General features: G+C 73.1%; 49 protein-coding genes (2 of these 49 cut by a window edge). 31 read left to right on the top strand and 18 right to left on the bottom strand.

Annotated features, from left to right (window positions below; all coding sequences use genetic code 11):
• The 3 genes from ACIPPM_RS02010 to ACIPPM_RS02000 all read left to right on the top strand — a co-directional run.
• Positions 1-266 carry the end of an ATP-binding protein gene (locus tag ACIPPM_RS02010; RefSeq protein ID WP_401442011.1) on the top strand. Its footprint begins 2,572 nt before the window's first position, so only the last 266 of its 2,838 coding nucleotides appear in the window; its start codon lies off the left edge, out of view; its stop codon occupies positions 264-266.
• Positions 267-503: 237 nt separating this feature from the next.
• The gene (locus ACIPPM_RS02005; protein WP_401442009.1) at positions 504-1,295 is read left to right on the top strand and encodes a S1 family peptidase; all 792 of its coding nucleotides are present in this window, start codon (positions 504-506) and stop codon (positions 1,293-1,295) included.
• A gap of 233 nt (positions 1,296-1,528) precedes the next feature.
• Positions 1,529-1,969: an SRPBCC family protein gene (locus ACIPPM_RS02000; RefSeq protein ID WP_389002434.1), complete on the top strand. Its 441-nt coding sequence runs from the start codon at positions 1,529-1,531 to the stop codon at positions 1,967-1,969.
• A gap of 75 nt (positions 1,970-2,044) precedes the next feature.
• Here the strand turns inward: ACIPPM_RS02000 and ACIPPM_RS01995 are convergent, their stop codons facing one another.
• Genes ACIPPM_RS01995 through ACIPPM_RS01980 form a run of 4 tightly spaced genes read right to left on the bottom strand, consistent with a single transcriptional unit; the run spans position 2,045 to position 7,049 of the window.
• The gene (locus ACIPPM_RS01995; RefSeq protein ID WP_401442007.1) at positions 2,045-3,184 is read right to left on the bottom strand and encodes an XdhC family protein; all 1,140 of its coding nucleotides are present in this window, start codon (positions 3,182-3,184) and stop codon (positions 2,045-2,047) included.
• A 25-nt stretch (positions 3,185-3,209) separates the two neighbouring features.
• Positions 3,210-5,603 (bottom strand): xanthine dehydrogenase subunit D, encoded by a 2,394-nt coding sequence (pucD, locus tag ACIPPM_RS01990; RefSeq protein ID WP_401442005.1) that lies wholly within the window; start codon positions 5,601-5,603, stop codon positions 3,210-3,212.
• Position 5,604: 1 nt separating this feature from the next.
• Positions 5,605-6,156 carry a (2Fe-2S)-binding protein gene (locus tag ACIPPM_RS01985; RefSeq protein ID WP_401442003.1) on the bottom strand — a complete coding sequence of 184 codons (552 nt, stop codon included), beginning with the start codon at positions 6,154-6,156 and terminating at the stop codon, positions 5,605-5,607.
• Entirely contained in the window at positions 6,156-7,049 is an 894-nt protein-coding gene (locus ACIPPM_RS01980; RefSeq protein ID WP_401442001.1) for an FAD binding domain-containing protein, read from the bottom strand. The genes ACIPPM_RS01985 and ACIPPM_RS01980 overlap by 1 nt, the downstream gene beginning before the upstream one ends.
• 283 nt (positions 7,050-7,332) lie before the next feature.
• Here ACIPPM_RS01980 and ACIPPM_RS01975 point away from each other — a divergent pair, with 283 nt between their 5' ends.
• Together ACIPPM_RS01975 and ACIPPM_RS01970 are read left to right on the top strand one after the other, a co-directional pair.
• The gene (locus ACIPPM_RS01975) at positions 7,333-9,006 is read left to right on the top strand and encodes a PucR family transcriptional regulator (RefSeq protein ID WP_401441999.1); all 1,674 of its coding nucleotides are present in this window, start codon (positions 7,333-7,335) and stop codon (positions 9,004-9,006) included.
• 213 nt (positions 9,007-9,219) lie between these two features.
• Entirely contained in the window at positions 9,220-9,987 is a 768-nt protein-coding gene (locus tag ACIPPM_RS01970) for a hypothetical protein (RefSeq protein ID WP_401441997.1), read from the top strand.
• Between the two features lie 525 nt (positions 9,988-10,512).
• Here the strand turns inward: ACIPPM_RS01970 and ACIPPM_RS01965 are convergent.
• Positions 10,513-11,316, bottom strand: coding sequence for a GntR family transcriptional regulator (locus tag ACIPPM_RS01965; protein WP_401441995.1), 804 nt, complete (start codon positions 11,314-11,316; stop codon positions 10,513-10,515).
• Between the two features lie 178 nt (positions 11,317-11,494).
• Between ACIPPM_RS01965 and ACIPPM_RS01960 the strand changes: the two genes are divergently transcribed.
• Both ACIPPM_RS01960 and ACIPPM_RS01955 read left to right on the top strand, forming a co-directional pair.
• Positions 11,495-12,331 carry a (2Fe-2S)-binding protein gene (locus tag ACIPPM_RS01960; protein ID WP_401441993.1) on the top strand — a complete coding sequence of 279 codons (837 nt, stop codon included), beginning with the start codon at positions 11,495-11,497 and terminating at the stop codon, positions 12,329-12,331.
• Between the two features lie 213 nt (positions 12,332-12,544).
• A complete protein-coding gene (locus tag ACIPPM_RS01955; RefSeq protein ID WP_401441991.1) occupies positions 12,545-13,579 on the top strand; it encodes a DUF2637 domain-containing protein in 1,035 nt (344 codons plus the stop codon).
• Positions 13,580-13,649: 70 nt separating this feature from the next.
• Here ACIPPM_RS01955 and ACIPPM_RS01950 read toward each other — a convergent pair whose 3' ends face one another.
• From ACIPPM_RS01950 to ACIPPM_RS01940, 3 genes are all read right to left on the bottom strand, one after another.
• Entirely contained in the window at positions 13,650-14,102 is a 453-nt protein-coding gene (locus tag ACIPPM_RS01950; protein WP_401441989.1) for an ATP-binding protein, read from the bottom strand.
• 331 nt (positions 14,103-14,433) lie between these two features.
• Positions 14,434-16,176, bottom strand: a complete 1,743-nt coding sequence (locus ACIPPM_RS01945) for a pyruvate dehydrogenase (protein WP_401441987.1) — start codon at positions 16,174-16,176, stop codon at positions 14,434-14,436.
• 70 nt (positions 16,177-16,246) lie between these two features.
• Entirely contained in the window at positions 16,247-17,719 is a 1,473-nt protein-coding gene (locus tag ACIPPM_RS01940) for a protein phosphatase 2C domain-containing protein (protein WP_401441985.1), read from the bottom strand.
• Between the two features lie 139 nt (positions 17,720-17,858).
• Here ACIPPM_RS01940 and ACIPPM_RS01935 point away from each other — a divergent pair, with 139 nt between their 5' ends.
• Positions 17,859-18,341: a DUF456 domain-containing protein gene (locus tag ACIPPM_RS01935; protein ID WP_401441983.1), complete on the top strand. Its 483-nt coding sequence runs from the start codon at positions 17,859-17,861 to the stop codon at positions 18,339-18,341.
• Positions 18,342-18,353: 12 nt separating this feature from the next.
• Here the strand turns inward: ACIPPM_RS01935 and ACIPPM_RS01930 are convergent, their stop codons facing one another.
• The 6 genes from ACIPPM_RS01930 to ACIPPM_RS01905 form a co-directional block, all read right to left on the bottom strand.
• Positions 18,354-19,517 carry a GDSL-type esterase/lipase family protein gene (locus ACIPPM_RS01930; RefSeq protein WP_401441981.1) on the bottom strand — a complete coding sequence of 388 codons (1,164 nt, stop codon included), beginning with the start codon at positions 19,515-19,517 and terminating at the stop codon, positions 18,354-18,356.
• A gap of 212 nt (positions 19,518-19,729) precedes the next feature.
• Positions 19,730-20,224, bottom strand: a complete 495-nt coding sequence (locus tag ACIPPM_RS01925) for a methylated-DNA--[protein]-cysteine S-methyltransferase (RefSeq protein WP_401444119.1) — start codon at positions 20,222-20,224, stop codon at positions 19,730-19,732.
• An 8-nt stretch (positions 20,225-20,232) separates the two neighbouring features.
• Positions 20,233-21,624, bottom strand: coding sequence for an Ada metal-binding domain-containing protein (locus tag ACIPPM_RS01920; protein WP_401441979.1), 1,392 nt, complete (start codon positions 21,622-21,624; stop codon positions 20,233-20,235).
• A 70-nt stretch (positions 21,625-21,694) separates the two neighbouring features.
• Entirely contained in the window at positions 21,695-22,804 is a 1,110-nt protein-coding gene (gene rsgA / locus ACIPPM_RS01915; protein ID WP_401441977.1) for a ribosome small subunit-dependent GTPase A, read from the bottom strand.
• Between the two features lie 277 nt (positions 22,805-23,081).
• On the bottom strand, positions 23,082-25,049 hold the full coding sequence (locus ACIPPM_RS01910) for a PE-PGRS family protein (protein ID WP_401441975.1): 1,968 nt from the start codon (positions 25,047-25,049) through the stop codon (positions 23,082-23,084).
• Positions 25,039-28,749 carry a hypothetical protein gene (locus tag ACIPPM_RS01905; RefSeq protein ID WP_401441973.1) on the bottom strand — a complete coding sequence of 1,237 codons (3,711 nt, stop codon included), beginning with the start codon at positions 28,747-28,749 and terminating at the stop codon, positions 25,039-25,041. Before ACIPPM_RS01905 ends, ACIPPM_RS01910 begins: the two co-directional genes overlap by 11 nt.
• A 338-nt stretch (positions 28,750-29,087) precedes the next feature.
• Here ACIPPM_RS01905 and ACIPPM_RS01900 point away from each other — a divergent pair, with 338 nt between their 5' ends.
• From ACIPPM_RS01900 to ACIPPM_RS01875, 6 genes are all read left to right on the top strand, one after another.
• Positions 29,088-29,264: a hypothetical protein gene (locus tag ACIPPM_RS01900; RefSeq protein WP_401441971.1), complete on the top strand. Its 177-nt coding sequence runs from the start codon at positions 29,088-29,090 to the stop codon at positions 29,262-29,264.
• A 733-nt stretch (positions 29,265-29,997) separates the two neighbouring features.
• Entirely contained in the window at positions 29,998-31,599 is a 1,602-nt protein-coding gene (locus ACIPPM_RS01895) for a type I-E CRISPR-associated protein Cse1/CasA (RefSeq protein WP_401441970.1), read from the top strand.
• Positions 31,592-32,164 carry a type I-E CRISPR-associated protein Cse2/CasB gene (casB, locus tag ACIPPM_RS01890; RefSeq protein WP_401441968.1) on the top strand — a complete coding sequence of 191 codons (573 nt, stop codon included), beginning with the start codon at positions 31,592-31,594 and terminating at the stop codon, positions 32,162-32,164. Before ACIPPM_RS01895 ends, casB begins: the two co-directional genes overlap by 8 nt.
• Positions 32,161-33,540 (top strand): type I-E CRISPR-associated protein Cas7/Cse4/CasC, encoded by a 1,380-nt coding sequence (locus tag ACIPPM_RS01885; RefSeq protein ID WP_401441967.1) that lies wholly within the window; start codon positions 32,161-32,163, stop codon positions 33,538-33,540. Before casB ends, ACIPPM_RS01885 begins: the two co-directional genes overlap by 4 nt.
• Positions 33,537-34,412, top strand: coding sequence for a type I-E CRISPR-associated protein Cas5/CasD (gene cas5e, locus ACIPPM_RS01880; protein ID WP_401441966.1), 876 nt, complete (start codon positions 33,537-33,539; stop codon positions 34,410-34,412). The genes ACIPPM_RS01885 and cas5e overlap by 4 nt, the downstream gene beginning before the upstream one ends.
• Before the next feature lie 56 nt (positions 34,413-34,468).
• Positions 34,469-35,158 carry a type I-E CRISPR-associated protein Cas6/Cse3/CasE gene (locus ACIPPM_RS01875; RefSeq protein ID WP_401441964.1) on the top strand — a complete coding sequence of 230 codons (690 nt, stop codon included), beginning with the start codon at positions 34,469-34,471 and terminating at the stop codon, positions 35,156-35,158.
• A gap of 12 nt (positions 35,159-35,170) precedes the next feature.
• On the opposite strand, the gene ACIPPM_RS01870 is transcribed toward ACIPPM_RS01875, so the two are convergent.
• Together ACIPPM_RS01870 and ACIPPM_RS01865 are read right to left on the bottom strand one after the other, a co-directional pair.
• Entirely contained in the window at positions 35,171-36,631 is a 1,461-nt protein-coding gene (locus ACIPPM_RS01870) for a cellulose binding domain-containing protein (protein ID WP_401441963.1), read from the bottom strand.
• Positions 36,632-36,856: 225 nt separating this feature from the next.
• Positions 36,857-38,176: a radical SAM protein gene (locus ACIPPM_RS01865; RefSeq protein WP_389002490.1), complete on the bottom strand. Its 1,320-nt coding sequence runs from the start codon at positions 38,174-38,176 to the stop codon at positions 36,857-36,859.
• 187 nt (positions 38,177-38,363) lie between these two features.
• On the opposite strand from ACIPPM_RS01865, the gene ACIPPM_RS01860 reads away from it, so the two are divergent.
• From ACIPPM_RS01860 to mmuM, 4 genes are read left to right on the top strand one after another with little or no spacing between them, the layout of a single operon-like run.
• Entirely contained in the window at positions 38,364-39,614 is a 1,251-nt protein-coding gene (locus ACIPPM_RS01860) for a D-arabinono-1,4-lactone oxidase (protein ID WP_401441962.1), read from the top strand.
• Positions 39,615-39,655: 41 nt separating this feature from the next.
• On the top strand, positions 39,656-40,231 hold the full coding sequence (locus tag ACIPPM_RS01855) for a TetR/AcrR family transcriptional regulator (protein ID WP_401441960.1): 576 nt from the start codon (positions 39,656-39,658) through the stop codon (positions 40,229-40,231).
• Positions 40,228-40,920 carry an alpha/beta fold hydrolase gene (locus tag ACIPPM_RS01850; RefSeq protein ID WP_401441958.1) on the top strand — a complete coding sequence of 231 codons (693 nt, stop codon included), beginning with the start codon at positions 40,228-40,230 and terminating at the stop codon, positions 40,918-40,920. The genes ACIPPM_RS01855 and ACIPPM_RS01850 overlap by 4 nt, the downstream gene beginning before the upstream one ends.
• Positions 40,920-41,816 (top strand): homocysteine S-methyltransferase, encoded by an 897-nt coding sequence (gene mmuM, locus ACIPPM_RS01845; protein ID WP_401441957.1) that lies wholly within the window; start codon positions 40,920-40,922, stop codon positions 41,814-41,816. The genes ACIPPM_RS01850 and mmuM overlap by 1 nt, the downstream gene beginning before the upstream one ends.
• 8 nt (positions 41,817-41,824) lie before the next feature.
• Here the strand turns inward: mmuM and ACIPPM_RS01840 are convergent, their stop codons facing one another.
• Positions 41,825-43,369, bottom strand: a complete 1,545-nt coding sequence (locus ACIPPM_RS01840) for a carboxylesterase/lipase family protein (RefSeq protein WP_401444117.1) — start codon at positions 43,367-43,369, stop codon at positions 41,825-41,827.
• A 112-nt stretch (positions 43,370-43,481) separates the two neighbouring features.
• Entirely contained in the window at positions 43,482-44,621 is a 1,140-nt protein-coding gene (locus ACIPPM_RS01835) for a YihY/virulence factor BrkB family protein (protein ID WP_401441956.1), read from the bottom strand.
• 373 nt (positions 44,622-44,994) lie between these two features.
• Between ACIPPM_RS01835 and ACIPPM_RS01830 the strand changes: the two genes are divergently transcribed.
• The 13 genes from ACIPPM_RS01830 to ACIPPM_RS01770 all read left to right on the top strand — a co-directional run.
• Positions 44,995-46,272 carry a GAF domain-containing protein gene (locus tag ACIPPM_RS01830; RefSeq protein ID WP_401444115.1) on the top strand — a complete coding sequence of 426 codons (1,278 nt, stop codon included), beginning with the start codon at positions 44,995-44,997 and terminating at the stop codon, positions 46,270-46,272.
• Positions 46,273-46,446: 174 nt separating this feature from the next.
• Entirely contained in the window at positions 46,447-47,781 is a 1,335-nt protein-coding gene (locus ACIPPM_RS01825) for a hypothetical protein (RefSeq protein ID WP_401441955.1), read from the top strand.
• A 58-nt stretch (positions 47,782-47,839) separates the two neighbouring features.
• Complete coding sequence (locus tag ACIPPM_RS01820) at positions 47,840-48,418, top strand: GNAT family N-acetyltransferase (RefSeq protein ID WP_401441954.1); 579 nt, start codon at positions 47,840-47,842, stop codon at positions 48,416-48,418.
• Between the two features lie 100 nt (positions 48,419-48,518).
• Positions 48,519-48,602 (top strand): putative leader peptide, encoded by an 84-nt coding sequence (locus ACIPPM_RS01815; RefSeq protein ID WP_350748019.1) that lies wholly within the window; start codon positions 48,519-48,521, stop codon positions 48,600-48,602.
• Between the two features lie 143 nt (positions 48,603-48,745).
• Positions 48,746-50,443, top strand: a complete 1,698-nt coding sequence (locus ACIPPM_RS01810; protein ID WP_401441952.1) for a nitrite/sulfite reductase — start codon at positions 48,746-48,748, stop codon at positions 50,441-50,443.
• Positions 50,440-50,622: a hypothetical protein gene (locus tag ACIPPM_RS01805; RefSeq protein ID WP_130336901.1), complete on the top strand. Its 183-nt coding sequence runs from the start codon at positions 50,440-50,442 to the stop codon at positions 50,620-50,622. The genes ACIPPM_RS01810 and ACIPPM_RS01805 overlap by 4 nt, the downstream gene beginning before the upstream one ends.
• Positions 50,619-51,329 (top strand): phosphoadenylyl-sulfate reductase, encoded by a 711-nt coding sequence (locus ACIPPM_RS01800; protein WP_401441950.1) that lies wholly within the window; start codon positions 50,619-50,621, stop codon positions 51,327-51,329. Before ACIPPM_RS01805 ends, ACIPPM_RS01800 begins: the two co-directional genes overlap by 4 nt.
• On the top strand, positions 51,326-51,895 hold the full coding sequence (cysC, locus tag ACIPPM_RS01795; RefSeq protein ID WP_401441949.1) for an adenylyl-sulfate kinase: 570 nt from the start codon (positions 51,326-51,328) through the stop codon (positions 51,893-51,895). The genes ACIPPM_RS01800 and cysC overlap by 4 nt, the downstream gene beginning before the upstream one ends.
• Positions 51,892-52,839 (top strand): sulfate adenylyltransferase subunit CysD, encoded by a 948-nt coding sequence (cysD, locus tag ACIPPM_RS01790; protein WP_389002530.1) that lies wholly within the window; start codon positions 51,892-51,894, stop codon positions 52,837-52,839. Before cysC ends, cysD begins: the two co-directional genes overlap by 4 nt.
• Before the next feature lie 2 nt (positions 52,840-52,841).
• Entirely contained in the window at positions 52,842-54,173 is a 1,332-nt protein-coding gene (locus ACIPPM_RS01785) for a sulfate adenylyltransferase subunit 1 (protein WP_401441947.1), read from the top strand.
• A 255-nt stretch (positions 54,174-54,428) separates the two neighbouring features.
• Entirely contained in the window at positions 54,429-55,541 is a 1,113-nt protein-coding gene (locus ACIPPM_RS01780; protein WP_401441946.1) for an aliphatic sulfonate ABC transporter substrate-binding protein, read from the top strand.
• 37 nt (positions 55,542-55,578) lie between these two features.
• Positions 55,579-56,358: an ABC transporter ATP-binding protein gene (locus ACIPPM_RS01775; protein WP_393592149.1), complete on the top strand. Its 780-nt coding sequence runs from the start codon at positions 55,579-55,581 to the stop codon at positions 56,356-56,358.
• Positions 56,345-57,007 carry the 5' portion of an ABC transporter permease gene (locus tag ACIPPM_RS01770; RefSeq protein WP_401441944.1) on the top strand. Its footprint extends 222 nt past the window's final position, so 663 of the gene's 885 nt are visible here — the first part of the coding sequence; the start codon lies at positions 56,345-56,347; its stop codon lies off the right edge, out of view. Before ACIPPM_RS01775 ends, ACIPPM_RS01770 begins: the two co-directional genes overlap by 14 nt.

The raw sequence follows: 57,007 nt of genomic DNA, 5'->3' as shown, positions 1-57,007 counted from the left end.
ACGAGGCCCGTACCGCGCCCGAGCCCGCGCAGCCGGTTCCGGCGCCGGACGCCCCGGAGGCGCTGGACGCGCTGGCGGGGCTGGCCGCGATGGAGCGTCAGGTGGCCGCGCTGGTGATGGAGGGCGCCACCAACCGGGAGATAGCCGCACGGCTGTTCGTGAGCGTGAAGACGGTGGAGGCGACCCTGACCCGGGTCTACCGGAAGCTGGGTATCCGCTCACGGGTGGACATCGTCCGATTGGCCGCAGGTCGCCGCGCGAAGTGACGGCACGCCCGGTTAACTGAGCCGGACCGAGGGTTTTCCCTCCCCTGACCCCCTAGGGGGTTCCCTCATTGGGAGGCGGCAGTTCCGGGTCCTAGCGTGAGGGGCGTGCCGCTCGCCGGGCACACGGGTTCGGGTTCCTTCCGCTCTCCGCTCCACCGGAGTCGGGGGTGCCCCGTCCCCGTGCACCACCCCCCACACCCGCGCGACCCCCACCGGCAACCCCACCTGAGGAGACTCATGTTCGGGCTCAGACGTGCCAGAAAGACCGCCGTGACCGTGCTGGCGACCGCCGCCGCCGCGGCGACCGCGCTCGTGGCCGCCCCCGCGGCGAGCGCCGCGCCCCAGCCCATCGTGGGCGGCACGACCACCACCACGACCGCGTACCCGTACGTCATGCAGATCACGGACGCGTCCGGCAGCCAGTTCTGCGGCGGCACCCTGGTGTCCGCCAAGAAGGTGGTCACGGCGGCGCACTGCATGGTCGGCGAGTCGACGAGCAGCGTCCGGGTGGTCGGTGGCCGCACCTATCTGAACGGCACCAACGGCACGGTGAGCCGCGTCAGCAAGATCTGGATCAACCCGGACTACACGGACGCCACCAACGGCGACGACGTGGCCGTGCTGACCCTGTCGACGTCGATGCCGTACACCCCGGTGTCCTACGTCTCCTCCTCCCAGACGAGTGTCTACGCGGCCGGGACCACGGCCCGCATCCTCGGCTGGGGCACCACCTCGGAGAACGGCGGCTCCTCCAACCAGCTGCGGACCGCGACGGTGCCCACCGTGTCCGACTCCAGCTGCCGCAGCTCCTACGGTTCGGACTTCGTCCAGTCCGACATGGTCTGCGCCGGACTCACCTCCGGCGGCGTCGACACCTGCCAGGGCGACAGCGGCGGTCCCCTGATCATCGGGGGCGTCCTGGCAGGGATCACTTCCTGGGGCGAGGGCTGCGCGGAGGCCGGTTACCCGGGGGTCTACACCCGGCTGACCACCTTCTCCAGCCTGGTGACCGCGCAGGTCAACTCGTGACCCGGAAGATTTCCCGAGCACGCTCGGGTGCCTGACCAGGGGGGCGCTGCGAGCCTCCACGAGCGGTCCGCAGCGCCTCCCTATCCAACGCCCCCAGGGGACACCCCCCGGGGGCGCGCCCATGGGCGCACGCGGTCCCGCGTGCGCCGGTGGCACTCCGGTCCATCCGCCGGGCAGGTGACCCGCCGGGGTGAACCTCCAGGTGGCGGACGGCGATTACCTACGATCGTGGCGTGTCCCTCTTCACGCTCGAACGCACCGTCCCGCTCTCGCTCGACGAGGCGTGGCGCCGACTCACCGACTGGCCCCGGCACGGCGACGTGGTGCCGCTCACCCGGATGACGGTGACGACGCCCCCGCCGACCGGGGTGGGCACCCGCATCCTGGCCCGTTCGGGGGTGGGCCCGCTGGTCTTCGACGATCCGATGGAGGTCACCGTGTGGTGTCCGCCGCTGGACGACGAGCCGGGGCTGTGCCGACTGGAGAAGCGGGGCCGGGTGGTCCTCGGCTGGGCGGAGATCGAGGTACGGCCGGGGCCCGGCGGACGGACCCGCGTGCTGTGGCGGGAGGAGCTGCGCGTGTCGTTCCTGCCGCGCGCCTTCGACGGCGCGGTGACGGGCGCCGCCCAGTCCATGTTCGGGCGCGCGGTGAACGGGCTGCTCCGGCGCGAGTGAGCGGTCGGTCCGTACGGCCCGTGACCGCGACCGTCCCGTCGTGCGAGCACGGGCCGGAACGGCTTTCGCGCGCGCTCAGGCGAGCGAGCCCACCCGGACGGGGAGGTCGCGGTGGATCGGGGTGTGGGCGCCGGTCAGGGAGATGCCGGTGCCGCCGCGCCGGGCGGCGACGATCTCCGCCGCGATGGACAGGGCCGTCTCCTCCGGGGTGCGGGCGCCGAGGTCGAGCCCGATCGGCGAGCGCAGCCGGGCCAGTTGGCGGTCCGTGACGCCCGCCTCGCGCAGCCGCTCCAGCCGGTCGAGGTGGGTGCGCCGGGAGCCCATCGCGCCGACGTAGGCGACGGGCAGACCGAGGGCCAGCCGGAGCAGCGGTACGTCGAACTTGGGGTCGTGGGTGAGGACGCACAGCACCGTGCGGGCGTCGGTCGCGGTGCGCTCCAGGTAGCGGTGCGGCCAGTCGACGATCACCTCGTCGGCCTCGGGGAACCGGGCGCGGGTGGTGAACACCGGCCGGGCGTCGCACACCGTGACGTGGTGGCCGAGGAACTTGCCGACGCGGACCAGCGCGGCCGCGAAATCGACGGCGCCGAACACGATCATCCGGGGCGGTGGGACGGCGGACTCGATCAGGACGGTGACCGGGGAGCCGCAGCGTGCGCCGCGCGCACCCACCTCCACGGTGCCGGTGCGGCCCGTGTCCAGGAAGGCGGCGGCCTCGGCGGCGATCGTACGGTCGAGGTCCGGGTGGCCGCCGAAGCCGCCGTACGGGGTGCCGTCGCTCTGGACGAGCAGGGCGCCGCCTAGCAGGTCGGGCGGGCCCGCCGTGATCCGGGCGAGTGCTACGGCCCGGCCACTGGAAGCGGCGGCCAGCGCGGCGGCCAGCACCGGGCGGTGACGGCTGTCGGCGCGGACCGGGACCACCAGCACGTCGATGGTTCCGCCGCAGGTCAGCCCCACGCCGAGGCCGTCCTCGTCGTCGTAGCCGAAGCGCTCCAGCACGGGCCTGCCGTCCACCAGGGCCTGTTGGCACAGCTCGTACACCGCGCCCTCCACACAGCCCCCGGAGACCGAGCCGACGACCCGGCCCTCGGTGTCGACCGCGAGGGCGGCGCCGGGGCTGCGTGGGGCGCTGCCGGTGACGGCGACCACGGTGGCGACCGCGAAGTCCCGGCCCTCGGTGGCCCACGCGTTCAGTTCCTCGGCGATGTCCAGCATCCGACGGCCTCCTGACGCATCGCTCTCATGCCGTGCCGGTGAGGTGCTCGGGCCGGACCGGGGTGCGGTTCAGTTCGAGTCCGGTCGCGGCGCGGATGGCGGCGAGCACCGCCGGGGTGGACGACAGGGTGGGGGCCTCGCCGACGCCCCGCAGCCCGTAGGGGGCGTGGTGGTCGGCGAGTTCGAGGATGTCGACCGGGATGACCGGGGTGTCGAGGATGGTCGGGATCAGGTAGTCGGTGAAGGACGGGTTGCGCACCTTCGCCGTCACCGGGTCCACAAGGATCTCTTCCATCACCGCGACCCCGAGGCCCTGCACGGTGCCGCCCTGGATCTGGCCGAGCACGGAGAGCGGGTTGAGGGCCTTGCCGACGTCCTGGGCACAGGCCAGCTCGACCACCTTGACCAGGCCCAGCTCGGTGTCGACCTCGACCACGGCACGGTGCGCGGCGAAGGAGTACTGCACATGGCCGTTGCCCTGGCCGGTGCGCCGGTCGAAGGGCTGGGTCGGCCGGTGCCGCCACTCCCGCTCGATCTCGACGCTCTCCCCCTCCAGCACCTCGGCGAGGCCGGCCAGCACCTCACCCCCATCGGTGACCACCTTGCCGCGCTCCAGCAGGAGTTCGGCGGTGGCCCAGGCGGGGTGGTACGTACCGAACTTGCGGCGCCCGATCTCCAGCACCCGCTCCCGCACCAGCGCGCAGGCGTTGCGGACGGCGCCGCCGGTGACGTACGTCTGCCGGGAGGCGGAGGTCGAACCGGCGCTGCCCACACGGGTGTCGGCGGGCTGGATGGTGACCTTCTCCACGCCGAGTTCGGTGCGGGCGATCTGCGCGTGCACGGTGACCCCGCCCTGGCCGACCTCCGCCATCGCGGTGTGCACGACGGCGACCGGCTCCCCGGCGACGACCTCCATGCGGACCTTGGCCGTGGAGTAGTCGTCGAACCCCTCGGAGAAACCGACGTTCTTGATGCCGACCGCGTACCCGACCCCGCGCACCACCCCTTCGCCGTGCGTGGTGTTGGAGAGGCCGCCGGGCAACTGCCGTACGTCGGCGCCCTCGCTGGACTCCCACTGGCGCTCGGGCGGCATGGGCATCGCCTTGACGCGGCGCAGGAGTTCGGCCACCGGCGCGGGCGAGTCGACCACCTGTCCGGTGGGCAGGGTGCTGCCCTGCTCCATCGCGTTGCGCTGCCTGAACTCCACCGGGTCCAGGCCGAGTTCCCTGGCCAGCTTGTCCATCTGGGCCTCGTAGGCGAAGCACGCCTGGACCGCGCCGAAGCCGCGCATCGCCCCGCAGGGCGGGTTGTTGGTGTAGAGCGCGACGGCCTCGATGTCGACGTCGTCCACGTTGTACGGGCCGATGCCGAGGGAGGCGGCGTTGCCGACGACGGCCGGGGAGGCGGAGGCGTAGGCGCCGCCGTCCAGGACGATCCGGCACTTCACATGGGTGAGCAGGCCGTCGCGGGTCGCGCCGTGCTCGTAGGTCAGCTTGGCGGGGTGGCGGTGGACATGGCCGAAGAAGGACTCGAAACGGTCGTAGACGATCTTCACGGGCTTGCCGGTGCGCAGGGCCAGCAGGCAGGCGTGGATCTGCATCGACAGGTCCTCGCGGCCGCCGAACGCGCCGCCGACCCCGGCCAGCGTCATCCGCACCTTGTCCTCGGGCAGGCCCAGGACGGGGGCGATCTGGCGCAGGTCGGAGTGGAGCCACTGGGTGGCGATGTAGAGGTGGACCCCGCCGTCCTCCTCGGGCACGGCGAGCCCGGACTCGGGACCGAGGAACGCCTGGTCCTGCATGCCGAAGGTGTACTCGCCGCGCACGATCACGTCGGCCCGCGCGGCGGCCGCGGCCGCGTCGCCGCGCACGATGGGCTGGCGGTGCAGGATGTTGGGGTGGTCGACGTAGGGCGCGTGGTGGTCGTCGCGGTCCTCGTGGACCAGGACGGCGTCGGGGGCGGTGGCGGAGAACTCGTCGGTGATGACGGGCAGTTCGCGGTATTCGACGCGGATCTTGGCGGCGGCCCGGCGGGCGGTCTCGGGGTGGTCGGCGGCGACGGCGGCGACGGGTTCGCCGTGGTGCCGGACCTTGCCGTGGGCGAGGACCGGGGTGTCCTGGATCTCCAGGCCGTAGGTGCGGGTGTCGGCGGGCAGGTCGTCGTAGGTCAGGACGGCGTGCACGCCGGGCAGGGCCAGGGCCTCGGAGACGTCGATGCTCACGATCTCGGCGTGGGCGACGGTGGAGCGCAGCAGGTGGCCCCAGAGCATGTCCTCGTGCCAGAGGTCGGAGGAGTAGGCGAACTCGCCGGTGACCTTGAGGATGCCGTCGGGGCGCAGCGTGGACTCGCCGATGCCGCCCGCGGTTCCGGCACCCTGGGTGATCTTCGTGGGGACGCCTGCCGGTCCGGGTACGGGCATGTCAGACCTCCTCGGCCTGCCGGGCGGCCGCCAGGCGGACCGCGTCCATGATCTTCTCGTAGCCGGTGCAGCGGCAGAGGTTGCCGGAGAGCGCCTCACGGATGTCGGCGTCGGCGGGCTCCGGGTTCTGCTCCAGGAGTTCGTCGGCGGCGACCAGCAGACCGGGGGTGCAGAAGCCGCACTGGACGGCGCCCGCGTCGATGAACGCCTGCTGGATGGGCGCTAGTTGGGCGCCATCGCCGGGAATCGGCTGCCATTGGCGGGCCTCGTCGAGGCCGACGCCGGGTGCCGCGTCGCGGCGGCTCGCGGCATGGTCGGCCAGTCCCTCCACGGTGACGACCTCGCGGCCCTCGGCCTGGCCCGCCGCGACCAGGCAGGAGCAGACCAGCTCGCCGTCCAGGCGGACGGTGCAGGAGCCGCACTCGCCCTGTTCGCAGGCGTTCTTGGCGCCGGGCAGGCCGAGCCGTTCGCGCAGCACGTAGAGCAGGGACTCGCCCTCCCAGACGTCGTCGGCCTGCTGGGGGCGTCCGTTGACGGTCAGACTGACGCGCATCACGCGGCTCCTTCGGTGGCTCGGCGCCCGCCCCGGTACGACTCCCAGGCCCACATCAGCGTGCGGCGGGCCAGCACGCCGATCGCGTGGCGCCGGTAGTCGGCGGTGCCGCGCACGTCGTCGATGGGGTTGCAGGCGGCGGCGCACAGGGCGGCGAACTGCTTGACCGCCGAGGGGGCGATGACTTGTCCGTTGTCCCAGAACCCGCCCTCCTCCAGTGCCGAGTTGAGGAACTCCTCGGCGACCTCCGCCCGGATCGGGGTGGGCGCGGCGGAGCCGATGCCGGTGCGGACGGTACGGGTCTCGGGGTGCAGGGCGAGGCCGAAGGCGCAGACGGCGATGACCATGGCGTTGCGGGTGCCGACCTTGGAGTACTGCTGGGGTCCGTCCGCCTTGGCGACGTGTACGGCGCGGATCAGCTCGTCGGGCTGGAGGGCGTTGCGCTTGACCCCGGTGTAGAAGGCGTCGACGGGGATGAGCCGGGTGCCGCGCGCCGCCGACTCCACCTCGACCTCGGCCCCCGCCGCGAGCAGCGCCGGGTGGGCGTCACCGGCGGGCGAGGCGGTGCCGAGGTTGCCGCCGACGCCGCCACGGTTGCGGATCTGCGGGGAGGCGACGGTGTGCGCGGCGAGCGCGAGACCGGGCAGCTCGGCGCGCAGGTGGCGCATGATCCGGGCGTACGGGACGGAGGCGCCGAGGCGTACGGAGTCCGCGCCGGTCTCCCACTCGGTCAGCTCGCCGATGCGGGTGAGGTCGAGGAGGTGGGTGGGGCGGCGGTGGTCGAAGTTGATCTCGACCATCACATCGGTGCCCCCGGCGATGGGCACGGCGGTGGGGTGCTCGGCCTTCGCGGCGAGCGCCTCCTGCCAGCTTGCGGGGCGAAGGAAGTCCATGGCCCGGTTCTCTTCTTCCGTCTCATGACACGGGGGTCGTGAAGTCAGTACACCGGTGGCTCTTCCAACCGTGTCAGTCACCGAAAACCCGAAGGAGTTGGCTGGCCACGGCGGTCATCTTGTAGATTCGTATGAACGAAGGCCCTCGGCAATCGCTCTGTTTTCCTCCGGAAACACAGGAGACACCGCAGGTGCGGGGCACGGGCCGCGCGCCCCGCGCCGACCCCGCCTCCGTCACCCATCCAGATCAAGCGAAGTTTCGACACAGAACGGCGGCGACGAGATGCGGCTGCGCGCACTGTTGGACACCGATGCGCTGGGGCTGCGGCTGCTCGGCGGCGAGGACGAGCTGGACCGTACGGTCCGCGGGGTCATGACGACCGACCTGCGCGACCCGAGCCGCTATCTCTCGGGCGGCGAGCTGGTCCTCACCGGTCTCGCCTGGCGCCGGGACGCCGCCGACTCCGAGTCGTTCGTCCGCCTCCTGGTGCAGGCCGGGGTCACCGCCCTGGCGGCCGGGGAGGCCGAGCTGGGGGACATACCCGAGGACCTGGTGGTGGCCTGCGCCCAGCACCGGATGCCGCTGCTGGCCGTGGACGAGTCGGTGGCCTTCGCCACCATCACCGAGCACGTGGTGCGTCAGGTCTCGGGCGAGCGGGCCGGTGACCTGGCCGCCGTGGTGGACCGGCACCGGCGCATGATGACCTCCGGCCCGGCGGGCGGCGGTCCGGACGTGGTCCTCGACCTGCTGGGCAGCGACCTCGACCTGCGCGCCTGGGTACTCTCCCCCACCGGGCGCCTGATCGCCGGGTCCAAGGTCGCGGGCCCGGCGCTGCCGCCGGAGACCTGCGCGCGGCTCGCCGCCGAGCAGCTCGCCGCCGTACGCACCGGGCGGCGCGGACCGCACCGGGTGCAGCTCGACGGCGTCACGTACTCCCTCTTCCCCGTCCGCTCCTCCGGCCGCGCACCGCAGCCGGTGCCGGACGTCCGGGAGACCGTGCTGTCGGACTGGCTGCTGGCCGTCGAGGCGGACGCCGCCGAGTGGCCCGAGGAGCGGCTCGACCTGCTCCGGGGCGTCACCCAGCTCATCGCCGTCGAGCGGGACCGGCGCGACGCCGCCCGCACGGTGCGACGCCGGCTCGCCCAGGAGGTGCTGGAGCTGGTGCAGAGCGGCGCGGCGCCCGCCGAGATCGCGGCGCGCCTCAGGGTCGCCGCGCCCGTGCTGCTGCCGGGGCTCGGGGCGGCGCCGCACTGGCAGGTGGTCGTGGCCCGCGTCGAGTGGGAGGACGGCGCGGTCGCGGGCGGGCCGGTCGCCCAGTCGCTGCTGGAGGAGGTCCTCGTCGACCCGCTGGCCACCGGCCCGGACGCGGCCGACCGGGTCGCCGTCGCGCACGCCGGGGACGAGGCCGTGGCCCTGGTGCCGCTGCCCGCCGTCTCCGCCGAGCACGACGGCTCCGAGGCCGGTCTGCACGCCGACGCGCTGCTGCGCTCGGTGCGCGAGGCGCTGTCGGCGGGACTGGAGGGCGACGGACGGCTCACTCTGGGCGTCAGCGCCGCCGTGCACTCGGCGGAGGGGCTGCGCGGGGCGCTGGAGGAGGCCCGGCACGCCCGCCGGGTCGCCGCGGCCCGGCCCGGCCGGGTGTGCGCCGCCGGGCACCAGGAGCTGGCCTCGCACGTGCTGCTGCTGCCGTTCGTCCCGGACGACGTGCGCCGCGCCTTCACGGCCCGGCTGCTGGAACCGCTCACCGAGTACGACCGCCGCCACCGGGCCGAGCTGATCCCGACACTGGAGGCGTTCCTCGACTCCGACGGCTCCTGGACCCGGTGCGCCGCGCGGCTCCATCTGCACGTCAACACCCTGCGGTACCGGGTGGGACGCATCGAGCAGCTGACGGGCCGCGACCTGTCCCGGCTGGAGGACAAGCTCGACTTCTTCCTGGCCCTGCGGATGAGCTGAGTACCGCCTCACGGCTGTGATCAGCGGCGGTCGGCGCCGGGGGGCGAATTCGATCTTCCGGCGCCACGGGACGGCCGTTCGGCCCCCGGTCCGCAACTTTGTGAAAAGTTTCACCCACCCTCTTGGCCCGGCCCGGTGATCGGTGCTGGAATGCACGCCACCACTCAACAGCTCGATGGCGTGCTCGGGGAGGGCAACGTGGCGCATCCCGCCATGTCTGGTAACGGAACGACCGCCGGTGACGATCCGCTCCAGACCGCGGTGTGGCGGCTGCGCTCGCGGGCCTGCTGGGCCGACGCGGCGGCCCTCCTGCCCACGGACACCCCGGCGGCCACGCTCCAGCGGGCCACGCTCCTGGTGGAGCGGTGCCTGTACACCGAGCGGGGCTGGGAGGCGGCCGAGGACGCGTTGCGCACCGCCGAGGCGCGGGCGCACAGCGACGAGGAGCGCGGCGCGGCCGCCTGCGAGCGCGGCCAGCTCGCCTACGCCTCCACGCTGCACGGCGTACGGGACCGGGTGGACGAGGCGCGGGCCGCGCTGGGCCGGGCGGCGGCGCTGATACCGCCGGGGGCGCCGGGGCGAGCGCTGCTGGACTTCCGCCGGGGTCTGCTCGCCGAGAACCTGGCCGACGCACCGCAGGCCGCCCGCGCCGCCTACCGCCGGGCCCACGCGGGCGCCACCGCGCAGGCCGACCCGCTCCTGCTCTCCTTCACCTGGCGCCACCTCGCCGGAGTGGCCCTGCGCGAGGGCGAGTTGGCCGAGGCCCGGCACGGCTTCGCCGAGTCCCTGCGGCTGCGCGAGGAACTGGGCTACCTGGTGGGCACGGCCCCCGCCCTGGTCTCCCTCGCGGAGACCGAAGCCGAACCGGAAGCCTCCCGGCTCCGCGAGGAGGCCCGCCGCCTCTTCCGCCTCCTGGGCGGAGTCCCCACCTGGCTCGCCCAACACCTGACCCCACCGGAGCCGGGCGCGGCGACAGCCTGAGGGTGCCTCCGGCGGCCGGCGGGGGCGAACGGACCCGACCGCTGACCTGCCGGCGCAGCCACCACGTCCCGTGCGACGGCGGCCACCCCACATGGACCCGGGCCTCGCCCTCCGCATCCGGCGCGGCGCACGACGGCGGACGCGACGTGCCGGAGCCCGTCCACCGCACGCTCGCGGCCCGCCCGGCGACCACTCCGAGTCGGCGCAGGCCACGCCCTCGCCCCCGGCGCGGCGCACGACGGTGACGTCCCGGAGCCCGACCACCTCACCCCCGCGGCCCGCGCCCTGGCAACTACTCCAGATCGGCCTGGGACGCGCCCTCCGCCCCCGGCGCGTGCACGACGGAGGACGGTGGCGCGCCGGAGCTCCGACCACCGCACGCTCACGACCGTGGCCGGGCCGGGAGGGCCATCGGCCGCCGGTGCCGGGGCGGCCCGGGCCGCGCCCGTGGCGCACCTCAGCGGTCAGCTGGGCTCGCAGGCCCGTCGCAGACCCCGGCCACTCGCCCCCGCGCGGCGGCGCCCCTCAGTCGCGCTGTGCGAAGTGCTCCGCCACCAGGGCCGCCACCGCGTCCTGCTCGCCGGAGGCCAACGCGTCCAGGAGGGCGGTGTGTTGGGCGGCGTCGCGGAGCAGGACGGCGCGATGCTGGCGGGGCGGGGTGCTCACCAGGGGCCACTGGGCGCGGCGGTGGAGGTCTTCCGCGATGCGGAGGAGCTGTTCGTTGCCCGCGAGGGCGAGGAGGGCGCGGTGGAAGGCGCGGTCGGCCTCGGCGTAGCGGGCCGGACAGCCGGAGGCGGCCGCGCGGGCGGTGTCCTCGGCGAGCGGGCGCAGCTCGGCGAAGCGGGCGGCCGGTACGGAACCCGCCAGCCGCAGCAGGACGGGCACCTCCAGCAGCGCCCGTACCTCCGCCAGCTCGGCCAGCTCGCGGGCGCCGCGTCGCACGACCCGGAAGCCCCGGTTGGGGACGACCTCGACGGCGCCCTCCAGCGCGAGCTGCTGCATGGCCTCACGGACCGGGGTGGCCGAGACCCCGAAGCGGTCGCCGAGCACCGGCGCCGAGTAGACCTCGCCGGGGCAGAGTTCGCCGGTGGTCAGCGCGTAGCGCAGCGCGTCGAGGATCTGCCCACGCACCGAGGCCCGCTGCACGACCGCGCGCGGCCGGGGCAGCGGCGGCTCGCTGTGGGTGTGCTCACCCCGTACGCCGGAGCTGCCGTCGGCCCGTTCGCGGGCCTCGGCGGCGCCGGACCGGGCCGGTACCCGCGTGGCCGCGGGCTGCGCGGCGTGCCAGGGCAGCCCCGTCCCGGAGACGTCGTGCAGGCCCTGCTTCACGGGTCCTCCTCGGGCTGTTCGGCGGCCGGGTTCCGGCCCCGGACACGGACGACGGACCGTCACATGTCCGTCAAGCACCTTAGGCGCAGGAGGCGGCACTTCAAATTCCCGGAAAGACCGGTAAGGTTAGCCTTACCTCTCAGCCCGCCCCCGCGTTCGAAGGATCGGTGGTCCCGCCATGCTCGCTACGGCCTCGCCGCTCACCGCAGCGTACGACCGGCTCGGCGAGGTCTATCCGGGACTGAGCGTGACCCTCCACGAGGGCCCGGCACTGCCCGTGGGCGACGGCTGGGTCACCGCCGACGGGCTCGCCGCGGGCGGCGCCCAGCTCGACTCCTTCCTCGCCTGGGACGACGCCCAGGTGCTGCGGGACTACGGGCGGCACGCCCGTCCGGACGTCGTCGCCAGCTTCGGCCTGCACCGGTACGCCTGGCCCGCCTGCCTCCTCATCACCGTCCCCTGGTTCCTGCACCGCCGCGTCCCCCGGCTGCCCGCGGCCCACGTCGCGTACCACCGCACCGAGGGCCGGATGACCGTACGGCCGGGCACCTTCGCCTGTCTGCCGGACGACCCGGCGGCCGGGCTGCCCGAGGCGGTCGTGGTGGCCGACGAGGAGGCGCTGCGCGCCGAGGTGCGCGCGGCCGTCGCCGAGCACCTGGAGCCGGTGCTGGGCGGCTTCGGCCCCCGCATGCGGCGGCGCGGCCGCGCGCTGTGGGGCATGGCGACGGACGAGATCGTCGAGGGCCTGTGGTACCTCGCCTCCCTGCTCGGCGAGGGCGAGGAGGGCCGCGCGATGCGCGAGCTGGAGCTGCTGCTGCCGGGCACGACCCGGCCGTACGCGGGCTCGGCCGCGTTCCGTGAGCTGACCGGTCCGGCCGGTGAGCCGCTGTCCACCCGCGACCGGGTGAGCTGCTGCATGTTCTACACGCTGCGTCCCGAGGACACCTGCGCCACCTGCCCGCGCACCTGCGACAGCGACCGGATCGCCAAGCTGACGGCCGCCGCGGCGGCCTGAGCCCGGCGGAGCCACTCGTTCGAGCGGCGTTAATCGAACTCAACAGCCCCTTCACAGCACAAAGTTCGAGCAGAGCGGCGCCAGCACGCCGCCCTCGCGCCCCTTTGAAGGACCGTTGCCTCGAAATCCCCGGCCGGGCGCCGGGAATGGGTCACTATGACGGGCGATACGCCCTATCCCAAGGCGCCCTCTTTTCAAGGCAAGGGACCCCTGATGCGAATGACCGACATATCGCTGAACTGGCTGCTTCCGGGCGCCGTGCTGCTCCTGGGCGTGCCGGTGGCGATCGCGGTGCTCGCGCGCGGCAAGCGCAACTCCGGGGAGAAGGCGGGCTCCGACGACTCCTGGGAACGCAGCGAGGAACGCCGCAGGCGCAAGGAAGCCGTCTACGGAACCGCCTCGTACGTCCTGCTGTTCTGCTGCGCGGCGGTCGCGGCGGCCCTCTCCTTCCACGGCCTGGTCGGTTTCGGCGAGCAGAACCTCGGGCTCACCGACGGCTGGCAGTACCTGGTGCCGTTCGGCCTGGACGGGGCGGCCATGTTCTGCTCGGTCCTCGCCGTGCGCGAGGCCAGCCACGGCGACGCCGCCCTGGGGTCCCGGATGCTGGTGTGGATGTTCGCCGCGGCCGCGGCCTGGTTCAACTGGGTGCACGCGCCCAGGGGGATGGGCCACGACGGGGCGCCGCAGTTCTTCTCCGGCATGTCCCTCTCGGCCGCGGTGCTGTTCGACCGCGCGCTGAAGCAGACCCGCCGGGCCGCCCTGCGTGAACAGGGTCTGGTGCCGCGCCCGCTGCCCCAGATCCGCATCGTCCGCTGGGTACGGGCGCCCCGCGAGACGTACGGGGCCTGGTCGCTCATGCTCCTGGAGGGTGTGCGCAGCCTGGACGAGGCGGTCGAGGAGGTGCGCGACGACAAGCGGGAGAAGAACGAGGCCCGGCAGCGTCGGCGCGACCAGCAGCGGGTGGAGCGCGCCCAGTTGAAGGCGCTCACCCGAGGCGCCCGTGGTGTCGTCCCGCGGACGCCCGCACGGACGGTGGAGGTCCAGATGGACCGGGCCCCGGCGACCGGGGAGCCTGCCATAGGGACGGCGGAGAAGCCGGTCCCCCGCTCGCGGCCGTCGCTCCAGGCGGTCCGCGAGGGCGGCGAGCCGGTCACCGTCGACCTCACCGCGGAGGACGACACGATGGCCCTGCCCCGGCTCGACTCGCTGGAGCGCAAGCTGAAGGACCTCGAGCAGCAGTTCGGTTGAGCACCGCGGCGGCGACGGGGCGGGAGTGCGGTTCCGATGGACCGCGCCCCCGCCCCGTCGCCGTGTCCGCCTACGCCGCCTCGGCGCCCAGCTCGAACCACACCGACTTGCCCACCGCGTGCGCCCGTACTCCCCAGGCGTCCGCGAGGGACTGCACCAGGATCAGGCCCCGGCCGTTGGTGTCCTCGTCCGGTTCGGGGGCGCGCATCAGTGGGCCGCGGGCCACGAAGTCCCGCACCTCCACGCGGAGTCCACGCGCGGAGACGACGACGGTGAGGATCGCGTCGTCGTCGGTGTGGACCAGGGCGTTGGTGACGAGTTCGCTGGTGAGCAGTTCCGCTATGCCGGTCCGGTCGGGCCGGTCCCAGTGCCGTAGCAGGGCGCGCAGTTCGCGGCGCGCCTCGGGCACCGCCGCGAGGTCGGCGCGTGTCAGTTCCCGTCTGAGCCGCTGCGCCTCACGCGTGCCGCCCGTGTCGCCGTCGTCCGTGTCTCCGGTGTCCGCCGGGGAAGCCCCCACTGCCATGGGACCGCCTCTTCGCGCCTGACTCGTCATGACCCCCGCCCACACGTCGCCGGCCCTCCCTCTCCTGGTCGACCGCGTCCACGTCGGATGGTTGCCCAGTGGGCCGGGGGCCAGTCATGACCGCCGTCCGACCGCCGGTTGTTCGGCCACGCGGGGCGGGCGCACGGGCCGTCCACCGGGTGTCCGGGGACCCGCACCGAAAGCGCCGTGGCGGCCGAAAGACGCCGCAGGAGCCATCTGACGGCTCCTGCGGACCCATGCGGCCACCCAGTGCCCCCAATCGGTCACACGCGGTGAAACTGACCGGAAATCACCGTTGCCGAGGTCGAGTTCAGGGCCGGGGTACGTTGCGGAGGTTGGAGCGGGCCATCTGCAGCATCCGGCCGACGCCGCCGTCCAGCACGATCTTCGAGGCGGACAGCGCGAACCCGGTGACCATGTCGGCCTTGATCTTCGGCGGGATCGAGAGGGCGTTGGGGTCGGTGACGACGTCCACCAGGGCGGGGCCCTTGTGCTTGAAGGCGTCCTTGAGCGCCCCGGCGAGCTGCTTGGGCTTCTCCACCCGCACCCCGAAGGCACCGCAGGCGCGAGCGACTTCGGCGAAGTCGGGGTTGACGTCGGTGGTGCCGTACGAGGGCAGGCCCGCGACCAGCATCTCCAACTCCACCATGCCGAGGGCGGAGTTGTTGAACAGCACGATCTTCACCGGCAGGTCCTGCTGCACCAGCGTCAGGAAGTCCCCCATCAGCATGGTGAATCCGCCGTCACCGGCCATGGCGATCACCTGCCGGTCCCGGTCCACGAACTGGGCGCCGATCGCCATGGGCATCGCGTTCGCCATCGAGCCGTGCGAGAACGAACCGATGATCCGGCGGCGGCCGTTGGGCGAGATGTAGCGGGCGCCCCAGACGTTGTTCATGCCGGTGTCGATGGTGAAGATCGCGTCGTCGTCGGCGATCTCGTCCAGCACGGACGCCACGTACTCGGGGTGGATCGGGACGTGCTTGTCCACCTTGCGGGTGTACGCCTTGACCACGCCCTCCAGCGCGTCGGCGTGCTTCTTCAGCATCTTGTCCAGGAAGCGGCGGTCCGTCTTCTCCCGCACCCGGGGAATCAGACAGCGCAGCGTCTCGCGCACATCGCCCCACACCGCGAGGTCCAGCCGCGAACGCCGGCCGATGACCTCGGGCCGTACGTCGATCTGCGCGATCTTCACGTCGTCCGGCAGGAACGCGTTGTACGGGAAGTCGGTGCCGACCAGGATCAGCAGCTCGCACTCGTGGGTGGCCTCGTAGGCGGCGCCGTACCCGAGCAGCCCGCTCATCCCGACGTCGTACGGGTTGTCGTACTGGATGTATTCCTTACCGCGCAGGGCATGCCCCACCGGGGACTTGATGCGGCCCGCGAACTCCATCACCTCGGCGTGGGCGCCCGCCGTGCCCGCGCCGCAGAACAGGGTGACCTTGTCGGCCTGGTCGATCATCTCCACCAGGCGGTCGATCTCGGCGTCGCCGGGGCGGATCGTGGGCCGGGAGGTGACCAGGGCGCTCTCGAAGGACCGGTCCGGGGCGGGCTGGTCGGCCACGTCGCCGGGCAGGGTGACGACGCTGACCCCGCGCTGCCCGATCGCGTGCTGGATGGCGGTCTGGAGCAGCCGGGGCATCTGCTGCGGGTTGGAGATCATCTCGCTGTAATGGCTGCACTCCTCGAACAGCCGCTCCGGGTGCGTCGCCTGGAAGTAGGAGAGGCCGATCTCGCTGGACGGGATGTGGGAGGCCAGCGCCAGCACGGGCGCCATGGAGCGGTGGGCGTCGTAGAGGCCGTTGATGAGGTGCAGGTTGCCGGGGCCGCAGGAGCCCGCGCAGGCGGTCAGTTTGCCGGTGATCTGGGCCTCGGCACCGGCCGCGAAGGCGGCGACCTCCTCGTGCCGCACATGCACCCAGTCGATCGCGGCGTTGCGGCGCACGGCGTCCACGACCGGGTTGAGGCTGTCCCCGACGACGCCGTACATCCGGCGTACTCCGGCGCGGGCGAGGATGTCGACGAACTGCTCGGCGACGTTCTGTTTGGCCATGGCGGTCGTCTGCCCCTTCGCGGTCCCGGAAATACGCCCCTGCGGTCCCATCAAGTCACAGGGGGCCCGATCACGCCTCCCAAACGGCGGCGGCCGTACGGTCGTCGGCGTACCCCTTCACCCGGGTCTGGGTGTCCCCGAGGAACGCGGCGAGGCCGGGCGCGGCGGCGCGCGACCAGCGGCGGCCGAGGAACGCGCGCAGGGCCGCCTCCCCGCGCAGCGGCTCGGCGAGGCCGGAGGTGCACATCATCAGCACGTCACCCGGCCGGGCTAGGGCGGCCCGGAACCGGAACGGCAGGTGCGGCGGCTCGGCGGGCGCGACGACGGGCTCGTACGGGCTCGGCGGGACCGGGATGCCGAGGTCCAGGGTGAGGCGGTCGCCGTCCGGGGTCTCGGCGGGGAGGGCGCCGGGCGGGACGGCGGCCTGCCCCGGTCCGCCCGGCGCACCCGGCGCACCCGGCGCACCCGGCTCGATGTCTCGCCACTCCCCGTCCCGCAGCCGGAACAGCCCGCCCTCCCCCGCGCCGAAGAACACCCGGGTGCGGCAGTCGGGGTCGGCGGGCAGCAGCAGGCAGCGCAGGCTGACGGTGGGTTCCCCGGAGGCGGCGCGGAGCTTGCCGAGGGTGCGGTCGGTGAGCCGGTTCAGCCCGGACTTGAGGTCGCCGCGCCGCTCGGCCCGCAGATCCTCGACCAGCCGTTCGTGGCTGCGCCCCACCGCCTGTCCGATCCACCGGCACGCCTCGGCGGCCACCCGGTGCGCGTCGGGCACCGCCCGCGCCCCGGTGGCCATGGCCACGAGGACGAGGGCCTGTTCGCCCGCGCCGAAGCGCGCGGTGAGCAGGGCGTCGCGCCGTGCCTCGCCCCGGTAGCGCGCGGAGTCCCCGCGCAGCGAGACGGCCCGCAGGGTGCAGGCTCCGTACCGGGCGCCCTCCAGCACGGTGTCGGACACCAGCTCGCCGAGCCGGTCGGGGTCGGCGGCGGGCAGCGCGGTCGGTTCGGGGGCGTAGGTGGGGGGCCGGGGGCCGACCCAGTCCAGGGTGGGCGGCGCGGTCGGCGTGAAGTGGGCGACGCCGGTGACGACGGGGCCTCGGGGGGTGCCGTCGGCGGGGCTCCCCGCCGGTTCGGGTGCGGGCCAGCCCGGCATGGGCGGGACGGCGGGCGGACGCGCGGGCGGGGCGTCGGGGGCGTCGGGGGGTGTCTGCTCACCGGCGCGCTGGGCGGGGAGGGATGGCGTGTCCCGGACCTGGTCACCGGTGTCACCAGCGTCACCGGCTCGCTGGGCCGGGAGCGGTGGCGGGCCCGGCTCGGCTCTGGGCGGCGGGGGTGCGGCCGTCTCCTGCTCGGGCGGCCCGCCGGGGCCGCTCTCCGGTTGCCCCGGCTGCCCGCTCCCCTGTCCGGTCACCGTCGCCCGCTTCGCCGAGGCGTAGCGGTCGTCCAGGGAATCCGGGGCCGGTGCGGGGCCCGTGTCGTCGGCCGTCTCGGCGTAGAGCTGCCCCCACCAGTCGTCGTCCTGGCGAGTGGGCCCGCCCCCCTGCTGACTCATGCCGGTAATTGTCACCACGCGGGCGGCGCGGAAACGGGGCATCGGCAAAATCCGGCCCTCCTCGCCCAGCGCATCGGGGGACAGGGCGAACGGCCGTACGAGATCTGCGGTTCCGTCCGCGCTCGGGCACGCTGGGCAGATGGGAGCGTGGGAACTCCTGCTGGTCGGCCTGGTGATCGCGCTCGGCCTGTGCGGAGTGCTGGTGCCGGGCGTGCCGGGGTCGTGGCTGGTGTGGGCCGGCGTCCTGTGGTGGGCGCTGACGAATCCGGCCGGGCTCACCTGGGCGGTGCTGGTCGGCGCCACCGTGGTGCTGCTGCTGGCACAGGTCGTGCGCTGGGCGCTGCCCGCGCGCCGGCTGCGGGCGAGCGGCGCGACGCCTCGGATGGCGGTGTACGCGGGGGTCGGCGCGCTCCTCGGGTTCGTGCTGGTGCCGGTGGTGGGCGCGCTGCCCGGTTTCATGGGCGGGATCTACCTGGGCGAGCGGCTGCGGCTCGGCCGGCACGGCGAGGCGATGGCCGCGCTGCGTACGGCGATGCGCTCGGGCGGCTCCAGCGTGTTCACGGAGCTGTTCGCCTGCCTGCTGATCGCGGCGGGCTGGCTGGGCGCGGTGCTGTTCGGCTGACCGCTCGACCGCTCAGTGGAGTGCGCGGCTGACGCGGTCGGCGACCGCCTTCATCCCGTCGTCGTCGAAGTGCAGATGGTCGCCGGGGTCGTAGCGCGGCAGCAGGCGTACGGGGTCGGCGGGGTCGCGCAGCGCGGCGTCCGCGTCGGCGACCGCGTCGAAGACCCGGCCGGTGCGGATGAATTCGTTGATCCCCTTCCGTACCGCCTCGCGGGCCGTCGTGTGCGCCGGGTAGCCGCCGTACGGGGTGAGGGTGACGCCGACGACCCGGATGTGCCGGGCGTGGGCGCGGGCGACGAGGGTGCGGTAGGCGTCGGCGTAGGCGCTGACGTCGGCCGCGGTGGGGGTGCCGTTGATGTCGTTGACGCCCTCGAACACGACGAGGACGCGGACTCCGGCGCGGTCGAGCGCGTCGGCGTCCAGCCGGGCGAGGGCGCTCGGGCCGGTGCCGTCGCGCAGCAGGCGGTTGCCGCCGATGCCCGCGTTGAGGACGCCGAGGCGGCGGTGGCGTTCGGCGAGCAGGTCGGGCCAGCGGTGGTTGGCGTCGTGGGTGGAGCCGTGGCCGTCGGTGAGGGAGTCGCCGACGGCGACGACGCTGCCGGTGGCGGTGCCGCGTACGTCGACCCCGGCGACGTAGTACCAGTTGCTGATCGGGGTGCGGTACGCGGAGCCGTCCTCGTCGGCCGCGTGCCCGGCGCCGACGAGCGCGACCCAGCTGGTCTGGAGGGCGGTGCCGTGCTGGGTGGCGGGGCCGGAGTCGTCCGGGGTGAGGACGGTGACCAGGAGGTCGGCGGCGGCCGGGACGGTGAGCCGGACGGGGTCGGTGAGGAGGTCCTGGCCGGGCGGGATCGTGGTCGTGGTCGCGTGCTGGAAGGTGGCGGTGCGCAGGGTGCCGGGCGCGGCGTCCGGGCCCTGGCCCTGCCGGAGGGCGACGGTGACCGCGCCGAGGTGCAGCGGAGTGGTGCCGAACCGGTTGGTGACGCGTACGCGCAGCTCGTGTCCGCCGACGCTGAGGTGGACGACGTTGCGGATCGCGGCGCCGGGCAGGGCGGGCGCGGTGCCGGAGGGGGCGGCCTCCCAGGTGCCGGTCCAGGGCTGGTTCCCGGTGGCGGCCGAGGCCGGTGCGGGGGTGAGCAGGAGCAGCAGGACCGCCAGGAACCGTACGGCACCGCCCATGTCCGCCCCTTTTCGCACCGGGCCCGTCCGGGTGTCCGGGCCGCCGCAGGCGACGGTGTCACACGGGCACGCCGGGGGCGGAGCCCCCGCACCGCGCGCACACCCGCTCGGCCCAGCGTGCCCCGCGCCGTGACCGACCTGTGCTGCAGCACCCCCAGGGGCGCGGGGAACTGCGCGACCGGCCACGACGGCGCCGCACCTGGACCGCCCCCCTACGCGGCGCCCAGCACCCCCTCCAGCCGCAGCAGCCACATCTTCCGCTCCAGCCCGCCCGCGTACCCGGTCATGGTGCCGTCGGCCCCGATGACCCGGTGGCAGGCGCGAACGACGAGCAGCGGGTTGGCACCAAGGGCACCCCCGACCGCACGGATCGCGGCGCGAGAAGCACCGACCTCGGCCGCGATCGCACCGTAGGTGGTGGTGGCCCCGTAGGGGACGGCGTCCAGGGCGGCCCAAACGCGCTCGCGGAACTCGGTGCCCCGCACACGGACCGGCAGGTCGAACTCCTTCAGGTCTCCGGCGAAGTAGGCGGTGAGCTGTTCGGTGGCTTCCCGGAAGGGCCCCGCGTGGTGCCGCCAGCCTTCCTGGACGGTACGGCCGCCCTTCTGGCCGGGCACGGAGACCGAGGTCAACGCGCCGTCGGCGTCCGCGGTGAGCAGCAGGAGGCCGACCGGGGAGGCCAGTTCGGTCCAGTAGGGGTTGTCCATGATCGCCATCACTCGGTCAGCTCCTCGGCGACCCGTAGGTGGTGGACGGCGTAGGACCGCCAGGGCCGCCAGGCTTCGGGCAGGTCCGTACCGGGTGGGGTGACGTCCGGGTCGCCGAGCACCCGCGCCCGGAGGGCGGCGACGGCGGCCGGGGTGATGCCGGGCAACTCGGCGAGGGCGCGCCGGGCCTCGTCCCGGTCGGCGCCGGGGTCGAGGCACAGCGAGCCGTCGGCGAGGGCGGCGGCGAGCGTGCCGAGCGGGGTCCCGGCCTCCGCCTCGGCGAGGACGGCGGCCTCGGGGAAGAGATGGGTGAGGCTGCCGCTGGGCGCGTCGAGCGCCTTGCCGTACCGCAGGACGAGCCGTGCCACGTCGTCCGGTGACCCGGTCAGCAGGCGGGCGGCGATCTCCAGCGGGTCGACGGCGCCGGGCGCGCGCAGTCCGGGCCGGGCGGCGACCAGCGGGGCGAGCCGGGGGTCGGCGGCGAGGCGGGCGTCGACGGCGTAGGGGTCGGCGTCGAGGTCGTACAGCCCGCGCAGCCGGTGCACGGCGGTGGTGAGGTCGCGGGGGTCGGTGAGCAGCAGCCGGGCGTCGAGCCAGCCGCCGGGCCGGGTGCCGCCGCGTGGCTCGGGGGTGTGGGCCCGCTCGTGGACGGCGACGACCGCGGTGCCGTACGGCAGCCGCAGGGTGCGGCGGTGGACGCGGGCGCCGGGGGTGCCGGTCACCTCCTCCACGCCGGGTACGGCTTCGCGCGCGAGCAGGTCGAAGACGGCGCCCGCCTGGTAGGGGCCTCGGTGGGCGAGGCGCAGCGGGATGCCGGTGCCGGGAGCGCTCCGGCGGGAGCGCGGGGCGGCGTCGCGTACCTCGGTGGGGGTGTGGGCGTACACCTCGCGGATGGTGTCGTTGAACTGGCGGATGCTGCGGAACCCGGACGCGAACGCGATCTCGGTGACCGGGAGTTCGGTGGTCCGCAGCAGGGTCCGCGCGGTGTGGGCGCGCTGGGCGCGGGCGAGCGCGACGGGTCCGGCGCCGACCTCGCCGGTGAGCTGCCGCTGCACCTGCCGGGCGCTGTAGCCGAGGCGGGTGGCGAGGCCGGTGACGCCCTCGCGGTCGACGACGCCGTCCGCGATCAGCCGCATGGCCCGGCCGACGACGTCCGCGCGGACGTTCCACTCGGCCGAGCCCGGTACCGCGTCGGGGCGGCAGCGGCGGCAGGCCCGGAATCCGGAGCCCTGGGCCGCGGCGGCCGTACGGAAGAACCGCACGTTGCACCGCTTCGGGGTCACCGCCGGGCAGCTGGGGCGGCAGTAGATGCCGGTGGTCCGGACGGCGAAGAAGAAGACGCCGTCGAACCGCCCGTCGCGGCTGCGCACCGCCTCGTACCTGCTGTCATCGTCCGTCATGCGTCCAGTGTCGGACGTCGGAGGGGGGCCGGGCCAGCGGAAAACGGACATGCAGCCCGGCCCCCGGGGGTCACGTCCAGGGACCCCGCTTGGCCCGCATCGCGGCCCGGCCCTCGGCCCCCTTGCGCTTCCAGTCCTTGCGGATCTCGGCGCGCAGGCGGGCGTCGGTCTTGGCGACGATCCGCTGGTTCTCGCGGACCAGCTTGCGGTAGCTGTCCAGCCGTCGGACGGGCAGCTCGCCGGAGTCGACGGCGGCGGCGACCGCGCAGCCGGGCTCGGAGTCGTGGGAGCAGTCGTGGAACCGGCAGCGGGCCGCCAGCTCCTCGATCTCGGAGAACACCTGCCCGACCCCGCTCTCGGCGTCGTACAGACCGACTCCGCGCAGTCCGGGGGTGTCGATGAGGACGCCCCCGCCGGTCAGCGGCAGCAGGTTGCGGGTGGTCATGGTGTGCCTGCCCTTGCCGTCCACGTCCCGCGCGGCCCGGACGTCCATCACGTCCGCGCCGACGAGCGCGTTGGCCAGCGTGGACTTGCCCGCGCCGGACTGCCCGAGCAGCACGGCGGTTCCGGTGCCGATCAGCGCCCGGAGCACGTCCAGCCCGTCGCCGTGCAGCGCGCTGACGGTGAGGACGGTGACGCCGGGTGCGGTGGTCTCGACGTCCTGTACGAGGTGCGCGAGCGTCGCGGGGTCCGGCACGAGGTCGGCCTTGGACAGCACGATCACCGGCTGCGCCCCGGACTCCCACGCCAGCGCGAGGAACCGCTCCACCCGCCCGAGGTCCAGCTCGACGGCGAGCGACACGGCGACGACGGCGTGCTCGACGTTGGCGGCGAGGATCTGCCCGTCGGACCGCTTGGAGGAGGTGGACCGCACGAACGCCGTCCGGCGGGGGAGGTAGGCGCGGACGTAGCGGGGATCGCCGCCCTCGGGGTCCACGGCGACCCAGTCGCCCGTGCACACGACCTTCATCGGGTCGCGGGGGACGACGAACTCGGTGTCCGCGCGGACGGTGCCGCCGGCGGTGACGATGTCGCACTGGCCGCGGTCGACGCGGAGGACCCGGCCGGGCAGGAGGCCCTGACGGGCGTAGGGGGTGAACTCGGCTTCCCAGCCCCCGTCCCAGCCGTAGAGGTCGAGCGGGTGCGACGGGGCCGAGCCGGAAAGAGAAGAGGAGGACAAGGGGTGACCCTTCACATGGGTGGCCCCGGCACCGCGTCCTCGGACGCGGAGAGAACAGCTCAGATCAGCCGGCGGCCACAGAGGTGGACTTGATGAACTTCCGGATGCGGGCAACGCCCGTCGCAACGACAGTCATCGGTCAACACCTCCCAGGTCACGCACGGCTTACCGGCGGCATGCGCGGCCGGTGGAACGGACCTGACCTTAGCCGCCCGTGCCCACGGCGCACCAGCGAATTTCCGGTGCGGCAACGTCGGGTACGGACGGCGTCTTCCGGCTACCGGTCCAGCAGACGGTGCATGACGGGTTCCGGGATGGCGGGGTTGGTCGCGGCGGCCATCGCGGTGGTGCGGTCGTACAGGAGGGTGATCAGGACGCGGGTGGGGAGGCGCGGGTCGGCGGCTGCGGCTTCCCGTATGAAGCGGTGCGGATCGTCGAGCAGGCGGATCACGGATACGGCGGACAGCCGCTCGCTGTCCAGCGCGGACCGGCGGACACCCGCGTCCGCGTCCCGGCTGAGGCGTTCCACCAGCTCGGCGGGCGCCTCCGGATCGAGGAGAGTGAGCTTGCGCGTATCGGGGTCGGGGTCGTCCGCGAAGCGGAGGAGGCCCTGCCGGGGGAAGTTGGGGTGCTCGATCATCCTTGCCGCCGAGTAGCCGTTCCAGCTCCGCACCATCTCCAGCAGGAGCTCCGCCGGGGCCTGGGCACAGTGTTCGGCGAGGAAGAGCCGGACGAGCCAGTCCTCGTCGTGCGCCAGCAGGTCGACGATGTCGGGCGGCAGGTTCGGTACGCACGCGGCGCTGCGGCGGAGTGGGACGTGCGCGGAGGTGGCACAGCGGCGCATCGCCTCCTCGTCGCCGTGCAGGTCCCGGACCCACTCGAAGGGGTGGAAGCGGTGGCTGGGGTCGAACTCGACGGCCACGCCGGAGCGTTCCGCCTCGGTGAGCTCCGGCCGGACGTACACCCACCAGCGGACGCCCGGCTCCGGGTCCTGGCCGAGCAGGGCCACCAGGTCGGCGTCCAGGTGGGGATTCCGAGCCGCGGCGCCGCGCAGGGCGGTCTCGGTGCCGTGGACCAGCTCCTCGGCCAGCTCACGGGTGAGAACACAGGTGCTCGCGGCGTGTTCCCGGTGGGCGTCACCGGGAAGTGCGGCGAAGGCGGCCGCCGACAGCGGGGCGGAACAGTGGAGCAGCATGGCTTGGGTTCGCACACCGGTGTCCGGGTCGGCGAGCAGGGCCGTCCGCGCCGAAGGAGTCAGCTGGGTCCAGCCGCGTGCGACGACCTGCTTGCGTACCTCGGGGTCCGGGTCGGCTGCGAGCGCGGTGAGGTGCCGCAGCGGCAGATCGCGGTGACTGACCAGCTCGGCGCGCACGTCCGGGCCGGGGTCGGTGGCGAGCTGGGCGAAGGTCGCCGCGGTGAACGCCGGGGCCTGGTACACCACGCTGGTGAGGAGCAGCCACCGGCGTCGTGGATCGGGATCACGGAAGAGTGCGGCGCTCTGTTCGGGTTCGAGCGGCCGCTCCGCCAATTCCGAGCGTACCCGCCACTCGGGATGCGCGACCCAGGCCGCGACCGTCTCCTCGGGCAGCTCCCGGTACTTGAGCCGGGACGGGAACCGGTCCTCGGGACCGATGTCGAGAAGACGGCACAGCACGGCCGCGGAAGCGGCAGGGTTTGCGGCCAGCCCCTCGCACCACTCGCCCCGCAGCCGGGCCAGGACGGTCTTCCGTCGCAGGACGACGTCCCAGCCGGACACCCGCTCCCCCGGCCCCTCCACCGCACGCTCCCGCGCCGACGCTTCCAGCCACTCGGTGAACGGGGCCACGGCGACGAACCAGACCTCGTATTCCTCGCAGGTGACGCCCAGGACGCTCTCCCCGTCCGGGGACATCGTCACGAACTCCGGCTGACCCGCCTGTGGGCCGAGGTGACCGGCCAGGTCCCACCGCTCCCCCAGCCGCACCCTGGTCCAGTCGATGCGGCCCTGGTTGGCGACGCTGATCAGAAACTCTCCGTCCGCGTCCAACACCCCATGCTCGACGGCGAGTCGGTGCCATTGCCGGTTCAACTCCGGGACGAGGTCCGCGTGGTCGTCCGGCACCGCGAGCGTGGGCTCCGTGCTCGCCGCGATCACCGGGCGCCAGGCGGCCATGGGAGGCCGCGCGTCGGACACCCGCCCGGCTCCGACCACCTCCAGACCGGCGCGGCGGAGCAGTTCGTGCAGTTCGACATGGTCACCCGTCATGGGGGCCATCTTCCTGCACGGCCACCGGAGCGGGTCCGGCCCCCGCGTCCTCCGGCCTCGGACCTTCCGCGTGCCGTCGGATGTCCCGCGCGACCTCACCGACGGGCCTCAGCGCGGCGGGGGCGATCACCGGGAGCAACGGAATGCTGTGGGCCCAGGCGCCGGTTTCCAGGAGCCCGCGCACGAGCGACCGCGCCGCCATCAGGTCCGGGGGCCGACCGTCACCGGCCGCCCGGGCGAGGGCCAGGCAGGTCCGGAGCACCCTGTCATCGGCCCGGCTGTCCGTGGCCAGGGCCACCGGGGTACCGGCGAGGTAGGTGGCGACCGCGCTGAGGGCGGTGGCGCGTCCGTACGGTGTCGGGGCCGCCTCGGTGTGGCACCGGAGGGCGTCCTCATCGCCGTACACGGCTGCGAGCAGGGCCAGTTCGGCGTAAGGCTGTTGCCGGTGTTGGAGCGAGCGGTGCCATCTGTCCACCATCCCTGCGACGGTGTCGGACTCCTCCCCGGGAACGCAGCCGATCCTCGCGAGCAGGGCGAGGACCGTCATCGACGGCGCGTGCCACGACTGAGCGGCCCGCGCTGCGGGGACCAGGGCGAGGCGGAGTGCTTCGCGGAGGCGCCTGCCGGGGTGGCGGATGTCCGGGTGGGCGAGCAGCAGGGCGGCCAGCTCGGGGATGGTCCGCAGTGTGGTGTCGCCGTCGCTCCGCAGTACCAGGGCCTCGATGAGGGGCTGGGCGATACGGGCCGCCTCCTCGGGGTCGTGCCGAACGAGCCCCGCAGCTACGGCGGTGAGCGCCTGCCGCTTCTCCGCGACGCGTCCCGTCACCAGGGACTGGGCAGCCGACCCGGCTCCCGCGTGGGCGAGAGCCTGCGCCACGGCGTTCGCCAACGCCGGGTCGGCGTCGCCGGTGGCGAGGCGGGCCGCTTCACGGGCGTAGTGGGCTCCGGGGGCCGTGTGGCCGCCGAGGGAGCAGCCCAGCGAGAGGGCTGCGAAGTGGCGGGCGCGGTCGGGCATCTCGTGGGCCAGCGCTTCGGCCTCGCTGAACTCGCCTGCCATACCCAGCGCTTGGACCAGGTCGGCTTGCCAGCCCGCCAGGGCCGGGAGGGGGGTGGCGGACGAGAGGGGGGAGTGTCGGAGAGCGGCAACCAGCAGTTGGCGGCTGCGCAGGAGGTCGCCGGTGCCCAGTCGGCTGTCGGCTTCCTGGAGCAGGCGGAGGTGTTCGGGGTGCTGGATGGCGTCGGCCGGTGGCAGGCCCGTGGACGGCCGGTGCGGGCGGGGGGTTCCGGGTCCCGGCGTCCGGACCTGTACCGGTGGGGGTGTCTGCGCGGCAGTGCGCTTACCGCGTGATTCCTGAAGGGTCCTCTGTTTCTCCTTCTCTCTTTGCTTTGCCTTCGGGTACTCGGCCCGACGGGCCGCGTTCTTCGCCTCCTTGGCGGCGGCCACGGCCTTCGCGTCCTTCTCGGCCCGCCGTGCCTCCGCGACCTCGGCGACCGCGCGGGCCCGCTCCGCGGTGACGTCGCCGAGCACACCGATACGGAGCTGTTCGGGGAGGGAGTCCAGCATGCGGCGCATGTCGTCGAGTTCGCTCCGCAAGGGGGCGGCATCACCCACGGCCCGAGTGAGATGTGCCAGGGTTCCCGCCAGTTCGCGTCGCAAGTGAGCCTGGTCGTCCGGGGACAGCGCGTCAGGGTCGGCCAGCGCTTCGGTGATGCGGTCCAATGCGTCCCGTAGCAGTCCTCGCGGGACGTTCCGCCGTTGGTGCGGCAGCGCGCTGAGCGCCGACACGGCGACGGCAAGGACATCGACGGCGCCCAGTCCGTCCTCGGGCTCCAGTTCCTTGCAGATGGCCTCGATGCGGTCCCCGTCAGGAACGCTGGCCATGGGCGTCGCCCGGGCCAGCGCTCCCCAGAGGTCCACCGCGACCGCGCGGGCCCGCACACCGCCCTGGCTCAGATCCTCGGCCCGCTCCCGCAGGACCGTCAGCAGAGCCGGATCCCCGACCGTCGTGAGCAGCGCGGCCGCCCTGGTGAGCACCTCGGTCCCGGCCGTACGGTCGCCGACCACCGCGTGCAGCAGAAGGCGGGCGGCATCGTGGCTCTTCAGAGATGCGAGGGCATCGGCGGCGCCGAGTAGGAGGACAGGTAATTCCGGGTCCGCGTGGGCGTCTAGAGGCACCGGGCAGTACAGCTCCGCCGCTTCCCGCGCGACGGCCTCCGCGTCGTCCCGCTCCGCATGAGCCAACTCCACCGCCACGTCCGCGAGATGCACGGCCCTGTCGGCAGCGGTCGTCGCGGAACGGGCAAGGGCTCGTGCGCGCTCGGTCTCACCCAGCCGGACGAGGAGTGCGGGAGCACCGGACGGCACAGCGCGCGACTCCCCGCGCAGGACATCCCTCGTCACCGCGAGCCGGATAAGGATCGCCAGGCTACCGGGGGCGGTGTCCGGGGCCCCGATCTCCTCCTCTAGCCGGTCCAGTTGAGCGAGGGCCGCGTCCGGGCCGACCTGCGCTACCAGCCGACGCAGCCGGGGCAGGTCAAGGACGTACTCGGCACGTTCGTCGGGGTCGGTCAGCAGCCGGAGCTGGTGGATCAGGGGGTACGGGGGCGTACCGTCGGGCCAGCCTGCGGTACGCCAACGGCTCGACCAGGCCAGCAGTTGGCGGGTGCATCGCGCGACACCTTCGGCCGCCAATGACGCGCGTGTGGCCGTGGCGTGTGCCGGTTGCGCCAGCGTGTAGGTGCCGAGCACCGGGTCCTCGAAGACCAGGGCACGGCCGCCCGGACCTTGCGCCCAGCGGTCGACGGACTCGGTCGGGAAGTCGGCCAGTTCGGCCAGATCCTCCGTGCGGAGACCGCCGCCGGACACCGCGAGGATCCGCGCCATCTTGATGCCCAGCGGGGTGGTGTCGGGCGGCGTCCGTCGGATCAGGGGGATGCCGGTCAGCGCGGTGAGGGTGTGTTGGTACTCGGGGCGTCGCAGTGGGTGCGTCGGGGCGAGGTCGTCGGGGAAGCGTACGCAGCGTCGGAGGGAGACGATGACGCGCATGCCGGGTGGTGGCGCCAACGGCAGCAGGGCGGCGATGCTTCCCCGGACCCCTCGGGCGGCAGGCGCCGACCAGGCCACGTCGTCATCCAGACCGTCGACCACGAGGAGCAGCTTCCCGTTCCGTTTCGTGGCCTCGGCGAAGAGACGATGCCATTCACGGGACCCGGCGGGCCGACGGGGCTCGGACGTCTGGAGTAACTCCCTTATCTGGTCGCTCACTTGTGCCTCGAACTCGGCCCGTGTGTCCGAGCCGTGTTCCGCGGAGACGAAGAAGTTCAGGATGTCGATGCCGCGTGGTGAGCGCCGAACGTAGTCGGCGAGCAGAGCGGTCTTGCCGACCGGAGCATCGGCGTGCCAGCACAGGTACGCGGGCGCGGCTGAACTGGGCTCCCTGACGAAGGAGTTCATGATCGTACGCTCGTCCGTCCGCCCTTGGATCACCTCGGCGGCGACGGCAAGGGCAGGCGCGTGCGGTCGGACGAAGCGCTGCCCCTCCTCCCTCTCGCGCGGCTTGGCGAACTGCTGACGCCGCCCCTCGCCTGCCTCCTTCTGGGCGGCGCGCAACTGGGTTTCCCACTCGGAATCCGCGTACACGGCCTGACCGGCCGCCTGTTGCAGAGTCCGCACGACGCGCCAGAAGTCGTCCGTCCTCACTTCCGGCGGCGCCATTCTTCCCTCTCGCCAGTCGCGGAAGGTGGAACGGTGAACGCCAAGTTCTTGGACGCGCTTGCTCGGCTTCCTCGCCTCCTCCCACAGCGTCGTCAACATACGCCCGAGCGCCGCGCGTTCGATCCTCGACCGGTCAGTCACCGCACCGCCCCTTCGCCGCACGCCCGGCGCGAAATCCAAGCTGGCTTCGTCTGGTTTACCCGCTCTGACCTGGGGGAATCGATGCGCGCGGGGAACCGCAGTTGGCCCCCATCCACGGAGTCCCACGACTCTGGAGCCCTCACCACCCCAGCCCGCCCCGGCTCCCGACAGAAGGACGACCCGTGTCCCACATCCCCCAGCTCCTCACCTGGACCGCCACCTTGAGCGGAGCCGCCGGTCTCCTCTACACCGGCGTCCTGATCGTCGTCGCCCTCATCTCCGTCCTCGCCCCCACCCCGGACCGCCGCAAGGACGCCCGCACCACCCTCACCATCCTCCTGCGCCGCCGGTCGCGGTGAGGGTTGCGCCTACGCCAGCCCGAAGCACACTCAACTCGACAGCCTTGAACGCGTCGATCCGACGGTCAAGAGAAGCTGGAAGAGATCGACATGAGCGAACTTGCCCACTGGGCAATCCCGTTGGAGTAGAAAAGACGGGCATGCCGGTTCCTGCCGTCAGCCGTCTCGTCGACCCCAGCCCTGCGCTCGCAGAGCTGGAGGCGTCGAGACGGAGGATGCGTATGTGCAGAGCCGTATGTGAGTGGCTAGGACGCCACGGGTGGGAGCTCGCTCTCATCCTGGTCGCCGCACTGGTGAGCGAGGCTGTGGATCACCTCTGGTAAGCGGCCGTTCTTGGCGTAATGAACACGCCAAGAACGGCCTGTCCCGGCCATAGGGGTTTCCCGTCCCGTGCCTGCGGGACGGGAAACCCTCTTGCAAACCTCGCCAGTAGACCGGCGAGGCCGTGCCAAGACTGCCGATCAATCGGCAGTCGCCAATTTTAGTTCTCTCAGCCGTCCAACTCCAGATCGACCGCAAAGCTCCATCACAGACTGGGAGTTGTCACCCAGAGAAAGATGATTCTTCCCGACGATTGCGGGAGTGGCTCGTCGACAGCCTTAAGGGCTTCATCTGATTCTTCCCCGCGTTCGCGGGGGTATGAGGGTGCCCATCACTCAACGGTAGGGAGAGGCGACCCGCAGAACGGCGTTGCCCTTGTCACTGTTCACTTCCAGGAAGAGGTAGCAGGTCATTGTCCGAACGCCCCCCGCCCGGCCCCGCCCAAGGGCGTCCCACCTGGGACCCCCGCCACAAGCCCTGCATCCCCACCGTGATGATCGACGGAGCCACCGCCCACCACTCCCTGTGCTCGCTGCTGGCCGACGCGGACAAGGTGGCTGCTCTGGACTGTGCTTCGCCCGGTGAGGATGTCGCCGTCATCGAGTATCTGATGGCCATCTGCTTCGCCTCCGGGGCCTCTCCGACCTCGGACGAGGAGTGGCGGGAACGGGTGCTGGAGGAGCAGGAGTTGACTCCAGCCGCCGAGTGGCTGCGGGGCGAACCGGACGACTCCTGGGACCTGTTCCACCCCGAGACGCCCCTGCTGCAGAACTCCTGCCTGGCGGAGGATCTGCGCGACAGCGGTACCGGGACGGCGCAGTTGGTCATCGAGCACTCAGGGGACTACAACCAGCACTTCGACCACCACCACCTCGAACTCGACAACCCGCTGACGGCGGCCGAAGCGTTCCGGGCCACGCTCACGCAGCATGTGTACGCCCCCTACGGACGGGCCCGGATGCCCGGCAAGCGTCTCGGTGCCAAGGTGACCAACCTCGCGGCGGGGCGGCTCACCGGGAGAATCCGGGTCGTCGCCCTGGGCCGTACGCTCGGCGAGACGTTGCGCCTGAACCTCTATCCGCCCGACGGCCCGCCCGGCCCGCTCAACACCTCCTGGACCACCGAAGGCGTCGTGCGCCGGGACTTCGAGCGGAAGGTGAAGCCGAGGGTGCCCCAGGGCCCTGCCGACCTCCACAGCGCGCTCGGGCGGTCCGTGCTCCTCCGGCCGCGCAACGGGCCTCGCGGGCAGATCGTCGTGGACAAGGTCCTGATCGGTGCGGGCGAGGTACTCGAACTCGCCCCGGAGCGGCACCTCCAGGACGCCGTCTTCAGCAACACCACGAACGGCCTACGGAAGCCGCTGTGGCCGTCCCCGAGCAGAGCCTTGTGGCAGGAGGCGCACGCCCTGTACAGCGCCGTCAAGGACGACCGGACCGGTCTGTACGCCCGGCTTCGCACCCTGCGCTATCCCCGCACCGGCACCGGTGCCCCGTATCAGCTCTGGGCCGTGGGCCTGCTCGCCAACAAGGCGCTGCCGGTCGCCTGGGCCCAGGGGGCTTATCCCTACGCACCGGGTATGGCCGCCCACCTCTACCGCGCCTCCCGCAGAGGCTCCGACCTGGCCGAGTACCTGGCGCGCAGCCTGAAGAGCGCGGCCGTTCTCGCCGCCGAGACCGCGTTCCCCGCCATGCGAGCGGCGGACGAGGCCGGGCAGGTGGCGCGGCTCGACGCGCGCTGGGCGTTCTGGCCCGCGGCGGAGACCCCCTTCCACGAGTTGCTGGACGAGGTCATCGACCGGGGACCCGAGGACGACGACCCGGTGTCGGAACCGCTCATCGCCTACGCGCAGGGCCTCATGGCCACGGCCCGCACCCAACTGCTCCGGCGGCTCGACACCCTGCCGCCGAGCGACCGCAACCACCGTGCGCGGGCGCGAGCCGTCCAGCGCTTCGACGACGACATGTCCGGAGACCGCGCCCCGGCCGAACTCCGAGGGGAGATCGCGCGTGACTGAGCAGACCTGGCCCCCTGGAGCCGATCCGGAACGGCCCCAGGCCGCGCATGACGGCGCGGCCCTCACCGCCTGGCTGACCACCCTCGTCCGCAACCACGAGTACGGGACGCTCGCCGAACTGCGCCGGGCCAGGGGCGGCAGCAACGCGCAGATCCGGGCGGGCTGGTACGGCGGGGACGAGCACCGCGAGCTGTTCGAGCGGGTGGCCTTCCTGTTCGCCGTCTACCACCAGGGCCGCCCCACGCCCTCGTACGGCCACGGCAGCCTCGGTGCCGCCGCCCGCCGGATCGGCGACGGGACCGGGCGCGGGCCGGACAACCCCGGCGCCCAGCGCCTGCTGAACCGGCTCGTCGCCAGCCGCCGCATCCCCTGGCGCCATCTGCAGCACGCGCTCACCCGGCTGCGGGCCTGTGAACAGGCGCCGCCGTCCTGGACCGCGCTGACCGAGGACCTCATCCACTGGAACGACCGCAAGGCGCGGGTCGCCTACCGGTGGTCGGTCGAGTTCCACACCCCGCCGGCGCGTGGCCGGACCACCCCGACGCGGAAGGACACCACCTCGTGACCGAGGCAGCACTCCGGAGCCAGTTCCTCTCCCTCCACCTCATCGAGACCCTGGCCGCGGTCCTCCCGGTACGCGACGAGAACGGCCAGCCCAAGACCCTCGTCTTCGGCGGCGTGGAACGCCACATGATCACCAGCCAGGCCCGCAGGCGGGCGGAACGGGTACACGCCCGCGACCGCGCCAACGCGGGCCGCGGGGCGCTCAAGGGCCGGAGCATGGGCGTGCGCACCCGCGAGTGGGCCCTCCTCGCCGGGCGCGAACTGGAGACCGCGCACGGCTGGGAAAAGGAGAAGGCCCTCGTCACGGCCCGCGCGGTGATGGAGGCGAGCGGCCTCAAGTTCGGTGACCTGACGAAGAAGACAGTGGCGAATCTGACGCGGGTGCTCGTGTTCGCGCCGTCCGACGCGGCGGAGCGGATCGCCGGGCACATCGCCTCTCACGCGGACGAGGTCGAGGAGTGGTGCGCGGAGTACCTGGAGGCGCAGGCCAAGATCCGGGCCCAGGCGGAGGCTGTGCAGAAGGCCCGTCGCGGGGCCCGTAAGAAGGCCGCGTCCCAGCCGGACCCGGAAGGGGCGGAGGAGACCCCGGAGGCGGAGACGCCCGCGTCCATTCTCATCCCGCCACTGCCCCGGCCCACTCGCGACGCGGTCCTCCTCGCCCTCGCTCCCCGTGACGCCGTGGACATCGCCCTCTACGGCCGCTTCCTCGCCGAGATCCCCGACTCCCCCAACGTCGACGGGGCCGTCCAGACCGGGCACGCCTTCACCGTGCACGAGGCCGAGCAGATCGAGGACTTCTACGCGGCGGCCGACGACGCGAAGCTGGACCGCAAGCGTGACGCGCTCAGCTTCCTCGACGCCGCCGACGACGCGGGCGCCGGTATGACCGGCTACCAGTCCCTGATCTCCGGCACGTTCTACCGGCACGCCGTCCTCGACCGCACCCAGCTGCGCGTCAATCTCCGGGTGGCCGGAATGGACGAACGGGAGGCGGAGGTCGCCGCGTCCGAGGCGGAGTTGGAGTTCGTCAACTCCTTCGTCGAGGCGTTCCCGGAGGCGAAGAAGAACTCCACCGCGTCCACCGGATCGCTCCCGGCACTCGTCCTCGCCTTCGAGGGGGAACGACCCTACAACTACGCGTCGGCCTTCCAGCGCGCGGTGGACGAGGGCCCCGTCGCGGCCGGTGGGGAAGGCCCGGCGGGGCCCGCGGCCGTGCGCAGGCTGCTGCGCCACCACGCCTTCGTCGACCGCCGCCGGGAGGACCTGCGGACCGCGCGTGTGCTCACCTACGACCCCGAGATCGACCTGCTGCTGGGCGAGTTGGAGCTGCCCGGGTCGCTGGCCGTGGTCGAGCTGGCGAAGGATCTCAACCGGTGAGCACCCCGCATGTCCTGCTTCTCCGGCTGGCCGGTCCGCTGCAGTCCTGGGGGCTCACCGGCCGGTTCGCGCAGCGCGACACCCACAGCCGCCCCACGAAGTCCGGAGTGATCGGCCTGTGCGCCGCGGCGCTCGGCCTCGACCGGGAGGAGCCCCTCGGAGAGCTGGCGGAAGTCGTCTTCGGGGTGCGCGCCGACCGTCCAGGCACGCCGATGCGCGACTACCACACCGTCGGCGGCGGGACCTTTCCGCTGCGCCCGCGTGATCTCCTCACCGACCACCAGCGGGCCACGAAGGCCATGGCGCTCACGGCGCCGGAGGGCCCGGAGGCCGCCCCGTTCGGTCGCAGCGAGCTGGCAGCCTGGTACGGCTCCCCGAAGTACGTCACCCGGGACCCGGTGTCGGGTGCCCTGGTGTCGGGACAGGTGCGCCGCCAAGCGCTGATCACGGAGCGCTGGTATCTCGCCGACGCCGCCTTCCTCGTCGGCCTGCAGGCCCCCGACCCTGCGTTCCTGGAGCGGATCGGGCACGCACTGGAGCATCCCAGGCGGCTGCTCTGGCTCGGCCGCAAGGCGTGCCCACCCTCGGGCGACCTGGCCCTCGGTGTCGTCCCGGGCCCCCTCCGGGAGGCGTTCGAGACGCATGCCCTGCTGCCGGAGGCCCCTCACTACGAGGGTGAGCCGGAGCGGCCGGTGACGGACGTACGGCCCTGGGCCTGGATCGAGAGCCCGCGCCCCCTCCCGGGCGTCGCGCCGCTGCCGGACCAGCCGGTGCGGTTCGGCGCCGACGGCGGTGTGCACAGCCGCCGTTGGGAGACCCGCAGCCGTATCACCATCGCCCGCGACGCCCACGGGTGGGACATCATCCTGTGAACACGACCGCCGCCACATCGCACGCGTCGTCGGGCCCCGGAGGTGCCGCGAGGTTCGTGGCCACCCAGAGCCTGCTGACGCTGGACGCCCGCCACCCCTATGCTGCCAAGTCGCTCATCGACGCCCAGGACATGCACCGGACCGTCATGAGCGGATTCCCCGGCTGGGTGGACGACGGCAGCCCCGACCCCCGTGCCCAGATGGGCATCCTGTCGACCTGGACCCTCGATCTCCGCAACGCGCGGCTCAACCTGGTGGTGCAGTCGTCCGTACCGGCCGACTGGAGCGGCGTTCCCCGTGGTGCCCTGGCGGAGAAGCCGGAGACCCTCACCGTCGACCGCACCTTCCGGGTCGGGGACGGTGTCGACTTCCGTACGGTCGTCAACCCGGTCCGCAGCATTCCGCCGCCGCCGGGCTCACCGCCGAAGACCCGCGGGACCCGTGTCGCGCACACCCGGCCCGAGCATGTGAAGCGGTGGTTCGCGCAGCGTCTGCAACCGGCCGGTGAGCCCGCGACCGCGCCCAACGGCGTCACCCGTGTCGGCGCCGACGCGGACACCGAGCGGCTCGCCCTGCGCATGCTCCCGCGTGTCTCCAGCTCGGCGAAGAACAAGAACCTGCGTCTCGGGCGTGCCGAGATCAAGGGCACCTTCACGGTGACCGATCCGAAGGCGTTCGTCGCCGCTCTTGCCCAGGGCATCGGCCATGCGCGCGCCTACAGTTGCGGATTGATCCTGGTGCGCTGAGGGAGACGGTGGTCAACCGGTCGCGCACGGGCTTCCGTTGAGGGTGAACCCGCTCGGTGTGCCGTTCCCGCCGTCCAGCCTGCCGATGAAGCCGAACGAGACCGTCCCGTGGGCGGCGACCTCGCGGTTGTAGCTCTTGGCGTCCGTCGTGACCCGGGCGCCGTCCTGGTGCGGGGTGGCGTCCCAGGTCTGGCCGATGTGCTGGCCGTCGGGGAAGGTCCAGGCGAGCTGCCAGCCGGAGAGGGGGGCGTCGGTGGTGATGCGGACGCCAGCCTGGAAGCCGTCGCTCCACTGGTCGTCGAGGTGGTAGTCGACGCGGCAGGTGGTGGGGGTGCTCGGGGTGGGGGTCTGCGACGGGGTCGCGGTGGGGCGGGGCGCGGAGGGCGTGGGTTTGCGGGTGGGGGTCGGCTTCGGGGGTGCGGGGACCGGGAGGGTGCGGGTGGTCGCCGGGGCCGCCGAGCGGGAGGGGGCCGGGGTGGGGTCGGGGTGCGGGGTGTCGGGGGCGGCGACCGGCTTCTGGTCGTCGCGGGCGGAGACGTCGGCGTCGTCCGCGGTGCCGAAGGGCATCAGGGAGACGCCCAGGGCGATCGCCGACAGTAGTCCGGCCGCCGCCAGGAGGCTGCCGCGCAGGACGCGGCCGCGGGCCGCCTCGTCGTCCGTACGCAGCCCCGGCCCCGAGGCCGTGCCCACGCCGAGGCGGACCTCGGCGGCGCGGCGACGGCGTTCCAGGTAGGCGAGGGCACCCCAGCCGATGACGCCTCCGGCGAGCGCGGCCGGGATGCCGCCGCCGTGCAGGCGCAGGCAGGCCGCGGCCTCGGCGCAGGGCACGCAGGTGGCGAGATGGCGGGAGAGGTCCTCGGGGGTCTCGGCGCCCGGTGAGCGGGTGACGGCGTCCAGCAGCCGGGCGTAGCTGCGGCACTCGGCGTCCAGCGGGGTGTCCCGGTGGGCGCGGTGGCAGCGGTCGTGGAACAGGACGCGGACCTGGTCGAGTTCGGCGGCCGTGGTCAGCGGGTCCAGGCGGAGGCGGCGGGCGACGGTGGGCAGCGGGAGGGCCTCCACCTCGGCGAGCCAGAGCAGCGTGGCGTCGGCCTCCGGCATGTCCCGCAGTCCGCGCAGCGCGACGGGGCGGCCCAGTGGCGGGCCGGTGTAGCGGGCGGCGGCCTCGGAGTTGAGCCAGAGGCGGAGGTCGGGGTCGAGCTTGTGGCCCTTGCCCGCGCTCTCCCAGCCGACCGCCGTCTCCCGTACGGCGGTGAGGAGTCGGGGGATGACCGGCAGCCGGGTGGTGCGGCCACCACGTACGGCGCCCTGCGCGGCCCTCAGTTCACGCATCCCCGACGTGAAGGCCTCGTCGGCCAGTTGGTGTGCCGTTCCCGCTCCCGCCGTGCACAGGTCCGCGTAGGAGAGGACCGCGTCCCAGCACTCGGCGAACAGCGCTGCCTCGGCGGCGTCCTGAGGGGGCGACAGATCGGGCATCGGTCTCCAGCGTCCACGAGCGAGGGGCAACTCATCGAAAAAGCGATGGAGTTGGGGGGCCTCGCGGAGGCAGGAGCCTTTCACGCCGCCGCCGGGCTGACAAGCGGGTCAGGCGGATCGGGTGAGCGCCCCATCGCCCGGCGTGACCGTGACCGACCGCCGCGCGCCCGCCACTCCGTCAGGGGATACGGAAGCGGACGCTCAGCGGTTCAGAGCCACGCGGGGTCAGATCTCCACGCGCTCCTCGGCGGAGAGGCTGTCCATGAAGGAGCTGACGGAGAACACCGCGTTGCCGGGGCCGGGCGGGCCGTAGCCGGGCGGGTAGGAGAGACCGAAGTCGTCCATGGTGTTGCGGTACGCCTCCAGCAGCCGGATGTGGTACTCCAGCGGCGCGCCCTGCGGGTTGGCCTTGCCGAGCGGGGTGGTGGGCTCGGGGCACCAGGTGGTGAAGCGGGGCGTGATGCCGTGCGACATGAAGAAGCGCAGCCCCTCGGTGGTGGAGGCGATGGCCTCGTCGACGCTGGTGAAGCCGAAGGGCTCGGCCATCTCCACGCCCGCCACGAAGTTGGGGATCACGTTGCGCGCGCCGAACACGTCGGCGGAGTCCAGGATGCGCTTGTGCCACTCGTCGCGGCCGACGTACCGCTCCTTGCCGGGGCAGTACATCTTGAACAGGTACTCGTCCCACACCTCGAAGTTGGGGTGGTAGATCTGCACGCCGTAGTCCTTGAAGCGCTGGACGTCCGGCTTGGGCAGCGCCTGCGCGACGACCTTGCCGATCCAGCGGCCCGGGAAGTGCTCCTCGATGGCCTTGGCGTACCGCCCGTAGAAGTCGGCCTCGTCCAGCCCCTGGACCTTCGACGTGATCGCGCCGCCGGTGAGGGTGTACGCGGTGGAGATCTTGGCGGTGTCGTACTTGTCGATGATCTCCAGCGCCTCGAGGACCTCGTCGACGTCCTTCACGCCCGTGTACGGCCGTCCCGCCGCCTTGTGCTGGCGCCAGTTGTGGTTGATGTCGCAGTACTGGCACTCCTCCTTGGCGCCGAAGTACTGGCAGACGCGGAACGCGGTCAGGTAGATCAGGTAGCCCCACTGGATGGTGGGGGCGACCTCCATGACCGACTTCCCGTTGGAGAGCTTGTGCCGGTAGTACTCCGGCATCGGGGGCACGCCGACGTCGGAGATCCGCTTGCCGTCGAGGTAGAGGCCGAGCTGGCCGTGCTCGTCGGAGGCGACCCGGTAGGGGGAGGCCGGGTTCACGCGGACCGAGACGACGGTGCGCCGCAGGTCGTAGGGGCCGCCGGTGAGGATGATCTCCTCCGGGGGCCTGCGCAGCGCGGCCTCGCCCAGCTCGGGCAGGGTGCCGTGGTCGAAGGAGAAGATGAAGTAGGACTTCGGCTTGACCTCGCCACTCTCGTTGTCGCTGAGCGCCGAGGGGTCGAAGGCGACTCCGCCCCGGAGCAGGTCCTCCTTGAAGACGGCTTCCCGCGGCACATGCGGGAACCTCTCCATCAGATCTTCGACCAGCGCGGTGCGGCTGCCCATCCCTGTCTCCTCCCGGCTCACACGTACATCTCACACCGTATGCCCCCACTTCCCGGCAAGCCCTCCCGGGGGGCTGTGAGGTGCCCGACGTGTTGCCCCGGACGATCTTCCACCTGCGGGGTCTCCCCAGGTCACGGGAGTGATGAGAGGGTCTGGGCACAGGCATTCTCGGGGAGGGACGGCAGGGATGAGCGGGTCGGCGCGGGCGGTCACCAACTGGGCGCGGAACATCACGTACACGGGCGCGGAGTTCCACCGGCCCGCCTCGGAGGAGGTGCTGCGGGAGCTGGTGGCGGGCAGTCCGCGGGTGCGGGTGCTGGGCAGCGGGCACTCCTTCAACCGGATCGCGGACCCCGGCGCCGGGGGCGTGCTGCTGTCGGTGGCCGGGCTGCCGACCGTGATCGACGTGGACACGACGGCCCGGACGGTACGGGTCGGCGGCGGGGTCCGGTACGCGGAGCTGGCCCGCACGGTCCACGCGCACGGGCTGGCGCTGGCCAACATGGCTTCCCTGCCGCACATTTCGGTCGCCGGGTCGGTGGCGACGGGCACCCATGGCTCCGGTGTGGGCAACGGTCCGCTGGCGTCGGCGGTGCGCGAGGTGGAGCTGATCACGGCGGACGGCGGCACGCTGCGGATCGCCCGCGGGGACGCCCGTTTCGACGGTGCCGTCACCTCGCTGGGCGCGCTCGGCGTGGTCACCGCGCTCACCCTCGACCTGGAACCGGCGTACGAGGTCGAGCAGCATGTCTTCGCCGAACTCCCCCTGGCCGGGCTGGAGTACGAGACGGTCGCGGCCTCGGCGTACAGCGTGAGCCTGTTCACCGACTGGCGGGCGCCGGGGTTCCGGCAGGTGTGGCTGAAGCGGCGCACCGACCAGGCGCCGGTGGACTTCCCGTGGGCGGAACCGGCGGCCGGGCCCATGCACCCGGTGCCAGGGATGCCCGCCGTCAACTGCACCGAGCAGGGTGGCGTGCCCGGCCCCTGGCATGAGCGACTCCCCCATTTCCGGGCGGAGTTCACACCCAGCAGCGGGTCGGAGCTCCAGTCGGAGTACCTGCTGCCGAGGGCGGACGCGACGGCCGCGCTGCACGCCCTGGACGCGATCCGGGCGACGCTCGCCGAGGTGGTGCTGACCTGCGAGGTACGCACGGTCGCGGCGGACACGCAGTGGCTCAGCCCGGCGTACGGGCGGGACTCGGTGGCGCTGCACTTCACCTGGATCGAGGACGCGGCGCGCGTGCTCCCCGTGGTCCGCGCGGTGGAGGCCGCGCTCGGCACGCTGGACGCCCGGCCGCACTGGGGGAAGGTGTTCGAGATGCCGTCGGCGGTCATGAAGGGGCGGCTTCCCCGGCTGGCCGACTTCCGCGCGCTGGCCGCCGAGCTGGACCCCGCGGGCAAGTTCGCCAATGAATTCGTGCGGGAGATTCTTGCCTAGAGGCTCTAGGATGCAGGCTAGGCATCCAAGGAGGCAGGGTCATGGCGCGTGCGGGGATCACGGCGGACCGGCTGGTCGCGGCCGCCGCCGAGCTGGCGGACGAGGTCGGTTTCGAGCAGGTCACCCTGTCCGCCCTGGCCCGGCGCTTCGGCGTGAAGGACGCGAGCCTCTACTCGCACGTCCGGAACCTGAACGACCTGCGCACCCGGCTCGCGCTGCACGCGGGCGGCGAGCTGATCGACCGCATCGCGGCGGGGGTCGCCGGACGCGCGGGCCGGGACGCGCTGACCGCGTTCGCGGACGCCTACCGCGCCTACGCCCTCGAACACCCCGGCCGGTACGCGGCCACCCAGATCCGCATCGACCAGTCCCTGGTGGCGGACTCCCCCGCCCTGCGCCGCACCGCCGAGATCACCTACGGGATGCTGCGCGCCTACGGCCTCGCGGAGCCCGACCTCACCGACGCGGTACGCCTGCTGCGCAGCACCTTCCACGGCTACTGCGTCCTGGAGTCGGCGGGCGGCTTCGGCGCCGACCGCGCGGTGGACGCCTCCTGGGACAAGGGCGTCGAGGCGCTGCACCGGGCGCTCGAACACTGGCCGAGGGAGACCGAGTGACGACACCCGACTTCGACATCACCGGCACCGGCCCGGTGCTGCTCATCCTGCCGGGCGGCGCCGGGCACCCGATGGGGCTGGGTCCGCTGACCGCGCGGCTGGCACGCCGGTTCACCGTGGTGACGTACGACCCGCTGGGCCTGGCGCACGGCCGCCTCGGGCAGCCGGTGCCGGACCAGCGGCCGGAGGACTGGGCCGATGGCGCGGACCGGGTGCTGGGAGCGGTGCTGCCGCCCGGTGGGCGGGGGTACGTGTTCGGGACCAGCTCGGGCGGGATCGCGGCGCTCGCGCTGGCCGCGCGGCATCCGGAGCGGCTGGCGCACGTGGTCGCGCACGAGCCGCCCTGCGCGCTGGTGCTGCCGGACGGGGCGGAGCGGCGCCGCGAGCTGATCGCCGCGCTGGACGGGCCCGAGCGGCCGCCCGCCGAGGGGCCGGACGCGACCCCGATGGGCGTCTTCCTCGCCCACGTCCTGGGTCCGTTCACCGCGTACGTCCCCGCGTCCCGGCCGGACCGGCTGACGCTCGCCGCGGGAGCGGACTCACGCGGCCAACTCGCCTGTCGCGCAGCGGAGTTCCTGGCCGACGGGTCTCTCCTCGAACTCCCCGGCGGCCATCTCGGCACCCTGGAGCACCCGGTCGAGTTCGCGGACCGGCTCACCGCCGCCCTCACGTCGGTTAGCGTCGAGTGATGAGCACCGACCTGGCCACCGCCCTCACCGACGGTCCGCCGCTCGTCCTGGACGGCGGCCTCTCCAACCAGCTGGCGGCGGCCGGGCACGACCTGAGCGACGAGCTGTGGTCGGCGCGGCTGCTCGCGGAGGCCCCGGAGGCGCTCACCGAGGCACACCTCGCCTACTACACGGCGGGCGCCGACGTGGCGATCACCGCCAGCTACCAGGCCACCTTCGAGGGCTTCGCGAAGCGCGGGATCGGCAGAGCAGCGGCCGCGCGCCTCATGGCGTCCAGCGTGGAGCTGGCCCGCGAGGCCGCCCGGCGGGCCGCCGTCCCCCGCCCGCTGTGGGTGGCGGCCTCGGTGGGCCCGTACGGCGCGATGCTCGCGGACGGCTCCGAGTACCGGGGCCGCTACGGCCTGACCGGCGCCGAACTGGAACGCTTCCACCGCCCCCGCCTGGAGGTCCTGGCCGAGGCCGCTCCCGACGTCCTGGCCCTGGAGACGATCCCGGACACCGAGGAGGCGGCGGCCCTGCTGCGCGCGATACGCGGCCTGGGCGTCCCCGCCTGGCTTTCCTACAGCGTCGACGGCGACCGCACCCGCGCCGGTCAGCCCCTGGAGGAGGCGTTCGCCCTGGCCGCCGACGCCGAGGAGATCATCGCGGTGGGCGTGAACTGCTGCGACCCCGAGGACGTCCCGCGCGCCGTGGAGACGGCGGCCCGGGTGACGGGCAAGCCGGTGGTCGCCTACCCGAACAGCGGCGAGACCTGGAACGCGACCACCCGCACCTGGGACGACGCCCCCACCATCGCCCCCGCTCACCCGGCCGAGGGCGTCCGTCTGATCGGCGGCTGCTGCCGCGTGGGCCCGGAGACGATCACCGCGATCGCCCGGTCGCTGGGCCGGGGCTGACCGTCCGGTCAGCGCCTCCGCAGCACCGGGGACCTGCGCAGCCGCCGTACCGCCGCGAGCCGGTCCGGTGAAGGGGTCTGGCGGGGTACGAGGGGGCGGGTCCAGAGGGCGAGTTCCGCGTCTCGGGCGCCGTGGGCCAGGTCGGGGCCGGTGGTGTCGAAGACGCGGGTGGGGCGGGACGCGTCCCAGGCGGGCCAGCCGGGGTCTCCCTCGGTGGCGAAGCCGACCCAGGAGGCGTGCATGGTGTCGGCCAGGGACTGCGGGGCGCCCTTGCCCGCCAGCATGACCGCCTCCTCGACCTCTCCGGTGTCGAAGACGAAGCCGAGTTCCAGGGAGTGGCAGGCGCCGAGGCCGGGGCGCAGGGACGGCCAGGCGAACTCGTACACGTGGGCGTGCGAGGGGCGGGCGTCGGCCAGGCGGCGCAGGGGGAGGCGGAGCATGTGGTCGGTGACCAGCTGGCCGACCAGTTCGGCGGCGCCCGCCGACGGGTTCAGGGCGCGGTAGCCGCGCGGCACCTCGGGGCCGACGCGGCAGCGGGCCATCGCCCCGGCCAGCGCGACCGCGCCGAGCCGGTCGACGTGCTCGACCAGGCCGCCGGGCACCAGCCACAGCCGGTACTCGTCCCGGGTCCAGCCCAGCAGCAGGTCGACGCCGGGCGCGGCGTCGCCGTCGGTGAGGGCGCGCAGCGGGTCGGTGGGGACGAGGTCGCCGTCGACGACGAGGCCGAAGCCGGGCCCGCCCAGGACGGGGCTGCTGCGTCGGCTCACCTCGGCCTGGGTACGGAGCAGCAGGTCGCGGTCGACGGCCGCGAAGGCGGCGGCGGTCGCCGGGACCTTCAGCCGGGTGGCCATCCGGCGCACCATGCGCCGTACCTTCTCGCGGTCCGAGACCTCGGGCGCCCCGCTCTGCAGCACCGCCCGGCGGACCAGCCCGCGCGCCTGCGGGGCCGCGATCAGGACGCCGGTGCTGATCGCGCCGGCCGACTGCCCGGCCAGGGTGATGTTGCCGGGGTCGCCGCCGAAGGCCGCGATGGACTCGTGGACCCAGGCCAGCGCGGCGAGCTGGTCGCGCAGGCCCAGGTTGGCGGGGGCGTCGGGGAAGAGGCCGTAGCCCTCGACGCCGAGCCGGTAGTTCACCGAGACGAGGACGACGCCGTCGCGGGCGAAGGCGCGGCCGTCGTACACCGGAACCGCCGAGGAACCCCTGGTCAGCGCGCCGCCGTGCAGCCAGACCAGCACCGGGAGGCGGGCTCCGGGGCCCGGCTCGGGGGTCCAGACGTTGAGGTTGAGGCAGTCGTCGCCGGGGACCGAGGGGTCGGCGAGGTACTGGGCGAACGCCTCGGAGTACGGCGGTTTCGGCGGGGTGGGCCCGAAGGCACCGGCGTCCCGCACACCGTCCCAGGGCTCGGGCGGCTCGGGGGCGCGGAAGCGGCGGGGGCCGAAGGGGGGTGCCGCGTAGGGGATGCCCCGGAACACCGCGTTCCCGTGCTCGTACCGGCCGCGTACCGCGCCGTACGGGGTGCGGGCCACCGGGCCCGTCCGGTCAGCCGTCATCGCCCACCAGCCCTTCGTCGCCGGTGCGGCCGCCGGGGCGGCGCGCACCACATCTGTCTCCCAGAGCGCCGCTCGGAGTGGATCTATTCCGGTGCACCGACCGTCCGTACGGTCAGTCGTCCTGGGGGCCCTTGGGGGGCTGGTGGCCGTTCCTGGTGTGGCCGCGCAGCCGCCCGGTGATGTCCTCCGGGGGCAGGAAGCGGGACCAGCGCTCGGGGAACTCGGACGGCATGTCCGGGTCGTCCGGGTCGGCGTCGCGCAGCCCGGCCGCCCAGGCGACGTAGTCCGCGACCTGGGCCTCCCGCTGGCGTTCGTTGGCCTCGCGGGCGGCGGCGGTCGCGGCGGCGGGCCAGACCCGGTCGATGGCGGCGTTGACGGCGGCGCCGACCAGCACGGCGAACGCGGACACGCCGATCCACAGCAGCACGGCGACGGCGGCGGCGAGGGAGCCGTAGATGGTGGCGCCCTCGATGGTGTGGGTGAGGTAGACGCGCAGCAGGAGGCTGCCCACCACCCACATGGCGAGGGCGACCAGCGCGCCGGGCACGTCCTCGATCCACGGCGAGCGGACCGGGACGGACACGTGGTAGAGCGTGGTCAGGAAGACGATGGACAGCACGATGACGACCGGCCAGTACAGCACCTGCACGACCGTCGCCGACCAGGGCAGCACCCCGACCACCGCGTCCGGCCCGGCCACCATCAGCGGCAGCGCCACCGAGCCGATCAGCAGCGCGACCACGAACAGCAGGAACGCCATGATCCGGGTCTTGACGATGCCCCGGACGCCGTCCAGGCCGTACATGACGGTGATGGTGTCGATGAAGACGTTCACCGCGCGCGAGCCCGACCAGAGGGCGAACAGGAAGCCGATGGAGATGACGTCGGGCCGCCCGCCCTTCATCACGTCGTCCAGGATCGGCTCGGCGATCTCCTTGACGCCCTTGTCGGACAGGACGGTGCGGGAGGCTTCGAGGAGGTTGGTCTCCAGGCTGTGGATGGTGTCGGCGCCGGTCCAGTCGTCGACGTAGCCGAGCAGGCCGATGAGGCTGAGCAGCAGCGGCGGCACGGACAGCAGCGTGAAGAACGCGGCCTCGGCGGCGAGGCCCAGGATGCGGTACTCCATGCAGGAATTGACGGTGTCCGTCAGCAGCAGCCAGGCCGTCCTCCGTTTGGAGACGTTCCGGTAGAGCGCCTTGGCCCGGTGGAGGCGACCGTGGGGCCGCTTGGGGGATTCGCTTGCTGACTGCACGTCCTAACGGTATCCGCCGCGCCGCGCGCCCCTCACCTCGCGGGGCGTCGTATGTGAAAGGGCCCGGCGGACGGCTCTGCGCCGCGGGGGTGGCGCCGCGCCGACTCGGCACCGCCCCCGCGACACGGGCCCGCGACCGGGCGCGAACGCCGCCCGGAGGCGGCGCGGGACTCAAGTCTCCCGCCGCCCTTCCGGGTTCACCAGGGTTGCAGGGGGTTGCAACTTGTCGCCGACAGTGCGCGGAGGGTGTTCCCGGACACCGGAACGGCGGCAGTATGGGGGACGTCGGCCGACCGGAAACCGCCGTCCGGACGGCTTGACAGAGCTGTGCGCGCTGCCTCGACAGGGAAGGACTCCCGTGGTGAACCCGCCGATGGACGTGGCGCGTCTGGCCGCCGTCGACGCGCCCCGCACGGCACGGATGCTCCGGCAGGTGCGCGAGGCGACGCTCGCCGGGCGACGTGCGCCGATGGCGCCCCGGCCGGTGATCGGACAGTCCTGGGAGCGGGTGCTACGCGGCGGCGTGGACCCCGACCGGGACGTCAGGTCGGGGCTGTTGACCGCCGAGGAGGTGCGCCGCCGCCGGGAGGAGTCGCCGCTCAGGCACGTGCTGCCGGTGCTGCGCGAGGGACTGCTTTCGGTCGCGGACGCCGCCCGGCACATCATGGTCGTCGCGGACGCGGAGAGCAGGGTGCTGTGGCGGGAGGGCTCGCCGTCGGTGCTGCGCCGGGCGGACGGGATCGGCTTCGAGGTCGGCGCGGACTGGCGCGAGGAGGTCGTGGGCACCAACGGGGTGGGCACTCCGGCGGTGGTACGGCGGCCCGTCCAGGTGTTCGCCGCCGAGCACTTCGCCCGCTCGCACGCCGCCTGGACCTGCGCGGGCGCGCCGGTCACCGACCCCAGGGACGGGCGGCTCATCGGCGTGGTGGACATCAGCGGTCCGCTGGAGACCATGCATCCGGCGACCCTGGCCTGGGTGGAGTCGGTCGCCCGGCTCGCCGAGGCCCGGCTGCGCGAGCTGCACCTCGACTCCCTGGAGCGGCTGCGCTCGGTGGCCGCGCCGGTGCTGGCCCGGCTGGACGGGCGGGCGCTCGTGGTGGACCGGGACGGCTGGTCGGCGGCCGTGACGGGGATGCCCTACGTACGCCGGGTCGCGCTGCCCAAGTCCCTTTCTCCGGGCAGGCGCCTGCTGCCGGTGCTGGGCGCGTGCGCGGTGGAGCCGCTGGCCGGGGGCTGGTTGCTGCGGGCGTCCGCCGAGCCGTCGGGCGCGGGCGGTGCCGGACGCCTGGTGCTCGACCTGTCCCGGCCGGAGCGCCGGTTGCTCACGGTGTCCGAGGCGGGCGGCACCTGGTCCCGTGAACTGAGCGAGCGGCACGCGGAGTTGCTGTACCTGCTCGCCGCGCAGCGCGCCGGGCGCAGTGCGGCGGGGCTGGCCGAGGACATGTTCGGCGACCCGTCCCGCACGGTCACCGTCCGGGCGGAGATGTCCCGGGTACGCCGATATCTCGGGACGCTCCTCCTGCATCGGCCGTACCGGTTGCGGGAGGACGCCGAGGCGGAGGTGCTGCTGCCCGGCAACCCCCGTGACCTGCTGCCGCGTTCGACGGCACCGGGGGTGACGCGGCGCCGTGCGGCACAGGAGGCGCGTTGAGCGCCCCCTTTCACGCCGGGCGCCTCCTGCCGCGCAGCGGGCACCTTCCGCGTATTTGCGGGCTCTTGGCCCCGGCGCGAGGCGTGCTGCCGTAGCATCCGAGGCGGGTCCGCCCCGTGCCGGGTGATCAACGCGACGATCGCCGGGCACAGTTGGCCCGCCTCGGGAGGAGACATGAAGCAACGCGGCAGACACCGCAGGCGCAGACGGGGCGTGGCCCTGCGCGCGGCCCTCACCGGGGCCGGGCTGGCGCTCACCGCGGCGGCCACGCTGATCAGCACCTCGCAGGCCGAGGTGGCCGGGAACCCCGGCGCGCTCAGGCCGCTCACCTCCGCCCCCGACACCGCCCCGCTGCGGCTCCAGGAGCGTCTGGAGCCCGCCCCCGTCCTGAACCGGCTCTCCGCGGCCATGGGCCGCCCGGTCGGCGTGGACACCGTGCTCGGCGACGCCGACCGCCAGATGCGCACGGGCGCCGACTGCGCCGACGGCGACCGCTCCTCCCTCCCCCTGACCCCCGAGGCCACCCGTTCCTACTGCTGGGACCCGGCCGACACCACCGACACCGCCTGGCGGCCCGCCGCCGTGACCACCTCCGGCGACGCCGACGAGGACGGCGTCTGGGGCAGCCACCGGGTGGTGCTGACCGGCTGGACGCACGCCACCGACACCGGGAACCGGGCCGAACGCGGCCTGACCCGCGTCGCGTTCACCAGCCTCGACGACCCCGCCCGGCCCGTCTACCGCTGGGTCCTGCTGGTGGTGCCCACCAGCGGCGGCCGGGACTACCGCGCCCTGACCTCGGGCATCTCGGGCATGGTCTGGAACCACGGCAAGCTGCTGGTCACCGCCGCCGACGGCGGCGCCGAGGCGCTCTACGTCTACGACCTCGACCGCATCCAGCGCACCACCACCAACGAGCCCGCCGTCGGCCGGGTGCCGCACGGCTGGTCGGCCGCCGGGTACCGGTACGTGCTGCCCGCCGTGGGCTCGTACCGCTACGCCCAGGGCCGCTGCGCGGGCGGCCGGCCACCGTGTCCCGGGCCGCTCGCGCTGGACCGGAGCACCGCCCCGGACAGCCTGGTCGCGGCCGAGCGCACCGCTCCGGACGGCGCGCGCCGCGCCCGGCTGTGGCGGTACGCGTTCAGCTCCGACCCGGCGCGCGCGGGTCTGCTCGCCGCCGACTCCGCGGGGCACACCGACGCGGTCGAGGTGTTCCGGACGAAGGCGCGGGGTGTGCGGGGTGTGCTGTCGTACCGGCACGCCGGGGCGGCGGGCGCCTCCTGGTACACCGGCCAGCTGCCCGGCGCCGAGGACGGCCGGGGCGGGCTGTGGCGGCAGGACGCGGACGGCGCGAAGGGCGCCCGCTGCGGCGCGGACGGCTCGCACCACTGCTGGACGGAGTCGGCGGTGTCGCTGTCGTACTGGCAGGAGACCGGCGAGGTGTGGTCGCTGTCGGACCGCATGCTGTTCGCCGTGCCGCTGGCCTCGCTGGAAAGCTCGCTGGACTGAGCCGTGATCCCGCCGCCGACGATCGACAGTCCGACGGGCGGGATGATTCCCTGAGCCCATGAGCAGCGTCCCTGTCACCACCTGGTCCCTGGAACAGACCTCGCCGTCCGACCTCCTGCCCGCCGCGGCACCCGAGGGCGACGCGGTGCGGATCGTCCGGGCCGAGGTGCCGTCCCCCGAGTTCAACCGGTTCCTGTACGCCTCGGTCGGCGGCGACATCCAGTGGACCGACCGGCTCGGCTGGACCCACGCGCGGTGGCGGGAGTACCTCGCGCGGCCGGGCGTGGAGACCTGGGTGGCGTACGAGCGGGGCACGCCCGCCGGGTACGTCGAGCTGGAGGCGACCGGGGAGGGCGTGGTGGAGATCGCCTACTTCGGTCTGCTGCCCGCGTTCCGGGGGCGCCGGATCGGCGGGCATCTGCTGTCGGTGGGCACCGCCCGCGCCTGGGACCTGGCGACGCGGTGGCCCGGCCTCGATCCGGTCAAGCGGGTGTGGCTGCACACCTGCAGCAAGGACGGCCCGTACGCGCGGGACAACTATCTGCGGCGCGGCTTCACGCTGTTCGACACGAAGGTCGAGCTGGAGACGGAGCTGCCGACACCCGGACCATGGCCGGGCGCGTTCCTGGGCGACTGATCCGGACCCGGCCCGCACCCTGTCTCGCCATTCAGAATAGATCCGTCCAGATGGCGGACAATGGTGGACTGGCCCGAGAGGCGCGTGACACGCTGCCGTCATGTCTGGAACTGGAATCGCCTTGGTGAGTCGACGGCACGTCGACCTCGGCCGCATGTCCAGCGCCATGTGTCGGGCGAGCTGAGCACTCCAGCGCCGCCGACCTCTTGCTTCACCCCGTTCAGCGCAATGCCGCGCACGTGTGCCCCGCGTGCGCCCATGCGCGCAGGCCAGAGCCGATTTGCCGCCTGTTTCTGATGTGTCGCCTGTTCCTAAGGACGTAGAACCATGGCCCCCAGTCCCCAGGACCCCGCTGCCGCCGCGCCCCGCCGCAAGGTGAGCCGTCACCGTGGTGAGGGCCAGTGGGCGGCGGGACACCACACCCCGCTCAACGGCAACGAACAGTTCAAGAAGGACGACGACGGTCTCAATGTGCGGACACGCATTGAGACGATCTACGCCAAGCGGGGTTTCGACTCCATCGACCCCAACGACCTGCGCGGGCGCATGCGCTGGTGGGGTCTGTACACCCAGCGCAAGCCCGGTATCGACGGCGGCAAGACCGCGATCCTCGAACCGGAGGAGCTGGACGACAAGTACTTCATGCTGCGGGTGCGCATCGACGGCGGCCGGCTGACCACCGCCCAGCTCCGCGTGATCGGTGAGATCTCGCAGGAGTTCGCGCGTGGCACCGCCGACATCACCGACCGGCAGAACATCCAGCTGCACTGGATCAGGATCGAGGACGTGCCGGAGATCTGGCGGCGCCTCGAAGCGGTGGACCTGTCCACCACCGAGGCGTGCGGCGACGTCCCGCGCGTGATCCTCGGCTCGCCGGTCGCGGGCATCGCCGAGGACGAGATCCTCGACGGCACCTGGGCCATCGAGGAGATCCAGCGCCGGATCATCGGCAACAAGGACTTCTCCAACCTGCCGCGCAAGTTCAAGTCCGCGGTCTCCGGTTCGCCCCTGCTGGACGTGGCGCACGAGATCAACGACATCGCGTTCGTCGGCGTCGACCACCCCGAGCACGGGCCGGGTTTCGACCTGTGGGTGGGTGGCGGCCTGTCCACCAACCCCAAGCTCGGGGTACGGCTGGACGCCTGGGTGCCGCTGGCGGAGGTGCCGGACGTCTACGAGGGCGTCATCTCCATCTTCCGGGACTACGGCTACCGCAGGCTCCGCAACCGCGCCCGGCTGAAGTTCCTGGTCGCGGACTGGGGCCCGGAGAAGTTCCGGCAGGTGCTGGAGGACGAGTACCTCGGCCGCAAGCTGCTCGACGGCCCCGCGCCCGAGCAGCCGGTGGAGCGCTGGCGCGACCACGTCGGCGTGCACCGCCAGCGCGACGGCCGTTTCTACGTCGGGTTCGCCCCGCGCGTCGGCCGGGTCGACGGCGCCACCCTGGCCAAGATCGCCGGGGTCGCCGAGGAGCACGGCTCCGGCCGGGTCCGCACCACCACCGAGCAGAAGATGATCGTGCTGGACGTCGAGGGCGACCAGGTCGAGTCCCTCGCCGCCGCTCTCGAGGCGCTGGACCTGCGGGTCACCCCCTCGCCGTTCCGGCGGGGCACGATGGCCTGCACCGGCATCGAGTTCTGCAAGCTGGCCATCGTCGAGACCAAGGCGCGCGGCAGCGCCCTCATCGACGAACTGGAGCGCCGACTGCCGGAGTTCGAGGAGCCGATCACCATCAACCTCAACGGCTGCCCGAACGCCTGCGCCCGCATCCAGGTGGCGGACATCGGTCTCAAGGGCCAGTTGATGATGGACGAGGACGGCAACCAGGTCGAGGGCTACCAGGTGCACCTGGGCGGCGCGCTCGGCCTTGAGGCGGGCTTCGGCCGCAAGGTGCGCGGCCTGAAGGTGACTTCGCGGGAGCTGCCCGACTACGTCGAGCGCGTGCTGCGCCGCTTCGAGGACGAGCGCGCCGACGGCGAGCGGTTCGCCGCGTGGGCCGCGCGGGCCAGTGAGGAGGCGCTGTCGTGAGCGAGCGTGCCGCACCGTTCCACTGCCCCTACTGCGGGGACGAGGACCTGCGCCCGAGCGAGGAGGGCCACGGCGCCTGGGAATGCGGAGCCTGCAATCGCGCCTTTCGGCTGAAGTTCCTCGGGCTGCTCGCCCGGGGGCTGAAGCGGGGCGACGACGGAGGGGACGACCGGATATGACGATCGCTCAGAAAGAGCGCACCGAGGACGAGTTGCGGGACCTGGCCGAGCGTGCGGGCCGCGAGCTGGAGGACGCCTCCGCGCTGGAGGTGCTGCGCTGGGCGGTGGACACCTTCGGCGAGAAGTTCTGCGTGACCTCCTCCATGGAGGACGCCGTGGTGGCCCACCTGGCCTCGCGGGTGCGGCCCGGCGTGGACGTGGTGTTCCTCGACACCGGCTACCACTTCCCCGAGACCATCGGCACCCGGGACGCCGTGGACGCCGTGATGGACGTCAACGTCGTCACGCTCACCCCCGAGAAGACCGTCGCCGAGCAGGACGCCGAGCACGGGCCCCGGCTGCACGACCGCGACCCCGACCTGTGCTGCGCCCTGCGCAAGGTCCAGCCGCTGGAAGCGGGTCTGACGGGGTATCAGGCGTGGGCCACCGGGCTGCGCCGGGACGAGTCGCCGACGCGGGCGAACACCCCGGTCGTCGGATGGGACGCCCGGCGCCGCAAGGTCAAGGTCTCCCCCATCGCCCGCTGGACCCAGGACGACGTGGACGCCTACGTCGCCGAACACGGTGTGCTCACCAACCCGTTGCTGATGGACGGCTACGCGTCGGTGGGCTGCGCCCCCTGCACCCGGCGGGTGCTGGAGGGCGAGGACGCGCGGGCGGGCCGCTGGGCCGGACGCGGCAAGACCGAGTGCGGGCTGCACGGATGACGACCCATCAGAACAAGGAGCGAGAAGACGTGACGACCGGAGCCACCGTCTGGCTCACTGGTCTGCCGAGCGCGGGCAAGACCACCATCGCCACCGAACTGGCCGCCCGGCTGCGCGCCGAGGGACGGCGCGTGGAGGTGCTCGACGGCGACGAGATCCGCGAGTTCCTCTCGGCCGGGCTCGGCTTCGCCCGCGAGGACCGGCACACCAACGTCCAGCGCATCGGCTTCGTGGCCGAACTCCTCGCCCGCAACGGCGTGCTGGCGCTGGTCCCGGTGATCGCGCCCTACGCGGACAGCCGCGAGGCGGTGCGCAAGCGGCACACGGCGAACGGCACCCCGTACCTGGAGGTCCATGTGGCGACCCCGGTCGAGGTGTGCGGCGAGCGGGACGTGAAGGGGCTGTACGCCCGGCAGGCCGCGGGTGAGCTGACCGGGCTCACCGGTGTGGACGACCCGTACGAGGAGCCGGTGACGCCGGACCTCCGGATCGAGACGCAGGGACAGAGCGTCGCGCGGTCGGCGGCCGCGGTGCACGCCCTGCTCGGCGAGAGGGGACTGGCATGACGACGACCGTCGCCAAGGTCACGGGAGGCGGCGAGGGCACGGACAGCCCGTACGCCCTCTCGCACCTGGACGCGCTGGAGTCCGAGGCGGTGCACATCTTCCGCGAGGTGGCGGGCGAGTTCGAGAACCCGGTGATCCTGTTCTCCGGGGGCAAGGACTCGATCGTCATGCTGCATCTGGCGCTGAAGGCGTTCGCGCCCGCAGCCGTGCCCTTCGCCCTGCTCCATGTGGACACCGGACACAACTTCCCCGAGGTGCTGGAGTACCGGGACCGTGTGGTGGCCGCACATGGGCTGCGCCTCCATGTGGCCTCCGTACAGGACTACATCGACCGGGGTGTGCTCAAGGAACGTCCCGACGGCACCCGTAACCCGCTGCAGACGCTGCCGCTGACGGAGAAGATCCAGAGCGAGCGGTTCGACGCGGTGTTCGGCGGCGGGCGGCGCGACGAGGAGAAGGCCCGCGCCAAGGAGCGGGTGTTCTCGCTGCGGGACGAGTTCTCCCAGTGGGACCCGCGCCGCCAGCGCCCGGAGCTGTGGAACCTGTACAACGGCCGCCACGCCCCCGGTGAGCACGTCCGGGTGTTCCCGCTGTCCAACTGGACCGAGCTGGACGTGTGGCAGTACATCGCCCGCGAGGGCATCGAGCTGCCGGAGATCTACTTCGCGCACGAGCGCGAGGTGTTCTCCCGCAGCGGCATGTGGCTGACGGCCGGCGAGTGGGGCGGCCCGAAGGAGACCGAGCCGGTCCAGACCCGGCTGGTGCGGTACCGCACGGTGGGCGACATGTCCTGCACGGGCGCCGTCGACTCCGACGCGACCACGCTGGAGGCGGTCATCACCGAGATCGCCGCGTCCCGGCTCACCGAGCGGGGCGCGACCCGCGCCGACGACAAGCTCTCCGAGGCCGCGATGGAAGACCGCAAGCGCGAGGGGTACTTCTGACCATGAGCACGATCACCACCGAGGCGCTCTCGGCCACCACCCTGCTCCGGTTCGCCACCGCGGGCTCCGTCGACGACGGCAAGTCCACCCTGGTCGGACGGCTGCTGCACGACTCCAAGTCGGTCCTGGTGGACCAACTGGAGGCCGTGGAGCGGGCGTCCGCGAGCCGGGGCCAGGAGGCGCCGGACCTGGCGCTGCTCACCGACGGCCTGCGGGCCGAGCGGGAGCAGGGCATCACCATCGACGTGGCCTACCGCTACTTCGCCACCCCGCGCCGCCGTTTCATCCTGGCCGACACGCCGGGGCATGTGCAGTACACCCGGAACATGGTCACCGGCGCCTCCACCGCCGAGCTGACCGTGGTCCTGGTCGACGCCCGCAACGGCGTGGTCGAGCAGACCCGCCGCCACGCGGCCATCGCCGCCCTGCTGCGCGTGCCGCACGTGGTGCTGGCGGTGAACAAGATGGACCTGGTCGGCTACGAGGAGCGCGTCTTCGCCGCCATCGCCGAGGAGTTCACGGCGTACGCGACCGAGCTGGGCGTCCCGGAGGTCACCGCGATCCCGATCTCGGCGCTGGCCGGGGACAACGTGGTCGACGCCTCCGCCCGGATGGACTGGTACGGCGGCCCGACCGTGCTGGAGCACCTGGAGACCGTGCCGGTCAGCCACGACCTGGCGCACTGCCACGCCCGGCTGCCGGTGCAGTACGTGATCCGCCCGCAGACCGCCGACCTCCCCGACTACCGGGGGTACGCCGGACAGATCGCGTCCGGCACCTTCCGGGTGGGCGAGGAGGTCACGGTGCTGCCGTCCGGCCGGACCTCCACCATCGCCGGGATCGACCTGCTGGGCGAACCGGTGGACGTCGCCTGGACCACGCAGTCGGTGACCGTGCTGCTGGCGGACGACGTGGACGTCTCGCGCGGCGACCTGATCGTGCCGACGAAGGACGCGCCCGCGACCACGCAGGACGTGGAGGCGACCGTCTGCCATGTCGCCGACCAGCCGCTCACCGTCGGCCACCGGGTGCTGCTCAAGCACGGCACGCGCACGGTGAAGGCGATCGTCAAGGACATCCCGTCCCGGCTCACCCTGGCCGACCTGTCCCTGCACCCCCATCCGGGGACGCTCGCCGCCAATGACATCGGCCGGGTGAAGATCCGTACCGCCGAACCGCTGCCGGTCGACTCCTACGCCGACTCGCGCCGCACCGGCTCCTTCATCCTGATCGACCCCAGCGACGGCACCACCCTCACCGCGGGCATGGTCGGCGAGTCCTTCGCCGCGCCCGAGCCGGTGACGGACGCCGACGACGACGGGTGGGACTTCTGACCATGCGGGCCACCGAGGTCTTCTCGACGTTCGCCAAGGAGGGCGGCCGCATCGGCAGCGGCGCGCTCGGCTCCGGGCAGGGCGGGGTCGCGCGATGTGCGCGCTGACGTACGCGCACCGCTCGCGCGCCCTGCTCCCCCACGCATCGCCCTCCTCCCACCCGACGACGTCCCGGTTGCGACGACGAAGACCCATCGACCTCCCGGCCACGGCCTGACCGCCGTGACCCCGGGCCGACGAGAGGAAACGCCTCCCGTGCCTGCCATCAGTTCGCCGCTGCCGCGCCGCGGTCTCACCGTCCTCGCCGTACTCCCCCTGCTGGCCCTCGCGGCCTGCGGTTACGGGTCCGAGGCCAAGGACGACGCCGCCAACCAGAAGGTCGCCGCCGGAGCCAAGAAGATCGACGGTCTGGACTCCGTCAAGATCGGCTACTTCGGCAACCTCACCCACGCCACCGCGCTGGTCGGCCGCCAGCAGGGCCTGTTCCAGAAGGAACTGGGCGCCACCAAGGCCGACTACGCCACCTTCAACGCGGGCCCCTCCGAGATCGAGGCGCTCAACTCCGGCTCCATCGACATCGGCTGGATCGGCCCCTCCCCCGCGATCAACGGCTACACCAAGTCCGGCGGCCGCAGCCTGAAGATCATCGGCGGTTCGGCGTCCGGCGGGGTGAAGCTGGTCGTGAACCCCAAGAAGATCAAGTCGGTCAAGGACGTCAAGGGCAAGCGGATCGCCACGCCCCAGCTCGGCAACACCCAGGACGTCGCCTTCCTCAACTGGGCGGCGGAGCAGGGCTACAAGGTCGACGCGCAGAGCGGCAAGGGTGACGTCACCGTGGTCCGCAGTGACAACAAGGTGACCCCGGACGCCTTCAAGGCCGGTTCCGTGGACGGCGCCTGGGTGCCGGAGCCGACCGCGTCCAAGCTGGTCGCCGAGGGCGGCAAGGTGCTGCTGGACGAGTCCGACCTGTGGCCGGACAAGAAGTTCGTGATCACCAATGTGATCGTGTCGCAGAAGTTCCTCAAGGAGCACCCGAAGGCCGTCGAGGCGGTCCTGCGGGCGTCGGTGCGCACCAACAAGTGGATCAAGGCCAACCCGGACGCGGCGAAGGAGTCGGCGAACAAGCAGCTGGAGGCGGACTCCGGCAAGTCGCTGCCCCCGGCCGTGCTGGACCCGGCGTGGAAGTCGATCCAGACCACCGACGACCCGCTGGCCGCCACGCTGAACACCGAGGCCGACCACGCGGTCAAGGCGGGTCTGCTCGCGAAGCCCGACCTCAAGGGCATCTACGACCTGACCCTGCTCAACAAGGTCCTCGGCGCCGAGGGCGCCCCCAAGGTCGACGCCGCCGGGCTCGGCACCAGCTGACCGACGCCAACCGATGAGTCTCCAGGAGGTGACGACCATGGCCACCACCCTCGCCGAGGCCGGCCCGGCGGTCGATTACGCCGCCCGTCTCGACCACGTCTCGAAGTCCTTTCCGGGACCGGGCGGGCAGCAGCTCGTGCTGGACGACATCAGTCTCGATGTCGCGCCCGGCGAGTTCGTCACCCTCCTGGGGGCCTCGGGCTGCGGCAAGTCGACCCTGCTCAACCTGGTCGCGGGGCTGGACCGGCCGAGCGCCGGGTCCATCGACACCGACGGCCGCCCGGCCCTGATGTTCCAGGAACACGCCCTCTTCCCGTGGCTGACCGCGGGCAAGAACATCGAACTCGCCCTGCGCCTGCGGGGCGTGCCCAAGGCCGACCGCCGCGACAAAGCCGAGTCGCTGCTCGAACTGGTCCGGCTCAAGGGCGCGTACGGCAAGCGGGTGCACGAACTGTCCGGCGGTATGCGGCAGCGGGTGGCGCTGGCCCGCGCGCTGGCGCAGGAGAGCGGACTGCTGCTGATGGACGAGCCGTTCGCGGCCCTCGACGCCATCACCCGCGACGTGCTGCACGACGAGCTGACCCGCGTCTGGACGGAGACCGGGCTGTCCGTGCTGTTCGTGACGCACAACGTGCGCGAGGCGGTACGGCTGGCCCAGCGGGTCGTGCTGCTGTCCTCCCGGCCGGGCAAGGTGGCCCACGAGTGGACGGTGGACATCCCGCAGCCGCGCCGCATCGAGGACGCCCCCGTGGCGGAACTGTCCCTGGAGATCACCGAGGCACTGCGTGGGGAGATCCGCCGCCATGGCCAGCACTGAGACGAAGTCGGCTCCCGACACCGGGAGCGTGGAGGCGGGCCTCGACGCCCTGGAGACCCCGCGCGGCGCACGGGTGCCGCTGAAGCAGACCCTGGTCACCAAGGTGCTGCCGCCGGTCACCGCCGTCCTGGTGGTGCTGCTGGTCTGGCAGGCCCTGGTGTCCTTCGGGGTCGTCTCCGACCCCACCAAGCTGCCCGCGCCGAGGGCGGTGTGGGAGGCGGTCCAACGGGACTGGCTGGAGGGCAAGCTCCTCGGCTACATCTGGACCAGCGTCTCGCGCGGCCTGCTCGGCTTCGGCCTGGCGCTGCTCATCGGCACCCCGCTGGGGCTGCTGGTGGCGCGGGTGAAGTTCGTGCGCGCGGCCATCGGCCCGATCCTGTCCGGCCTCCAGTCGCTGCCCTCGGTGGCCTGGGTGCCCCCGGCGGTGATCTGGCTGGGCCTGAACAACTCGATGATGTACGCGGTGATCCTGCTCGGCGCGGTGCCCTCCATCGCCAACGGCCTGGTGTCCGGCATCGACCAGGTGCCCCCGCTGTTCCTGCGGGCGGGCCGCACCATGGGCGCCGGGGGGCTGCGCGGGGTCTGGCACATCACGCTGCCCGCCGCGCTGCCCGGCTACGTGGCCGGGATGAAGCAGGGCTGGGCGTTC

It is taken from the genome of Streptomyces sp. NPDC090119, assembly GCF_044747085.1.
Lineage (GTDB): Bacteria > Actinomycetota > Actinomycetes > Streptomycetales > Streptomycetaceae > Streptomyces.
Note: the sequence above shows the minus strand (reverse complement) of the source record. Positions and strands in the feature narration are given on the sequence as shown.

What these genes read in the sequence shown, in the direction of transcription:
- ACIPPM_RS01840 (WP_401444117.1), bottom strand. Translation starts at nt 43,369, where the DNA reads ATGACGGCTGACCGGACGGGCCCGGTGGCCCGCACCCCGTACGGCGCG.
- ACIPPM_RS01815 (WP_350748019.1), top strand. Translation starts at nt 48,519, where the DNA reads ATGTCTGGAACTGGAATCGCCTTGGTGAGTCGACGGCACGTCGACCTC.
- ACIPPM_RS01920 (WP_401441979.1), bottom strand. Translation starts at nt 21,624, where the DNA reads ATGACGGACGATGACAGCAGGTACGAGGCGGTGCGCAGCCGCGACGGG.
- pucD (WP_401442005.1), bottom strand. Translation starts at nt 5,603, where the DNA reads ATGCCCGTACCCGGACCGGCAGGCGTCCCCACGAAGATCACCCAGGGT.
- mmuM (WP_401441957.1), top strand. Translation starts at nt 40,920, where the DNA reads ATGAGCACCGACCTGGCCACCGCCCTCACCGACGGTCCGCCGCTCGTC.
- ACIPPM_RS01910 (WP_401441975.1), bottom strand. Translation starts at nt 25,049, where the DNA reads ATGACGGGTGACCATGTCGAACTGCACGAACTGCTCCGCCGCGCCGGT.
- ACIPPM_RS01950 (WP_401441989.1), bottom strand. Translation starts at nt 14,102, where the DNA reads ATGGCAGTGGGGGCTTCCCCGGCGGACACCGGAGACACGGACGACGGC.
- cysC (WP_401441949.1), top strand. Translation starts at nt 51,326, where the DNA reads ATGACGACCCATCAGAACAAGGAGCGAGAAGACGTGACGACCGGAGCC.
- ACIPPM_RS01970 (WP_401441997.1), top strand. Translation starts at nt 9,220, where the DNA reads ATGTCTGGTAACGGAACGACCGCCGGTGACGATCCGCTCCAGACCGCG.
- ACIPPM_RS01940 (WP_401441985.1), bottom strand. Translation starts at nt 17,719, where the DNA reads ATGAGTCAGCAGGGGGGCGGGCCCACTCGCCAGGACGACGACTGGTGG.
- ACIPPM_RS01935 (WP_401441983.1), top strand. Translation starts at nt 17,859, where the DNA reads ATGGGAGCGTGGGAACTCCTGCTGGTCGGCCTGGTGATCGCGCTCGGC.
- ACIPPM_RS01975 (WP_401441999.1), top strand. Translation starts at nt 7,333, where the DNA reads ATGCGGCTGCGCGCACTGTTGGACACCGATGCGCTGGGGCTGCGGCTG.
- ACIPPM_RS01930 (WP_401441981.1), bottom strand. Translation starts at nt 19,517, where the DNA reads ATGGGCGGTGCCGTACGGTTCCTGGCGGTCCTGCTGCTCCTGCTCACC.
- ACIPPM_RS01820 (WP_401441954.1), top strand. Translation starts at nt 47,840, where the DNA reads ATGAGCAGCGTCCCTGTCACCACCTGGTCCCTGGAACAGACCTCGCCG.
- ACIPPM_RS01995 (WP_401442007.1), bottom strand. Translation starts at nt 3,184, where the DNA reads ATGCTGGACATCGCCGAGGAACTGAACGCGTGGGCCACCGAGGGCCGG.
- ACIPPM_RS01800 (WP_401441950.1), top strand. Translation starts at nt 50,619, where the DNA reads ATGACGATCGCTCAGAAAGAGCGCACCGAGGACGAGTTGCGGGACCTG.
- ACIPPM_RS01980 (WP_401442001.1), bottom strand. Translation starts at nt 7,049, where the DNA reads ATGGACTTCCTTCGCCCCGCAAGCTGGCAGGAGGCGCTCGCCGCGAAG.
- ACIPPM_RS02005 (WP_401442009.1), top strand. Translation starts at nt 504, where the DNA reads ATGTTCGGGCTCAGACGTGCCAGAAAGACCGCCGTGACCGTGCTGGCG.
- ACIPPM_RS01855 (WP_401441960.1), top strand. Translation starts at nt 39,656, where the DNA reads ATGGCGCGTGCGGGGATCACGGCGGACCGGCTGGTCGCGGCCGCCGCC.
- ACIPPM_RS01925 (WP_401444119.1), bottom strand. Translation starts at nt 20,224, where the DNA reads ATGGACAACCCCTACTGGACCGAACTGGCCTCCCCGGTCGGCCTCCTG.
- ACIPPM_RS01870 (WP_401441963.1), bottom strand. Translation starts at nt 36,631, where the DNA reads ATGCCCGATCTGTCGCCCCCTCAGGACGCCGCCGAGGCAGCGCTGTTC.
- ACIPPM_RS01860 (WP_401441962.1), top strand. Translation starts at nt 38,364, where the DNA reads ATGAGCGGGTCGGCGCGGGCGGTCACCAACTGGGCGCGGAACATCACG.
- ACIPPM_RS01945 (WP_401441987.1), bottom strand. Translation starts at nt 16,176, where the DNA reads ATGGCCAAACAGAACGTCGCCGAGCAGTTCGTCGACATCCTCGCCCGC.
- ACIPPM_RS01825 (WP_401441955.1), top strand. Translation starts at nt 46,447, where the DNA reads ATGAAGCAACGCGGCAGACACCGCAGGCGCAGACGGGGCGTGGCCCTG.
- ACIPPM_RS01830 (WP_401444115.1), top strand. Translation starts at nt 44,995, where the DNA reads ATGGACGTGGCGCGTCTGGCCGCCGTCGACGCGCCCCGCACGGCACGG.
- ACIPPM_RS01810 (WP_401441952.1), top strand. Translation starts at nt 48,746, where the DNA reads ATGGCCCCCAGTCCCCAGGACCCCGCTGCCGCCGCGCCCCGCCGCAAG.
- cysD (WP_389002530.1), top strand. Translation starts at nt 51,892, where the DNA reads ATGACGACGACCGTCGCCAAGGTCACGGGAGGCGGCGAGGGCACGGAC.
- ACIPPM_RS01985 (WP_401442003.1), bottom strand. Translation starts at nt 6,156, where the DNA reads ATGCGCGTCAGTCTGACCGTCAACGGACGCCCCCAGCAGGCCGACGAC.
- ACIPPM_RS01960 (WP_401441993.1), top strand. Translation starts at nt 11,495, where the DNA reads ATGCTCGCTACGGCCTCGCCGCTCACCGCAGCGTACGACCGGCTCGGC.
- ACIPPM_RS01785 (WP_401441947.1), top strand. Translation starts at nt 52,842, where the DNA reads ATGAGCACGATCACCACCGAGGCGCTCTCGGCCACCACCCTGCTCCGG.
- ACIPPM_RS01775 (WP_393592149.1), top strand. Translation starts at nt 55,579, where the DNA reads ATGGCCACCACCCTCGCCGAGGCCGGCCCGGCGGTCGATTACGCCGCC.
- ACIPPM_RS01865 (WP_389002490.1), bottom strand. Translation starts at nt 38,176, where the DNA reads ATGGGCAGCCGCACCGCGCTGGTCGAAGATCTGATGGAGAGGTTCCCG.
- ACIPPM_RS01955 (WP_401441991.1), top strand. Translation starts at nt 12,545, where the DNA reads ATGCGAATGACCGACATATCGCTGAACTGGCTGCTTCCGGGCGCCGTG.